Origin of the sequence: Arthrobacter sp. ISL-5 (genome assembly GCF_018613835.1) — a bacterium.
GTDB lineage: Bacteria > Actinomycetota > Actinomycetes > Actinomycetales > Micrococcaceae > Arthrobacter.
Window position 1 is genome coordinate 1 of the sequence record NZ_JAGGPM010000010.1, and the last position, 50,183, is coordinate 50,183.

47 protein-coding genes, 2 tRNA genes and 1 pseudogene are annotated in these 50,183 nt (G+C 67.5%); 17 read left to right on the forward strand and 33 right to left on the reverse strand.

Annotated features, from left to right (window positions below; all coding sequences use genetic code 11):
- Window positions 1-329: 329 nt before the first annotated feature.
- From J7I89_RS05330 to J7I89_RS05370, 9 genes and pseudogenes are all read right to left on the reverse strand, one after another.
- Window positions 330-1,028, reverse strand: coding sequence for a type IV toxin-antitoxin system AbiEi family antitoxin domain-containing protein (locus J7I89_RS05330; RefSeq protein ID WP_214968026.1), 699 nt, complete (start codon window positions 1,026-1,028; stop codon window positions 330-332).
- Between the two features lie 221 nt (window positions 1,029-1,249).
- Window positions 1,250-2,356, reverse strand: coding sequence for a winged helix DNA-binding domain-containing protein (locus tag J7I89_RS05335; protein ID WP_214968028.1), 1,107 nt, complete (start codon window positions 2,354-2,356; stop codon window positions 1,250-1,252).
- 55 nt (window positions 2,357-2,411) lie between these two features.
- Window positions 2,412-3,479: a UDP-N-acetylmuramate dehydrogenase gene (locus J7I89_RS05340; protein ID WP_214968030.1), complete on the reverse strand. Its 1,068-nt coding sequence runs from the start codon at window positions 3,477-3,479 to the stop codon at window positions 2,412-2,414.
- 110 nt (window positions 3,480-3,589) lie between these two features.
- Window positions 3,590-4,858 (reverse strand): sugar MFS transporter, encoded by a 1,269-nt coding sequence (locus J7I89_RS05345; protein WP_214968032.1) that lies wholly within the window; start codon window positions 4,856-4,858, stop codon window positions 3,590-3,592.
- 14 nt (window positions 4,859-4,872) lie between these two features.
- Window positions 4,873-5,310, reverse strand: a complete 438-nt coding sequence (locus J7I89_RS05350) for a MaoC family dehydratase (protein WP_214968034.1) — start codon at window positions 5,308-5,310, stop codon at window positions 4,873-4,875.
- A gap of 2 nt (window positions 5,311-5,312) precedes the next feature.
- Window positions 5,313-5,774 (reverse strand): MaoC family dehydratase N-terminal domain-containing protein, encoded by a 462-nt coding sequence (locus tag J7I89_RS05355; RefSeq protein WP_214968035.1) that lies wholly within the window; start codon window positions 5,772-5,774, stop codon window positions 5,313-5,315.
- A gap of 45 nt (window positions 5,775-5,819) precedes the next feature.
- Window positions 5,820-6,044: a DUF3188 domain-containing protein gene (locus J7I89_RS05360; protein ID WP_214968037.1), complete on the reverse strand. Its 225-nt coding sequence runs from the start codon at window positions 6,042-6,044 to the stop codon at window positions 5,820-5,822.
- 58 nt (window positions 6,045-6,102) lie between these two features.
- Window positions 6,103-7,066 (reverse strand): annotated as a pseudogene (locus J7I89_RS05365) (DUF2797 domain-containing protein).
- A 24-nt stretch (window positions 7,067-7,090) separates the two neighbouring features.
- Window positions 7,091-7,954, reverse strand: a complete 864-nt coding sequence (locus J7I89_RS05370) for a CoA ester lyase (RefSeq protein ID WP_214968039.1) — start codon at window positions 7,952-7,954, stop codon at window positions 7,091-7,093.
- A gap of 338 nt (window positions 7,955-8,292) precedes the next feature.
- Here J7I89_RS05370 and J7I89_RS05375 point away from each other — a divergent pair, with 338 nt between their 5' ends.
- Both J7I89_RS05375 and J7I89_RS05380 read left to right on the forward strand, forming a co-directional pair.
- Window positions 8,293-9,312 carry an ABC transporter substrate-binding protein gene (locus J7I89_RS05375; RefSeq protein ID WP_214968041.1) on the forward strand — a complete coding sequence of 340 codons (1,020 nt, stop codon included), beginning with the start codon at window positions 8,293-8,295 and terminating at the stop codon, window positions 9,310-9,312.
- 34 nt (window positions 9,313-9,346) lie between these two features.
- Window positions 9,347-10,270: a TauD/TfdA family dioxygenase gene (locus tag J7I89_RS05380; protein WP_214968043.1), complete on the forward strand. Its 924-nt coding sequence runs from the start codon at window positions 9,347-9,349 to the stop codon at window positions 10,268-10,270.
- 125 nt (window positions 10,271-10,395) lie between these two features.
- Here the strand turns inward: J7I89_RS05380 and J7I89_RS05385 are convergent, their stop codons facing one another.
- From J7I89_RS05385 to J7I89_RS05405, 5 genes are all read right to left on the reverse strand, one after another.
- Entirely contained in the window at window positions 10,396-11,364 is a 969-nt protein-coding gene (locus J7I89_RS05385; RefSeq protein WP_214968045.1) for an aldo/keto reductase family oxidoreductase, read from the reverse strand.
- An 87-nt stretch (window positions 11,365-11,451) separates the two neighbouring features.
- Complete coding sequence (locus J7I89_RS05390) at window positions 11,452-13,164, reverse strand: glycoside hydrolase family 13 protein (RefSeq protein WP_214968047.1); 1,713 nt, start codon at window positions 13,162-13,164, stop codon at window positions 11,452-11,454.
- 52 nt (window positions 13,165-13,216) lie between these two features.
- Window positions 13,217-14,131 carry a carbohydrate ABC transporter permease gene (locus J7I89_RS05395; protein ID WP_214968048.1) on the reverse strand — a complete coding sequence of 305 codons (915 nt, stop codon included), beginning with the start codon at window positions 14,129-14,131 and terminating at the stop codon, window positions 13,217-13,219.
- The gene (locus tag J7I89_RS05400) at window positions 14,131-15,084 is read right to left on the reverse strand and encodes a carbohydrate ABC transporter permease (protein WP_214968050.1); all 954 of its coding nucleotides are present in this window, start codon (window positions 15,082-15,084) and stop codon (window positions 14,131-14,133) included. The genes J7I89_RS05395 and J7I89_RS05400 overlap by 1 nt, the downstream gene beginning before the upstream one ends.
- Before the next feature lie 25 nt (window positions 15,085-15,109).
- Window positions 15,110-16,414 carry an extracellular solute-binding protein gene (locus J7I89_RS05405; RefSeq protein WP_308159810.1) on the reverse strand — a complete coding sequence of 435 codons (1,305 nt, stop codon included), beginning with the start codon at window positions 16,412-16,414 and terminating at the stop codon, window positions 15,110-15,112.
- Window positions 16,415-16,638: 224 nt separating this feature from the next.
- Here J7I89_RS05405 and J7I89_RS05410 point away from each other — a divergent pair, with 224 nt between their 5' ends.
- Window positions 16,639-17,841, forward strand: coding sequence for an ROK family transcriptional regulator (locus tag J7I89_RS05410; RefSeq protein WP_214968052.1), 1,203 nt, complete (start codon window positions 16,639-16,641; stop codon window positions 17,839-17,841).
- Between the two features lie 31 nt (window positions 17,842-17,872).
- Here J7I89_RS05410 and J7I89_RS05415 read toward each other — a convergent pair whose 3' ends face one another.
- The 4 genes from J7I89_RS05415 to J7I89_RS05430 form a co-directional block, all read right to left on the reverse strand.
- Window positions 17,873-18,610, reverse strand: a complete 738-nt coding sequence (locus J7I89_RS05415; RefSeq protein WP_214968054.1) for a VOC family protein — start codon at window positions 18,608-18,610, stop codon at window positions 17,873-17,875.
- A gap of 50 nt (window positions 18,611-18,660) precedes the next feature.
- A complete protein-coding gene (locus tag J7I89_RS05420; RefSeq protein ID WP_214968056.1) occupies window positions 18,661-20,232 on the reverse strand; it encodes a Na+/H+ antiporter in 1,572 nt (523 codons plus the stop codon).
- Between the two features lie 28 nt (window positions 20,233-20,260).
- Entirely contained in the window at window positions 20,261-20,920 is a 660-nt protein-coding gene (locus tag J7I89_RS05425; RefSeq protein WP_214968058.1) for an NAD(P)H-binding protein, read from the reverse strand.
- A gap of 69 nt (window positions 20,921-20,989) precedes the next feature.
- Window positions 20,990-21,550 (reverse strand): dihydrofolate reductase family protein, encoded by a 561-nt coding sequence (locus tag J7I89_RS05430; RefSeq protein ID WP_214968060.1) that lies wholly within the window; start codon window positions 21,548-21,550, stop codon window positions 20,990-20,992.
- Between the two features lie 248 nt (window positions 21,551-21,798).
- On the opposite strand from J7I89_RS05430, the gene J7I89_RS05435 reads away from it, so the two are divergent.
- Complete coding sequence (locus J7I89_RS05435; RefSeq protein ID WP_251044967.1) at window positions 21,799-22,536, forward strand: HNH endonuclease family protein; 738 nt, start codon at window positions 21,799-21,801, stop codon at window positions 22,534-22,536.
- A 97-nt stretch (window positions 22,537-22,633) separates the two neighbouring features.
- Here the strand turns inward: J7I89_RS05435 and yidC are convergent, their stop codons facing one another.
- From yidC to J7I89_RS05460, 5 genes are all read right to left on the reverse strand, one after another.
- The gene (gene yidC / locus J7I89_RS05440) at window positions 22,634-23,458 is read right to left on the reverse strand and encodes a membrane protein insertase YidC (protein WP_214968108.1); all 825 of its coding nucleotides are present in this window, start codon (window positions 23,456-23,458) and stop codon (window positions 22,634-22,636) included.
- Between the two features lie 114 nt (window positions 23,459-23,572).
- Window positions 23,573-23,646: transfer RNA gene (locus J7I89_RS05445), tRNA-Met, on the reverse strand.
- A gap of 61 nt (window positions 23,647-23,707) precedes the next feature.
- A tRNA-Thr gene (locus J7I89_RS05450) sits at window positions 23,708-23,779 on the reverse strand.
- A gap of 224 nt (window positions 23,780-24,003) precedes the next feature.
- Window positions 24,004-26,148 carry a DEAD/DEAH box helicase gene (locus tag J7I89_RS05455; RefSeq protein WP_214968062.1) on the reverse strand — a complete coding sequence of 715 codons (2,145 nt, stop codon included), beginning with the start codon at window positions 26,146-26,148 and terminating at the stop codon, window positions 24,004-24,006.
- A 532-nt stretch (window positions 26,149-26,680) separates the two neighbouring features.
- Entirely contained in the window at window positions 26,681-27,334 is a 654-nt protein-coding gene (locus J7I89_RS05460) for an MOSC domain-containing protein (RefSeq protein ID WP_214968064.1), read from the reverse strand.
- A 162-nt stretch (window positions 27,335-27,496) separates the two neighbouring features.
- Between J7I89_RS05460 and J7I89_RS05465 the strand changes: the two genes are divergently transcribed.
- From J7I89_RS05465 to J7I89_RS05485, 5 genes are all read left to right on the forward strand, one after another.
- A complete protein-coding gene (locus J7I89_RS05465) occupies window positions 27,497-28,129 on the forward strand; it encodes a Tat pathway signal protein (RefSeq protein ID WP_214968066.1) in 633 nt (210 codons plus the stop codon).
- Window positions 28,130-29,341 (forward strand): glutathionylspermidine synthase family protein, encoded by a 1,212-nt coding sequence (locus tag J7I89_RS05470; protein ID WP_214968067.1) that lies wholly within the window; start codon window positions 28,130-28,132, stop codon window positions 29,339-29,341.
- Window positions 29,338-30,867: an APC family permease gene (locus J7I89_RS05475; RefSeq protein ID WP_214968069.1), complete on the forward strand. Its 1,530-nt coding sequence runs from the start codon at window positions 29,338-29,340 to the stop codon at window positions 30,865-30,867. The genes J7I89_RS05470 and J7I89_RS05475 overlap by 4 nt, the downstream gene beginning before the upstream one ends.
- A 9-nt stretch (window positions 30,868-30,876) precedes the next feature.
- Entirely contained in the window at window positions 30,877-32,097 is a 1,221-nt protein-coding gene (locus tag J7I89_RS05480; RefSeq protein WP_214968071.1) for an acyl-CoA dehydrogenase family protein, read from the forward strand.
- 98 nt (window positions 32,098-32,195) lie between these two features.
- Entirely contained in the window at window positions 32,196-32,765 is a 570-nt protein-coding gene (locus tag J7I89_RS05485) for an isoprenylcysteine carboxylmethyltransferase family protein (protein ID WP_214968073.1), read from the forward strand.
- 30 nt (window positions 32,766-32,795) lie between these two features.
- Here J7I89_RS05485 and J7I89_RS05490 read toward each other — a convergent pair whose 3' ends face one another.
- From J7I89_RS05490 to J7I89_RS05515, 6 genes are all read right to left on the reverse strand, one after another.
- Window positions 32,796-33,608, reverse strand: a complete 813-nt coding sequence (locus tag J7I89_RS05490; protein ID WP_214968074.1) for an SDR family oxidoreductase — start codon at window positions 33,606-33,608, stop codon at window positions 32,796-32,798.
- On the reverse strand, window positions 33,605-35,008 hold the full coding sequence (locus J7I89_RS05495) for a glycosyltransferase 87 family protein (protein WP_214968076.1): 1,404 nt from the start codon (window positions 35,006-35,008) through the stop codon (window positions 33,605-33,607). The genes J7I89_RS05490 and J7I89_RS05495 overlap by 4 nt, the downstream gene beginning before the upstream one ends.
- Before the next feature lie 161 nt (window positions 35,009-35,169).
- The gene (locus J7I89_RS05500) at window positions 35,170-36,558 is read right to left on the reverse strand and encodes an MFS transporter (protein ID WP_214968078.1); all 1,389 of its coding nucleotides are present in this window, start codon (window positions 36,556-36,558) and stop codon (window positions 35,170-35,172) included.
- The gene (locus tag J7I89_RS05505) at window positions 36,555-37,112 is read right to left on the reverse strand and encodes a helix-turn-helix domain-containing protein (RefSeq protein WP_251044969.1); all 558 of its coding nucleotides are present in this window, start codon (window positions 37,110-37,112) and stop codon (window positions 36,555-36,557) included. The genes J7I89_RS05500 and J7I89_RS05505 overlap by 4 nt, the downstream gene beginning before the upstream one ends.
- Before the next feature lie 76 nt (window positions 37,113-37,188).
- Entirely contained in the window at window positions 37,189-38,352 is a 1,164-nt protein-coding gene (locus tag J7I89_RS05510) for a cystathionine gamma-synthase (protein WP_214968080.1), read from the reverse strand.
- A gap of 13 nt (window positions 38,353-38,365) precedes the next feature.
- Window positions 38,366-39,751: a cystathionine beta-synthase gene (locus J7I89_RS05515; protein ID WP_214968082.1), complete on the reverse strand. Its 1,386-nt coding sequence runs from the start codon at window positions 39,749-39,751 to the stop codon at window positions 38,366-38,368.
- A gap of 147 nt (window positions 39,752-39,898) precedes the next feature.
- Between J7I89_RS05515 and J7I89_RS05520 the strand changes: the two genes are divergently transcribed.
- Window positions 39,899-40,330, forward strand: coding sequence for a VOC family protein (locus J7I89_RS05520; protein WP_214968084.1), 432 nt, complete (start codon window positions 39,899-39,901; stop codon window positions 40,328-40,330).
- A gap of 31 nt (window positions 40,331-40,361) precedes the next feature.
- Here J7I89_RS05520 and J7I89_RS05525 read toward each other — a convergent pair whose 3' ends face one another.
- A complete protein-coding gene (locus J7I89_RS05525) occupies window positions 40,362-40,778 on the reverse strand; it encodes a VOC family protein (protein WP_214968086.1) in 417 nt (138 codons plus the stop codon).
- A gap of 149 nt (window positions 40,779-40,927) precedes the next feature.
- Between J7I89_RS05525 and J7I89_RS05530 the strand changes: the two genes are divergently transcribed.
- The 4 genes from J7I89_RS05530 to J7I89_RS05545 all read left to right on the forward strand — a co-directional run bounded on the left by J7I89_RS05530 (window position 40,928) and on the right by J7I89_RS05545 (window position 44,687).
- Window positions 40,928-41,908 (forward strand): DNA-3-methyladenine glycosylase, encoded by a 981-nt coding sequence (locus J7I89_RS05530; protein WP_214968088.1) that lies wholly within the window; start codon window positions 40,928-40,930, stop codon window positions 41,906-41,908.
- Window positions 41,909-42,071: 163 nt separating this feature from the next.
- Window positions 42,072-42,803: a DUF4386 domain-containing protein gene (locus J7I89_RS05535; protein WP_214968090.1), complete on the forward strand. Its 732-nt coding sequence runs from the start codon at window positions 42,072-42,074 to the stop codon at window positions 42,801-42,803.
- A gap of 88 nt (window positions 42,804-42,891) precedes the next feature.
- Window positions 42,892-43,860, forward strand: a complete 969-nt coding sequence (locus J7I89_RS05540) for an ATP-binding cassette domain-containing protein (protein ID WP_214968092.1) — start codon at window positions 42,892-42,894, stop codon at window positions 43,858-43,860.
- On the forward strand, window positions 43,860-44,687 hold the full coding sequence (locus tag J7I89_RS05545; protein WP_251044970.1) for an ABC transporter permease: 828 nt from the start codon (window positions 43,860-43,862) through the stop codon (window positions 44,685-44,687). Before J7I89_RS05540 ends, J7I89_RS05545 begins: the two co-directional genes overlap by 1 nt.
- A gap of 112 nt (window positions 44,688-44,799) precedes the next feature.
- On the opposite strand, the gene J7I89_RS05550 is transcribed toward J7I89_RS05545, so the two are convergent.
- The gene (locus J7I89_RS05550) at window positions 44,800-46,476 is read right to left on the reverse strand and encodes an AMP-binding protein (protein WP_214968094.1); all 1,677 of its coding nucleotides are present in this window, start codon (window positions 46,474-46,476) and stop codon (window positions 44,800-44,802) included.
- A gap of 103 nt (window positions 46,477-46,579) precedes the next feature.
- Here J7I89_RS05550 and J7I89_RS05555 point away from each other — a divergent pair, with 103 nt between their 5' ends.
- Entirely contained in the window at window positions 46,580-46,858 is a 279-nt protein-coding gene (locus J7I89_RS05555; RefSeq protein WP_214968095.1) for a putative quinol monooxygenase, read from the forward strand.
- A 118-nt stretch (window positions 46,859-46,976) separates the two neighbouring features.
- On the opposite strand, the gene J7I89_RS05560 is transcribed toward J7I89_RS05555, so the two are convergent.
- Window positions 46,977-47,417, reverse strand: a complete 441-nt coding sequence (locus tag J7I89_RS05560) for a co-chaperone YbbN (protein WP_214968097.1) — start codon at window positions 47,415-47,417, stop codon at window positions 46,977-46,979.
- A 96-nt stretch (window positions 47,418-47,513) separates the two neighbouring features.
- The gene (locus J7I89_RS05565) at window positions 47,514-48,071 is read right to left on the reverse strand and encodes a thioesterase family protein (RefSeq protein ID WP_214968098.1); all 558 of its coding nucleotides are present in this window, start codon (window positions 48,069-48,071) and stop codon (window positions 47,514-47,516) included.
- A gap of 331 nt (window positions 48,072-48,402) precedes the next feature.
- Here J7I89_RS05565 and J7I89_RS05570 point away from each other — a divergent pair, with 331 nt between their 5' ends.
- Together J7I89_RS05570 and J7I89_RS05575 are read left to right on the forward strand one after the other, a co-directional pair.
- On the forward strand, window positions 48,403-49,359 hold the full coding sequence (locus tag J7I89_RS05570; protein ID WP_214968100.1) for a LysM domain-containing protein: 957 nt from the start codon (window positions 48,403-48,405) through the stop codon (window positions 49,357-49,359).
- A gap of 72 nt (window positions 49,360-49,431) precedes the next feature.
- A partial coding sequence (locus J7I89_RS05575; RefSeq protein WP_214968102.1) for a potassium channel family protein occupies window positions 49,432-50,183 on the forward strand: 752 nt, incomplete at its 3' end.

The window sequence follows — 50,183 nt, forward strand, 5'->3', positions numbered from 1 at the left end:
ACCCACCAGTGGAACACCCAACGGCAGCGAGGCCCGGCGCTCCGGCACGCCCTCAGCCCGAAAAACCGCCGAAACCGGAATCAGATCATCCAACCAGGCAGATCGGTGGATCAAGGCTAAGCTCCGCTGGAGCATCCAGGTGCTGCCACTCAAGGCGCAGAAAGGTCCATCCCTCCTCGGCCAGAGAGTTCTCGCGGGAGCGCTCCGCCAGCAGTGCCTGGTCTGTTGGCCCGTAGTCGCTGTACTTGGACCTGCCGTCAAACTCGATGATCACGCGACGGGCGGGGTCGGCAAAGTCCGCCCTGAACAGCCCCGACCTCGTTGACAGCTCATACTGGCTCGAAGCCGTCCACCCCGAACGTGTGCAGGAGCAGCCGAGTCCGGGATTCTTCGGCTGATTCCGAGCGACCATCCAACACGTCCAGCACCCCCGCGGCCCGCCGGCTCCCCCGTTTGACCGGGCTGTCCTCAAGCATCCGCCGCATCTTTGCGAGGTCCGCGCCTTTCCGCAGCGCGTCGTCCCCGATCACGGCGGCCGCGTCCGGCCGGAGGATCCTAACGCAGTCCAGCACAGTGCGTTCCAGACTGGTCACCTGCATGTCCCGGCCGTCTGCAGTCCGCAGCATGATTGGATCCGACGGGTCCAGCGGAAGGCGGGGAGTCCGGACGTCCGTCCCGGTGCTGGTGGCGGAGTTCGAGTAGCTCGTGGTGACGTGCACCAGCGGCCCGCATTTCCAGACCTGGCATAAGTGCAGCCGCGCCGCGCTGGTGTGGCTGTAGCAGGCCGTCCCTCCCGTGGATTCGTAGTGCGCCTGGATCCGGAGGCTGTCCCGTTCCCAGGGCTTGATCTGGTTCCAGTGCGAACCTTTGACGTATGCCCCGCGCCGGACCCGGATCAGAGCCCCGGCCCGCACCGCTGCCGTCAGGGTCCGGTCATCCACACCCGCTGCCGCCAACTGCTTCGTCGAGGCGACAGGTGCCCCCGGCCACAGTGACTCGATCGCCCGGCCTAATTCCCCACTTTTCATACTCCAAGGGTGCCTACGTTCGCACCCTGCCAAAAAAGGACGGCGTCCCGTATGTGGAAAAGGGTTGGCCCTCCGGCCGGACCGGCCCTGGCCCGCACCACCGTCGCTGCCCCGGGCCGGTTGTGCGGGGCTCGGCGGGGTCCGGGCCGCGTGTGCGGGGCCCGGCCGGTCGTGCGGGGCCCGCGGGGCCGGGCGGGGCGCGGCGGGGCCGGGGGATGCCGTCAGGCCGCGAGGAACCTCTCGTACCGTTCGGCGGCCCTTTTGAAGGAAGCCAGGGTGGCCGGGCCCAGCGGCTTGGCATCGTCGAAGGGAACAGGCACGACGGCGGCGGCCCGCCCGCTCCCCTGCCTCCCCCACGTCCCAATCACCTCGCCCCCGGCCACGATGGCCTTCTTGAACACTCCGTTGCCGCCCGGAACGATCTTCTGCGCGTGCTCCGGCGGCAGCACGAGGCTCCGGTCCGTGTAGCCGAGGACGAATTCATCGAACCCCGGCAGGGCAAGGACTGTTCGCTGCCCCGGAACGCCGTCGTCGAGCAGCGCCGCAGTCTCCGGCGAGAGCCAGTAGCCCGTTCCGCCAAATTCCAGTTCCACGAGCTCTCCGCTGACCGAGGCCAAAGCGGCACGGGCTTCCGTGAGCGTGGTGTTGGACCACCATGCGAAGTCCCGCACCGTCGCCGGCCCGTGGCTGCGCAGATACCGGAGCAGCAGCTCCGCGATGCCTTCCTCACGGCCGAGGTCCCGGGACGTGGTGATCCACTCGTCGAACGCCACGAACTTCTGCTGGTTCCCGTCCAGCGGCCCGGGCACCAGCGACGCACTCTGGCACAGCAGCCCCAGCAAGTGGATGCCGCGCTGCCCTGTGGGAGGCTGGCCGGCAGCGTCGAAGGCCGCAAACAGCTCGCCCCGCGTGGCGCCGTGCCCTCCGGAAACCAGGTCCAGCGCGACCTTCCGGCAGGCTTCAACGTCGCTGCCGGTTATCTCCAGCTGGCGGTGACGGCTGGACATGCCCTGGACGAGCCGTGCGGTGGTGATGTTCAGGATCCAGCGAAGATCCTCCGGCGCCAGCAGGTGGAGGGTGCCGCGCATTGGCCACGATCGCGCCACGGTCCCCGAGTCCAGGGCTGCCCGTACTTCGCTCAGCCCGGCGTCCGGAACGCGCAGGCCAACCGCCCACAGCGCCGACTGCAGGTCCTGCGCCTGCATGGCCGTCATCGAGCGGACCGCCTCCGGCACGCTGGAAAACCCGTCCCCCAGCAGTCCCTGCGACGCCATCCTCAAGCGGCCCATGACTTTCGACGTGATGCGGGTCTTCGTTGCTGCTCCCATGGCCCCATCCTAGGACCGACTGCCTGTCTGCGGACCGGTTTGGGGGGCTGCCCTTCTAGAGCTCGACGCCAATCAGCAGCGGCTCCGGGTGGAGTTCAATGCCAAAACGCCCGACGACGCCGGCGCGCACCTCGCGCGCGATCGCCACCATGTCCGCAGCACTGGCCGAGCCCCGGTTGGTGATGGCCAGGGTGTGCTTGGTGGACAGCGAGGCCCTGCCGCCGGAAACGCTGCCCTCTTCCAGGCCGAAGCCCTTGCCGAACCCGGCCTGGTCGATCAGCCACGCCGCGGAGAGCTTCACCAAGCCGTCCGAACCGGCGGGATACCGTGGCGCGTTCTCCGGCAGGCCGGCTGCCACGTCGGCGGGGACGATCGGGTTGGTGAAGAAAGAGCCGGTGGAGTACGTGTCGCGGTCGGCGGGGTCCAGCACCATGCCCTTGGACGCGCGCAGCCGGAGCACCTCGCGGCGGACGTCGTTGGAGTAGGCCCGCTGGCCCTGTTCGACACCGAGGACCCTGGCCAGCTCGGCGTAGCGGACAGGGGCGCTCATGCGGCCAAGCGGCAGCTGGAACTCGACCGTGAGCACCACGTAGCGCGGCGACCCGTGGACAGTGGTCTGCTTGAGGATGGAGTCCCTGTAGCCGAACTTGAGCTCGGAGTTGGTGAAGGTCTTCACGGCGTTGCGTTCCCGGTCCCAGGTGCGGACCGCTGCGATGGTATGCGACACGTCCGAACCGTATGCGCCTACATTCTGCACCGGGGTCGCACCGGTGGCCCCGGGAATGCCGGACAGCGCTTCGATCCCGGACCACGCGTGCAGCACCGCGTGCTGCACCAGGGCGTCCCAGCTGTGGCCTGCCTGGACCACCACGGCAACACCGGCGCAGGAGTCCTCGGCGGTAACCGTGAACCCTTTGGAGGCGATCCTGACCACCGTCCCGGGGAACCCGTCGTCGGAAATCAGCAGGTTGGAGCCGCCGCCGATAATCAGCAGCGGTTCCCCGGCCGCGTCCGCCGTCCGCACGGCTTCGATGATCTCCGTTTCCGTGCGTGCCTCGATGTAGTTGCCGGCGGGGCCGCCGACGGCAGCCGTGGTCAGATCGGAAAGCATTGTGGGAGTCACCCGTCCAGCTTAACCGGGATTGCCTCCGTGCCCGTTAACGGGCCTTCTGGCCAGCCCGGACACCCTGCCCGGACATCCGACCCGCCCGCCCGCAGCCCGTGCACCGAAGCCTAAGGAAGCTTGCGGGCCACCGGGGACAGCAGGAAGCTCACCACGAGCACGGCCATGACGGCCAGCAGGGAGTGCAGGATCCCCACGTGCTCGGCCAGCAGCCCCAGCAGCGGCGGACCGCAGAGGAACGCGCCGTAGCCGATGGTTGACACGACGGATACGCGGGCCGCCGCCTTGGCGGGGTCATCGGCCGCGGCGGACATGCCAACCGGGAATCCCAGCGACGCCCCGAGCCCCCAGACGGCCAGCGCGGCATAGGCCAGCCAGGGAACCGGCGCGAAGACGAACAGCGCCAGCCCTGCCACGGCCAGAGCGGAGCACCAGCGCATCACGGGAACCCGGCCGAACCGGTCCAGCACCACGGTGCCAGCAAACCGGCCGATGGTCATGAAGGTGACGAAGATCCCGTAGCCGGCGGCACCGGCGGCGTCGGACTGGTGGTGGCCGTCGGCGAGCGCCAGCGCCACCCAGTCCCCCGCCGCGCCCTCGGCCAGGGCAAGTCCCAGCACCATGACCCCCAGCAGCAGCGTCCGCTTGTCCCGCCAGGCCTGGGCGATCTTGCGCTTGTTGTCCAGCGGGGGCCCGCCGGTCTCTGCCCCGGCCCGGATGATGGGCAGCGGGCCGGTGGAGGGGTCCTCGAAGTTGTCGGGCCGGTACGTGGCGCGGGAGACGACGGGCGTGACGTCGGCGCGGAACCAGCCGGCCGCCGTCGTCACCGAAACTGCCACCACCACGCCGGCGGCAGCGAGATGCCAGAACACGGGCACGCCCGCACCTGCGGCCCAGGCCCCCAGCCCGGCGCCGGCCACGGTGCCCAGGCTGAACGAGCCGTGGAGGCGCGGCATGATGTGCCGGCCCACGGCCCGCTCCACGGCGGCGCCCTCCACATTGGAAGCGGTGTTCCAGCTCGCGGTCCCGAGGCCGATCACGGCCAGCCCGGCGGCAACCGCCAGCGGGCTGACCAGCACGGACGTGCCAAATCCCGCCAGGACCAGTCCAATGCCCACCATGACGCTGCCGGTGCGGATGGTCCGCTTGGAACCGAGCCGCAGCACAATCAGCCCCGAGGCGGAGACCGAGAGAAACGAGCCGGCGGTCATGCACAGCAGCAGCAGCCCGATGGTCCCCGGCGTGAGGTTGAGTCCGTCGCGGATCGCGGGCAGGCGGGAAACCCAGGAGGCGAAGGCGATGCCGCTGGCGCCGTAGGCCACCACCACCGCGTTGCGCCAGAGGGTGACCTCCCGCGCCTGAACGGCGGTGGAGCTCAAGGGCGGATCACGTTTCAGGCCACCTTGACGAGCGCCTGGGCCTTCATGAGGACTTTCTGCCCGTCAAAGACCACGGCGAGGTCCACGCGCGCGGTGCGCGCCTCGGCGTCGAGCGCCCCGATGGCGCCGCTGACCTCGATGACGGCGCCGGCAGCGCCGGTTCCGGTGGTGTCGGTCACCAGGACCGGTTTGGTGAAGCGGGTCTGGTAATCGACGACGGCGGCGGGGTCGCCTGCCCAGTCGGAGACGAGCTGCACGGCGGCGCCCATAGTGAACATGCCGTGCGCGATGACGCCCGGGAGCTCCACGCCGGTGGCGAAGGCTTCGTTCCAGTGGATGGGGTTGAAGTCACCGGACGCGCCGGCGTATTTGACGAGGTCCTGCCGGGTGACGTCGATGCTGCGGCTGCCGATGTCCTGGCCGACGCTCAGTTCTTCGAAAGTGGGGCTCATGGCTACTGTCCCTCTCCGCGGACCAGGATGGATGACTTGGTGGTGGACACGGGCTCGCGCCCGTCCGCGTCCGTAAGCGCGAAAATCTCGGCGCGGGTGGTGATCATGGCGCCGCCGCCCATGGCCCGGACGCCGTCGACGTGCAGCTCGGCCACCAGGCGGTCGCCGGCAAAGATGGGGCGGTGGTGGGTGAAGCGCTGGTCTGCATGGACGACGCGGGAGAAATCGATGCCCGCCTCCGGGTCCTCGATGAGCTGCGCGTCGGCACGCTGGGCAATGATGATCGCGAACGTGGGCGGTGCAACGAGGTCGCGGTGGCCCAGGCCCTGCGCGGCGTCGACGTCAAAATGGGCGGGGTGGGTGGCCTTGACCGCACGGGCAAACTCGCGGATTTTCTCGCGGCCGACGTCGTACACCTCTGCGGCAGGGTAGCTTCGGCCCTGCAGGTCCGGATTGATAGTCATGGCCTCAAGCCTACTGGGGGTCGCCGCGGACCACCCAGTTCGCGGCTACTTCCGGAGGTTCTTGCGGACCTGCTGGCCACGGACCACCAGCGCCACCACGTGCAGCACCAGACCGAGGCCGATCACGGGCAGCGACGCCACCATGAGCCCCTGGTTGTGCGCTGCATTCCCCGCGAGGTTAAGGATGATGCCTGCGGCGATCAGGCCCATCGCGCTGAAGACCAGGACTTTGTATGAGGCGGGCGCCGAGGCCCAGAATTCGTTCAGCACCGTGCCAGTTTACCGAGTTCCGGAGGCCGACCCGGCAGCGGCGGATGTGAGCACGGCGTCAGAACAGGGCTTCCTGCACCGCGGGGACCTCAGAGCTGAACTCCCCCGGCTCGATCAGCCGCGCCTTAAGCAGCCCCAGGTTCACCACGAAATCCAGCTCCGAGCCCTCGATGCCCGCCAGGCCGTGGCTGCCGCACAGCGCCCCGAGGGTGAAGCCGTGGCTGCCGCCGTCCATGCTGTGCGGATAGGCGTGCCGGGCCGCAGCCGCGACCAGCCCGGCGGCCTGCGCCGGCCGGACCCACTGCTCGTCCACGATGTCAAAGCCCCCGACGTCGAAGCCCCTGACGGCGGTACCCGCCAGCAGCGTCCTGACTTCTTCCGCCAGGCGGCGGTTCAGCTCGTCGAGCCGGCTGCCGGGCAGCGGGTCCGTCAGGGCGGCCGCCTTGGCGGCGGACCGGACCTGCTGGGCGAGTCCGGCTTCGCGGGTGACCATGTCCTCCAGGAGGCGCACCACGCGGCCGTCCTCGGCGAGCGCAACATACCGGGCAACCACGGCACCCTGCTCGGCCAGCCGGTTCCATTTCCGGGGCTGCGATGCGGTCCCGATTTTGCTGGCGCCGTGGGCGAATGTGGCCACGTAGAGCCAGTGCGGCTGCATGAGGTAGCTCCGCAGCCCTGGCGGCACGCGGCCGCCGCGGTGGAAATCGTGGATCAGCCGGGAGTCGTCCACCACGAAGCAGCGCTCGCACTGGCTGCCCCGCACCGCCGGGAACCGGTCCGGGCACGGCACATGCTCCCGCTCCGCCTCGGAGAAGACCTTGGTGTGCCCGAGGCAGTGCTTCCGGCTGTCCGCGACCCGGGAAGCCGAGCCGTGCACCGGCGTCGAGCCTGACCTCGCTGAACCCGTGGCCCGGCGAAAGCTGCTGGAGGCGCAAAACCGGGCTGCCGCCGTCGGACGTCCCGGAAGCGGCCGGCGGCCCATCCCAAAAGACCCCGTGCACCAGATAACGGGTATCGGTCACGGGGCCTCCTGAAGGTGGTGCCGGCTAGAGCGCCGGCTGCACGCCAAAGGCTACCGCGAGCTTCATGATCTTCTCGGCGCGGCCCAGGCGGGGCAGGTCGGAGCCGTCGCGGATGACACGGCCGTTGGCCTCGAAGTCGGCCATGAAGTCCGTGGCCCAGGCGACGTCCGACGGCGTGGGGCTGATGACCTCGTTGATGACGCTGGTCTGGTCGATGGCCAGGCAGAGCTTTCCGGTCATGCCCATCATCACCGTGATGCCCGTCTGCTCGCGCAGGATGGGGTGGTTGGTGCCGACGGTGGGGCCGTCGATGGGGCCCGGCAGGTTGCCGACGCGGCTGGCCACCACGAGCTTGGCGCGCGGGTAGGCCATCGCCTCGGGGGTGGCTGCCATGCCCGTGTCGCGGCGGAAGTCGCCGGAACCGAAGGCGAGCCGGAACGCGCCCTGCGCCTTGGCAATGTTGTTGGCTTCCTCGATGCCGACCGCGCTCTCGACGAGCGGGATGACGGGCGTCTTGCCGTCCATGCGGTGGAAGCTTTCGGTGACCTGGTCTGCGGATTCGGTCTTGGCCAGCATGATGCCGAGCAGTCCGGGCGTTCCGCGGAGGCCGGCGAGGTCATCGGCCCAGAACGGGCTGATGGCGTCGTTGATCCGGACCCAGGCCTGGCCGCCGGCGGTCAGCCAGTTCACCACGTTCTCGCGGGCTGTGTCCTTCTGTGAAGGGTCCACCGCGTCCTCGATGTCCAGAATGATGGAATCCGCGCGGGACACCGCCGACTGGTCGAAGAGCTCGGTTTTCATTGCGTTGACCAGCAGCCACGAACGGGCGATTTCGGCGGGGATGTTGCGTTCGTGTCGGGTGATCTCGGCGGTGGAGGAAGACGTCATATACCTACCGTATCGGGCCTGCACCTGCTAAGGCGAAGATGACCGGTCCCCGGCGGAGACCAATATGACCATATGCGGAATTCTACGGTGCGCGGGGCCGTTCCGGGTGCCGTCCGTCACGGGGATTCATCGGCCGAAACAGGGGGCCTCATGACCCTGCGTTGCGCGGTATTTCAGCGGATTTCCAAGGGTTTCATGCCGTGACCGGGCCGCTTTCCTGAGTCCGCCAAGTGCGCTTACATCGATCCATCGGCCGCTGCGGCGGCCGGCAGTGACCCTGGCAACAAGGCAGTAACCCTGGCAACAGAGCCAGCCAAGCAACCATCGAAGGAACCCCCATGAAACGACACCTGACCATCCTGAGTGCTGCGGCCGCCGTCGTCATCGCCCTGACGGTGTCCGGCTGCGGCGGCCCCTCGGTGGCCGGCACCGGCGCCCCGGGCGCCAACGAGGTCAAGGAACTCCGGTACCAGGGCTGGGCCAATACCGTGACCCTCCCCGAACTCGCCGAGGACCTCGGCTACCTGGGCGACGTGAAGCTGAACTGGGTGGGCAACACCATCAGCGGCCCGCAGGACATCCAGTCCGCGGCCACCGGCCAGACGGACTTCGGCGGCGCCTTCGCCGGTGCCGTGGTGAAGCTCATCGAAGCCGGGGCCCCGGTCAAGGCCGTCATCAACTACTACGGCGAGGACAGCAAGACCTTCAACGGCTACTACGTGAAGGAGGACAGCCCGATCCGGACGGCCCGGGACTTCATCGGCAAGAAGATCGCGGTCAACACGCTGGGAGCGCACTCCGAGGCCGTGATCAACACCTACCTCCGGAAGAACGGGCTCAGCGCGGACGAGATCAAGCAGGTCCAACTCGTGGTGGTTCCGCCCAACGACACCGAGGAAGCCATCCGCCGCGGCCAGGTGGATGCGGGCTCGCTGGGCAGCATCCTCCAGGACAAGGCTATCGCCAACGGAGGGCTGAGATCCGTCTTCAGCGACTTCGACCTGTTCGGCAGCTTTGCCGGCGGCCCTTACGTGCTCCGGGAAGATTTCATCGCCAAGAACCCCAACACCACCCGCACGTTCACCACGGCCGTGGCGAAGGCAATCGAGTGGGAACGCACCACGCCGCGCAAGGAAGTGATTGCCCGCTTCACCAAGATCCTGAAGGAGCGCGGCCGGAATGAGAACCCCGCCGCCCTGCAGTACTGGAAGAGCGTGGGCGTCCCCAGCAAGGGCGAAATCAAAGACGAGGACTTCACCCGCTGGAACGAATACCTGAAGTCCGTGGGCATCATCAAGTCCGATCTGGACCCCAAGAAGCTCTACACCAACGAATTCAACGGCCTCATTTCCAAGTAACCCGCCGCAAGCGACACCACAGTAAGGAAGAACAATGACCGCCATTACCGAAACCAGGCTCGAATTCGCCAAGCTGGGCTCCCGCATCGGGGCCGAAATCCGCGGACTGGACCTCAGCGGGGACCTGCCCGCGAGAACCGTCGCCCGGATCCGCGCGGCGCTCAACGAGCACAAGGCCCTCGTGTTCCGGGAGGCCAACATCCTCACCGACGAGGCGCAGGTGAAGTTCGCCAGGCACTTCGGACCGCTCACGAAGGCCCACCCCACGGTCGCCTCGGTGGAGGGCGAGGAAAACGTCCTGCCGGTGGACAGCGAGAACGGCTCCGCCAACAACTGGCACACCGACGTCACGTTCGTGGTCAACCCGCCGCAGGCCTCAACCCTGCGCAGCATCGACCTGCCGGCGTACGGCGGCGAAACGCTGATCGCGTCATCCGCTGCCGCGTACCGCGACCTGCCGGATGAACTGCGCAACTTCGCGGACACGCTCTGGGCGATCCACACCAACGACTACGACTACTCGGTGCCCAAGAACCTGGAACACCAGAATGCGGAGGAGCGGCGCAAGGAGTTCACGCGGCTCAAGTTCGAGACCGCCCACCCCGTGGTGCGCGTCCACCCGCTGACCGGCGAGCGCGGACTGTTCATTGGGGGCTTCGCGCAGCGCCTGCGGATCGTGGGCCTCTCCAACACCGAGTCCAGGGACATCATCCGGCTGCTGCAGGCCTACGTCACCCGGCCCGAGAACGTGGTGCGGGTCAACTGGGAGCCGAACCAGCTGGTGCTGTTCGACAACCGGATCACCCAGCACTACGCACCGGACAACTACGACGGCCAGCCGCGAAAGCTCAACCGAGTCACCATCGCCGGCGACATCCCCGTGAGCGTGGACGGCACGCCGAGCCAGGCGCTGAAGGGCGACTCGTCCACGTATTCGGAGGTCGCCCCGCTGAACTAGCCGGCCCCGCCCAGCCGGCCGCCCGCCGTCGGGCCTTGCCCCCGCCACGCTGGCGCCGCCCAACTAGCTCGCATTAGTTGTCGTTCTGAGCGCTCAAAACGACAACAACTGCGAGCTAGTTGGGTTTAAGGGATGTTGCTCCCCCGGGCCGTGACCCACAACCGGTACCACTCGGCCCGGGTCATGGTTTCGGCCACGCGGGCGGCTCCGGCGCAGGCCCGGATCCGGTCCGGGTTGGCCGTACCGATGACGGGCGCGATCCCCGCCGGATGCCGCATGAGCCATCCCAGCAGCACGGCTTCGGATGTGGTTCCCTTGTCCCGCGCCAGGTCCGACAGCAGTGCGGCGGTGGCGGCCTCGGCTGGCGTGGGCCGCTCGGGCGGATTCCCGGTGTAGTGCCCGCGTGCCAGTGCGCCGTAGGCCTGCAGGGTGATCCCCTGCCGGGCGCAGTATTCGATCGTGCCGTGCGGGAAGCCGTAATCCGCCGATTCCGGGTGGTTGACGAGCACCGAGCTCTCGAGCCAGGCCCGCTTCAGCAGGCTCATCTCCAGCTGGTTGGCCACCACCGGCGTTTCCAGGCTGTCCTGGAGGAACGCAATCTGCTCGCCTGACATGTTGGAGACGCCCAGTGCCCGCACCTTGCCTTCCGCCATGAGCTTCCCGACGGCGGCCGCCACCTCCGCCGGGTCCATCAGGGGATCCGGCCGGTGCAGCAGGAGGACGTCCACGTAGTCCGTGCGCAGGCGCTCGAGACTGCCGTTCACGCGCTCAATTATGGCGTCGCCGCTCAGATCGTAATGGGTCTCCAGCCCGCGCTCGTTGAGGCGGATGCCGCACTTGGTCTGGAGCCGGATGCGCTCGCGCAGTCCCGGCGTCGCCGCCAGCACCTCACCGAAGACGGCCTCGGACTTGCCCCTGCGGTAGATATCCGCGTGGTCGAACAGCGTGATGCCGGCGTCCAGCGCCGCGTCGACGGCGGCAGCGGCCTCCTCCACATGGTGGACGTCATGCGGTTCGTCGGACCATCCGCCGCCAAGACCCATGCAGCCGTAAATGAGCTCCTGCCCGGACGAGGGAACGCTGTGATCAATCATTGCTTCACTCTTTCACGAGTCGCGGCTGACGCACAGGTGGCGGCACCCCGGCCGGGCACCGCCACCTGTACTTGTTATTGGGTTATGTCAGCGCAGCCAGGCGGTGGTGTTGGCCGGCAGCTTGCCGTCTTCCAGCGGGGCGCTGCTGACCAGCACGGTCCCGGCGGGAAGCTCGACGGCGGTGTCGCCGAAGTTGGTCACCGACTGCCAGCCGCCGGGGCGGCTGAAGTGCAGGACCTCCGGGTTGCCGGTTTCGATCCATTCCAGCTCTTCCTCGGCCTGGAGTTCGCGGCGCAGCTTCAGGGCCGTGCGGTAGAGCTCGAGCGCGGAGCCCTCGGTGCCGTCCTGGGCCTCGACGGCGTACTTGCTGAACCAGTCCGGCTGCGGCAGGTGGGCCCCGCCGTCGCCGAAACCGAAGGAGGTCCCCTCAACCGACCAGGGCAGCGGCACGCGGCAGCCGTCACGGCCGACTTCCACGCCCTTGTTGCGGAAGAAGGACGGGTCCTGGCGCTCGGCGTCCGGGATGTCCGCGACTTCCTGGAGGCCCAGTTCCTCTCCCTGGTACAGGTAGGCGGAGCCGGGCACCGCGAGCATCAGCAGGGTGGCGGCGCGGGCGCGGCGCTCGCCGAGTGCCGCGTCCAGTTCCTCCTCGGGTCCGCCGGCCAGCAGCCAGTCCTTGCCGTCCTGGCCCTTGGCGTGCTTCTTGCCCTTGGCGGTCTTGGGCAGGCCGTAGCGCGTGGCGTGACGGACGACGTCGTGGTTGGAGAAGACCCACGTGGAGGATGCTCCGGTGGCGGCCGCCTCGGCGAGGTTGCGGGTGATGATCTCCCGGAACTCCTCGGCGTCGAAATCGGCCTGCAGAAGGTCGAAGTTGAACGCCTGGCCCAGGCCCTCCGGGCTCGCGTAGCGCGGTCGGCGGGTGGCGTGCACCCAGGCTTCGGCCACCGCGGTGCGCGGCGGGTTGTACTCGTTGAAGACCTCGCGCCATTCGGTGTAGACCTCGTGGACTTCGTCGCGGTCCCAGAACGGGTGCGTGCCGTCGTCGAAACCGTCGGTCCCGGTGTTGGCCGCGCTCAGTTCGAGCTTGGACAGCAGCGGCTCGGTGAGGTCCTTGGTCAGGGCGTGCGCCACGTCCACGCGGAAGCCGTCCACGCCGCGGTCGGACCAGAAGCGCAGGGTCTTGAGGAAGTCGTCGCGGATTTCCCGGTTGGCCCAGTTCAGGTCCGGCTGCTCCTTGGCGAAGATGTGCATGTACCACTGGCCGGGGGTGCCGTCCGGTTCGGTGATGCGCTCCCAGGCGGGTCCGCCGAAGACGGAGTCCCAGTCCGACGGCGGGAACTCGCCGTTGGGGCCCTTGCCGTCACGGAAGATGTAGCGGTCGCGCGCCGCGGAGCCCTTCGGGGACGCGAGGGCTTCCCTGAACCATTCGTGCCGGTCCGAGGAGTGGTTGGGGACGATGTCCGCGATCAGCTTGATGCCGGCGGCGTGCAGGGCCGCAGCCATCTCGTCGAAGTCATCCAGCGTGCCCAGCTTGGGGTCAACGTCGCGGTAGTCGTCCACGTCGTAGCCGCCGTCGGCGAGCGCCGACGGGTAGAACGGGCTGAGCCAGACGGCGTCGATCCCCAGCGATTTCAGGTACGGGACCTTGGCCGTGATGCCCTTGATGTCGCCCAGCCCGTCGCCGTTGGAGTCGGAGAAGCTGCGGGGGTAGATCTGGTAGACGGACGCCTGGCGCCACCAGTTCGGATCGGCCAGGCGGTCGGAATCGGACAGGGTTGCCAGCGTGGCAGTGGTGGACAAGGGATGATCCTTTTCTTGTGGTTGGGGTTGTTGCTGGACTGGAATGATGGGTCTACTTAACGGCCCCGCGCATGACTCCGGAGAGTACCCAACGCTGGGCCAGGATGTAAACCACCAAGGTGGGTGCCATGGCCATCAGGTAGGACGCGAACGCGAGGCTGTAGTTGGTGTTGAACTCGCCCTGGAAGAGCATCTGCACCACGGGGAGGGTCTGGAGGCTGGGGTCCGCGATCATCATCTGGGGCAGCAGGAAATCGTTCCAGGAGCCGAGGAAGGCGAAGATGCCCACGGTCGCGTTCATGGGGGCCAGCAGCGGGAAGATGATCTTGCGGAACACCTGCCACGTGGTGGCGCCGTCCATGCGGGCCGATTCCTCCAGCTCCACCGGGATGGAGCGGACGAAGGCGATGTAGAGCAGGGTGTTGAACGAAATGCCGCCGAGCACGTGCAGGAAGACGACGCCGGCCGGGTTGTCCAGGCCAAGGAGTGCCGTCTGCTTGATCAGCGGCAGGATGATCACCGGGAACGGGATGAACATGGCCGAGAGCAGGTACACGAAGGAGCCGCGGAAGAACTTCCGGTTCCAGTTCCGGGCGATGGCGTAGGCCACGAGCGAGCTGCTGGCCAGCGAGCCGAGGACGCTCAGCACGGTGACGAAGGCAGTGGACATGAAGGCCCGCGGGAAGTTCGTGGCCACGTAGGCTGCCGCGAAGTTTTCCCAGTTCATCGGGTTGGGCCATGCCAGGCCCGTTCCGGTGCCGATCTGGTCCGGTGATTTCAGGGCCATGGCCACGGTGAAGTACAGCGGCAGCAGGACCGTCAGCGAGGCCACGATCATCAGCGCGGTGAGCCACCAGTTGACCTTGTAGCCTTCGCGGCCGGAGCGGCGGGAGCGGCGGGAGCGGCGGGCCTTGCGTGCCGGAGCCGCGGCTCCGGTCAGGGTGTCGGTAAGTGTGGATGCGGTCATTAGAGTGAAACCCCCCGGCGCTGGATGAGGCGCAGCTGGATGACGGAGATCAGCAAGGTGATCAGGAAGTAGATGACGGCGTTCGCCATCTGGTACGAGTAGTCCCCGCCGGTGAAGCCCGAGAAGATGCGCATCGCCACCGACTGGGTCGCCATGCCCGGCCCGCCTCCCGTGAGGCCCACGATGATCTCGTAGGTGCCCAGGAAGCCCTTGAACCCGAGGATCACGTTGATGACGAGGTAGCCGAGGATCAGCGGCAGCGTCAGGCTCAGGAACTGCCGGAAACTGCCCGCGCCGTCGAGGTCCGCCGCTTCATAGACCTCGGAGGGCACGCTCTGCAGCCCCGCGAGGTAGATGATGGTGGCGCCGGGCGCGGCCTGCCACACCGTGACCAGCACGATGGCGAGCCAGGCGAGGTTCTCGTTTGCGAGGATGCTCGTGGCGAGCGGTGTGACGCCGAACCGCTCCGCCAGCACCGGGAGGGTGTTGGAGAACAGGTAGTTGAACACGAAGGACACGATCAGGGCTGACAGCACCATGGGGATGAAGAAGACGGTGCGGATGCCCGTGCGCCACGTGATCTTGGCGTTCAGGCCAAGGGCGATCGCGAGGGCCACGATGTTGACCACCACGGTGGTGGTCAGGGCGAAGACTAACGTGAAGATGTAGGACTGGAGGACGGCCGGGTCCTTGAAGATGTTGACGTAGTTGGACAGGCCGATGAACTTCCAGTCGCCGTAGCCGGCGTAGTTGGTGAGGCTGAAGAAGACGCCCACGAGTGCCGGAAGGGTGATGAAGAAGGCGAAGAGTGCCAGTACGGGCACGATCATCCAGTAATACGTGGGATCGATCCTGTTCCTGGACCGGAAGGTTTGGGCTTTGGCCGAGGCGGAGGTCGGCGTGTTGCGTCCTGCGGGAGGGGCTGTCTGGGCCACCCGGGATGTTGTGGTCATTGGGGCTCCTGGAATCGGGTGGGGGTCAGACGGCGGTGCGCTCGGCAACGCGGCGCCATTCGTCGTCGAGGGCTGCGAGGAACTGCTCGCCGTTCTTGCTGTACACAAACGACTGGACGTAGTTGTTCAGCGGCACGGACGGCGGGAAATACGTGCCGGCACCCTGGTAGTAGCGTGCCTCCTTGACCGAGGCACCCAGCCCGCTGATCTGCGGATTTTCGACGGCGGGCGCGTCCTTGAGCGGGGAGAACGCCGCATTCTTTTCGTTGTAGGTGTTCACCACCGACGGTTCCAGGAGGTAGTTGACGAACCGCTGCGCGGCAGCCATGTTGGGCGTGTTGCGGGTGATGGAAAGAGCCATGTCCACGTTCACGCGGGCTTTGGTGTCCTCCGGGTTGTTCGTCACCGGCAGGGGGAAGCTGCCGAGCCTGATGCCCTTGTTCGCTGCGACAAGCTGGGAAAGCGCCCACGGGCCCTGCAGGTACATCGCCGCCTGCCCCTTGGCAAAGGCAGCGTTGCCGTCTGCATAGTTCTTGCTGGCTGCCCCGTTCTGGGCGAAGGACGCCAGCTGCAGCATCTTGGGCAGGGCCGGGCCGAAGTTGTTGGCGAAGGACTCGGGGGCATCAGCGGTGATGGCGGCGCCCCTGCCATTGAGCTTCGAGAAGAACTCCGCAACGTCCAGCGAGCCGCCGGCGACGTAGTCGAACATGCCCTGTGCGAGGGTCCACGGGTCCTTGTAGGTGCCGTAGATGGGCGCGATGCCGGCAGCCTTGAACGTTTCGCAGGCCGCAACAAACTCGTCCCAGGTGGTGGGGACCGCCACGCCCCTGGCCTCGAAGATGTCCCTGTTGTAGATCACCCCGGCGGCTGCCAGGGAGAAGGGCAGGGCGCTGACCTCGTTCCCGTTGTACTGGCCCCAGGAGCTGATGAGCTCCTGGATCTCGGGGTCGATGGTGGCGGCCACCGGCATGTCTGACAGGTCGGCGAAGATGCCCTTCTTGACGAAGTCGGCGGTGGCCTGCGCGAATCCGCGGGTCACGACGTCCGGCGGATCGTTGCGGACCAGCCCGGGAACAAAGTTGCCTTCGTTGAAGTCCTGGATGACGCGGATGTCCGGGTTCAGTGCCTCGAAATCCTTGATGACCTGGTTGAAGTAGGCCACGACCTCGGGCTTGTTCTGCATGAACCGCAGCGTGGTGACGCCGTTTTGCGTGCTGGGCGCGGCTCCGCAGCCGGAGAGCGGGAGTATGGCGGCGGCCCCGGCGAGGCCTGCGAACTTCAGCAGCGCGCGCCGGCCAATCGGAGCGTTGCCGCTAAGCGCGGCGTTCACAGGGCCGGGGCTGACGTGCGGGGGTGGCGGGGCAGGTGCCGGTGGTCGGGCGGGCAGTGCTTCAGGATGCGGTTCACAGTTGCTCCTTTGCAAAAGGCTGAGTGAAGGGCGGAAAGTAAAGCCAGTGGTCGGCGGCCGTCCGGTCCACATTGGCTAAGTTTATATGGAATCTAAATTTAGTTCCTCAAGTATTATGTGGTGCAAAGCACAGAGAGGTCAACACCATGTCTGAAATGACTGCGGCAACGCCCCAGCTGCTGCGGCGCGTAAGTGCCGGCGCAGTGCTGGAATTCATGCGCGCCTCGCAGGCGGTGACGGTCACGGAAGTCATGGAAGCCACCGGACTCACCCGGGCCACTGCAATTTCCGTGTGCGAGGACCTCATGCAGCGCGGCTGGATCAGGGAACTGGAGAACCAGCGGGCATTTGGCGGCTACCAGAAAGGCCGGCCTGCGCGCCGGTTCGAGCTCGACGAACGCGCAGGCTACGTCCTGGGCATGGACGTGGGCATCTCCAAGGCCACGGTGGTGGTGTCCGATCTCCGCGGCAAGGCCCTGGGCCGGTCCAGCCAGCGGTTCGCAGGTGCGGAAATTTCCGCAAAGGAACGAATCGCCGTCATTGACCGGACCGCCATGATGGCCCTGGATAGCGTGGGGGCGTCCCCTGACTCTGTGCTCGCCGTCTGCGCCGGAATCGCGGCCCCGGTGGACCGCAACGGCGACGTGCTGGTGACCCAGCACTTCTGGGGACTGTTCGACGTCGGCCTGAAGGCGGCGCTGCGGGACCTGCGCGGATGGACTGTGCTGCTGGAAAACGACGCCAACCTCGCCGCACTGGGCGACCGCTGGCGCGGCGCGGCCGCCGGCGTCGACGACGTCGTGGTCATCCTCGCCAGCGAACGCCTGGGTTCGGGAGTGATCGATGGCGGCAGGCTGCTGCACGGCCGCGGCGGCGGTGCGGGAGAGCTTGCGTTCCTTGACATGCTTGAAGGGGTCGGCGACACCTTCGGCATCGCGTCCCTGGCGAGGGGGTGGGCCGCCGACGCGCTTGCCGGCAAGGCCAAAACCTCACTCCGCGAGCACACCGGCGACGGCGTCGAGGCGGAGCATGTTTTTGCCGCTGCCGCCGCCGGCGACGCCGTTGCCCTGAAGATTCTCGACCGGCTGGCTGACAGGATGGCCAGGGTCATCGGGGCCGTGGCCACCATGATCAACCCCGAGCTGGTGGTGATTGGCGGAGCCGTGGCGAACTCGGCAGGCGTGCTGCTTGGGCCGATCGCCGAACGGCTGCCCGAGTTCACCGCCACTCCCCCGGCTGTGGCGGTTTCCCCGCTGGGCGACTCGATCGTGACGGTGGGTGCCGTCAGGTGCGCGCTGGATTACGTGGAGAAGAACACCCTGGACCTGGAGCTGTCCGTGCCGGCCTAACCCGCCTCGCCCCAGCAGCCGAGGCTCCGCGTCAGCCCGGGGTGAGGACGCAGAACTCGTTGCCCTCCGGGTCGGCGAGGCACACCCATGGCACATCGCCCTGGCCGACGTCGGCGTCAGTGGCGCCCAGAGCCCGCAGCCGGGCCACCTCTGCCGCTTGATCGTCACCGGGATACGGCATCAGGTCGAGATGGACACGGTTCCACACGGTCTCCACGCCGGACGTGCGAAGTAATTCCAGATACGGCCCGACACCCTTGGCCGAACGCAGCCTCGCATGATCATCGGTCACCTCGTGCAGGGTCCAGTCCGTAGCCTCGCCCCAGAACCGGGCCATGGCCCGCGGATCCGCGCAGTTGACCACCACCGTGGCGATCGGACCGGTGTCCCGGTAGATCGGTCGCGGCTCCAGCACACAGAACACATTGCCCTCCGGGTCGGCCAGGACCGTCCACGGCACATCACCCTGGCCCACATCTGCTGGCGTCGCACCGAGCTCCAACAGGCGCGCGACCAGCTCCGCTTGATGGGCCGCAGAGGTGGTGGCTAGATCGAGGTGTGCGCGGTATTTCACAGTCTCGGGGTCCGGGACCGTGACGACATCGACGCACACGGCGGTGGGGTCCGGCCAGACGAAGCCCACGGGTTCAACATTGGTCACACCGGGTCCCTCGCTGGACACACCCCAGCCGAGCGCCTCCGCCCAAAACCGGCCGAGCGCCGAGTCATCCCGAGCCTTGAAATTCACCTGAACAAGTCGCAGCGCCATACCGCCCGACCCTATACCAGGTAATACCCGATATGGGAGGCACGCCCTGGCTATTCCGGCATGATCATGGTCCGCAGGTCCAGCTGGCGCAGCACCCGGTCCGCCACCTCCGGATCCATGTCCGACTCGTTGCGGGCCGCCACGACCTCCTGGCGCGCGGCGTCCAGGGCGATGGTCTGGACCGTGATGGCCAGTTCGCGGCCGCGCTCGCGCTTCTCTGCCAGGCTTTCGTTCCGCAGGCTGCCGTCCAAAAGCTCGGCGTGCAGCCGGTTCATCTTCTCCTTCACCAGCGCCACCTTCTCCGGCGGCAGCTCCTTGACCAGCTCGTGGTCCTTGAGCGCGGCCACGGCCGCCGCCTGGGCGCGCCTGGCCAGGAGCCGGGCCGCGTCCCGCTCCTCCGTGCCGTCCTGGGAGGCCTTCAGGACCCGCATCAGCCAGGGCAGGGTGAGCCCGGGCAGCACCAGCGTGGCGAGCAGCACGGCGCAGGCTATGACCAGCAGCTGGTCCCGCGCCGGGAACGGCGTGCCGTCGGCGAGGGTGAGCGGGAGTGCCAGCGCGAGCGCCAGTGTGGCCAGGCCGCGCATACCGCACCACGTCAGGATGAGGACCTCCTTGGCGGACGTGGGCTGCAGCAGGTTCTTGCGCTTGCGGCCGGACAGGGCCAGCAGGCCCAGCCAGCCGAAGCGCACCGCGAACACCAGGACGCAGACCACCACGGCGGTGCCCACCATGCCGAAGATCCCGGAGCCTTCCTCGCGGACGACGTCTTGGATTTCCAGCCCCACGAGGCCGAAGGCCAGCCCGGTGACGAGGAGTTCCACCACGTCCCAGAAGGCCGTCCGGGTAACCCGTTCGGCGGCATCCTGCGGGCGGGCGTGGCGCTGCATCTCCAGCGCCGTGACCACGACGGCGATCACGCCGGATGCGTGGAACTCTTCAGCCAGGATGTAGGCGGCGAACGGCACCACGAGGGTGACGGCGCTGCGCGCCACCATGGACTGCACCAGCCGGGTGATCAGCGCGGTCAGCCAGCCCATGGCGATGCCGGCCACGACGGCGAGGGCGGCTCCCACGATGAAATTGAGGACGACGTCGGGCCCCATCTTGGTGCCGGAGACCGCTGCGGCCACGGCCGCCTGGAAGATCACGATGGCGGCGGCGTCGTTGAAGAGGCCCTCACTCTGGAGGACGGTGATGAGGCGCCGCGGCATGTGGACGCGGCCGGCAACCGATTCGACGGCCACGGGGTCTGGCGGGGCCACCATGGCGCCCAGGGCGATGGCGGCGGGGATGCCGATGCCCGGAATCATGAGCCATGCCGCGCCGGCGACCACCGCCGTGGAGATCACCACGAGGGCCACCGCGAGCATGATGAGCGTCCGCCACCGCACCCGGAACACCGCCCAGGAACTGCGCTGGGCCGTGGCGAACAGCAGCGGGGGCAGGAAGATCGGCAGAATGAGCTCCGGCGGGATCTCAAGGTCCGGGAAACCCGGAATGAACGTCAGCGCAACGGCGAGGATGAGCATCAGGACCGGGTAGGGCAGGCGGAGCCGGTCTCCCAGGCCCACCGCCACCACAGTGGCGAGCAGGAGTCCGATGATGAGTGCCAGCTGGTCCATGTGCTCACTTTCCCCGGAGTGTTGGCTGCTAGTTCACCTGTTCCAGTGCGGCCGCGACAGGGAGGGTGCCGTCCCGGAATTCGATGGTCTTGCCGGCGCTGCCCGGCAGTTCGAGCACGGCTGCAGCGACGATGGCCACATTGGCGCGGGAGGTGGCCGCGCCCTGCCATGTGCCGTCGGGGTTGACGTCGATCAGGCCGGTGCCGGGCCCGGTTGTGAGCTGGCCGGGGCAGAGGATGGTCCAGTCCAGACCCGTGCCGCGCAGGTATTCATCGGCCGCGGCTTTGGCCTCGGCATAGGCGAAGAAGCCGTTGTCCTCGGGGACGCCGTGGTCCGGCCTGGAGCCGTAGTACGACACCATGACGTAGCGGCCCACACCGGCCTCCGCCGCCGCATCCATCGAGCGGATCGCGGCATCGCGGTCCACCGCGTAGGTGCGCTGCGGGTTCCCTCCGCCGGCACCGGCTGACCAGACCACGGCGTCGTGGTTCCGGAGCGCGGCGGCCAATTCCGCCGTCGTCGAGCTTTCAACGTCCAGGACCGACGGCGAGGCGCCGGTGGCCGCGACGTCGGCGGCCTGGTCCGGGTTGCGGATGAAGGACGTGACGCTGTGCCCCTCTTCCGTGAGGATGGCGGACAGATGGAGGGCCACTTTGCCGTGGCCGCCGATGATAGCGATTCGGGTCATGCTCCCCATTGTGTCGCAGGGCGCGACGGAGTCCCAGCGCAGCAGCCGTCACTGAGCCGGGGAGTAACATCAGGGCCGGTTCCGGTAGCGGAGGTAGACCACGCCGTTCCCGAACCGCCGTTCTTCGAGCAGCTCGAGCCGGAGCCGGACGTCCTCCGGGAAGTACTTCTTGCCGCCGCCAACCGCCACGGGCGAGACGAACATCTGGAATTCGTCCACCAGGCCCGCCCGGATGGCCGAGGACGCGAGGTCCGGGCCGCCGATGACCAGGTCCTGTGTGGCTTGTGCTTTCAGCTGCCGGACGGCGTCCGCATTGAACTCCCGCTCAATCCTGGTGCGCTTGGTGGACGGCGTGGCCAGCGTCCGGGAGAAGACCACTTTGTCAGCATCCGTCCAAATCCGCGCGAACTCCTGGATATAGTCCGGCTCCGCGGCGAAGGCGTCCTGGTCCTCCCACGCGGCCATCACCTCGTACAGCCGGCGGCCATAGAGGTGCGTCCCCACCGGGCGCTCAAGCTCGTTGACGAACGTGTGCACCTCGGCGTCGGGCTCGCTCCAGTCGAAGTTCCCTTCCCGGTCCGCCACGTAGCCGTCGAGCGACATGATTCCCGAGTAGATCAGTTTGGCCATGGAGACCCTCCCGTGTTCGGCGGTGGACTTCCGCGGGCCGGTCCTCCCGGCAGACCGCCGCAATCCGACCCTAGGTTCGGCGTGCCCGGATGGCAACAGCCTCTGGCGCTGGCGGCGCCCTTGAACGGCCCGCCGCAGCATTGGCACAGCATTGGATCAAGACCTGATCAAGGACCCGGATCCGGGGCTTTTCCGCTGCCATGCTGGTCTTCGCATCAATCAGTGTGCATCAAATTCTCGTTACCTATATGGGGGAAAACATGCCGGCAGGCCGGTTCAAACACGTCCGGATTCGGGCGACATCTCTAGTCTCACTCATCAGCCCCGCTGTCCTGGGCAGGTCCTTCGCCGCCTCGGCTCTGGCCGCCGGACTTCTGCTCGCCGGGCTGGCGGTGCCGGCGGAAGCCGCCACCTACTACTCCGCGACGCTCCGCACCGCAGCGCGGTCGCTTCCGGTCGCTGCCGAGAACAACGCAGGATACGACCGGACGCAGTACTTCGGCTCCTGGCTCGACACCAACCGCGACTGCCAGAACACCCGCGCCGAGGTGCTGCTCCAGGAGGCGCGGGCCACCGCGACATACACCACCGCCCGGAGGTGCACGGTCCGCACGGCCCGCTGGCTGACCAGCTGGGACAACCGGACGCACTACTCCGCCTCGGCGGTGGAAATCGACCACACCGTCCCGGTCCACGAGGCGTGGGGTTCCGGGGCGCGCTCCTGGTCGCAGGCGCGGCGGGTGGCGTTCTACAACGACCTGGGCGACACACGGTCCCTGAACGCCCAGACGGCGGCCCTGAACTCCGCGAAGCAGGCGAGGGGCCCGGAAGCGTGGATGCCTCCCGCGAACAGATGCGCCTACATCGGCCAGTGGATCGCCGTGAAGATCCGGTGGGGCCTGCGGGTGGACAGCGCTGAGAAGGCCGCGCTGATCCGCTACGCGGATTGGTGCCCCAACGTGACGGTGGGCGTCACCAAAGTCTGAGGCCGGCCACCCTGCGGAAGCCCCGCACCGTCCGACGGCGGTGCGGGGCTTTTTCTTGCCCGTTTAGGGGCGCTGGGGGTTTCTAGCGTCGCTGGCATCACTCCGGCCGCGGCAACCCACCGTGATCAGGTGTCTGCGGGCCTGCGACAAGGCGATGCTGCACCATGGTCCAAAGGTTGGAGACGGTCCAGTAGATCAGGACGCCGATGGGGAAGATGATGCCGCCCGCGCCGAACACGACGGGCAGGATGTAAAGCAGCATTTTCTGCTGGCGCATGAGGGGGCTGGCCGTGGCCTCGTCGGGCATGCTCGTGGCCATGATGTGCTTCTGCGTGATGAACTGCGCGGCCGTCATGGTCAGGATCATCACGATAGCCAGGATGGTGACCGCCACGGGGTTGCCGCCGGCGTTGTGCAGCAGCGTGGCCGACAGCGGGGCCCCGAAGATGCCCGCTTCGTCGAACTGCGCCACCTGGTCGCGGCTCAGGGCCCCGATTCCCGTGCCCTGGTTGCGTGCCGTGCTGACGCCGGAGAGCACCTGGAAGAGGGCGAAGAAGAACGGCGTCTGGATCAGCAGGGGCAGGCAGGCGGAGAAGGGGTTGGTGCCGTGCTCTTTATAGATGGCCATCTGTTCCTGGGCCATGGCCTGCCGGGACAGCGGATCGCTCTTGCCCTTGTACTTGTCCTGCAGCTTCTGCAGGTCAGGCTGCAGCAGCCGCATGCGGCGCTGGGCGTTGACCTGCTTCAGGAACACCGGAATCAGGGCGGCACGGATCACCAGCACGAGCCCGATGATGGACAGCGTCCAGGTCCAGCCGCTCGCCGCCGGCATGCCGATGGCACTTAGGCCCTCATGGAAGCCCACCATGATGACGGACACAAGCCACTTGAACGGAAACATAATCGTTTCGAAGAGGTCCACTGATATCCCCATTCGTCAGTGCTGCCAAGCTACGGGGAAACGTGGTTCTTGTCACGAAGTCAACTGAAGACAGAAAAGCCCCCGGAACCTCGCGGCTTCCGGGGGCTTGATCTGTAGCGGTGGGGAGGCTCGATCTCCCGACCTCACGATTATGAGTCGTGCGCTCTAACCAACTGAGCTACACCGCCACGAATGAGAAAAACCTGTGTCAAGCCGGTCAAGACCGCCTTGACACAGGCCCTCATTCAGAGCCCCCCACCGGAATCGATCCGGTGACCTCGTTCTTACCAAGAACGCGCTCTACCACTGAGCTAGGGGGGCAACGAGTAAATACTCTACCGGAAGAGTTCCCACTCAACAAATCGGCGGGAGGGCCCCTGCGGAGCCGTCGAAACAGTTGCGCCGGAACGATTTTTATGGCCTCGGAAATGCCCTTTTCGGCGGTCCGGGAGGCCGGATTAAACGGGTATGGACCGGCTCGAAAGCCGGTCCATACCCGTCATTTCAAAACTACCGCCAGGGAGCTACTCCCCCGGGGCCGGTGGTTACCACTTGCCCTTGCGGTTGAAGTCGCGCTGTCCGCCTTCGTTGCCGTGGCGGGGCTTGCGTGAGCCGTCACCGTGACCGCCGAAGCGGGAGTCACTGGCCTGGCCGCGGCTGGCGCCGCTGTCTGCACCAACGCTGCGCTCCGAACGGTCGCTGTACGAACGGCCGCCGCGGTCAGCGGAGGAACGCTCGCCGTCGCTCTTGCGGAATTCCTTCTTGAACCCGCCGTTGCCCTTGAAGTTGCCGCCACGGTCTCCGCCGCCGGAGTACCCGCCGCGGTCGCCGCCACGGTTGCCCTGGTAGCTGCCGCGTTCGCCGCCGCCACCGGACGGCTTGCGGCCGTTGTCCAGCTCGAGGTGGATCAGCTCGCCGCCGATCCGGGTGCGGGACAGGGCGCGCAGCTGCTCGGGGCTCAGGTCCGCCGGAAGCTCCACGAGGGAGTGGTCCGAGCGGATGTCGATGCCGCCGATCTGGGCCGAGGAAATGCCGCCCTCGTTGGCAATGGCGCCAACGATGGAACCCGGCATGACGCGCTGGCGGCGTCCGACGGCGATCCGGTAGGTGGCGTTGCCCTCGGTGAGCGTGCGGGTCGGGCCGCGTGATCCGAAGCCGTCCTTGGCGCGTTCGCGCTTCTGGAACTCGGGGGCAGCAGGCAGTTCCTTGACCAGCAGCGGCTGTCCGCCCTGCGCCATGACGGCCAGCGCGGCAGCGATCTCTGCAGCCGGAACGTTGTGCTCTTCCTCGTAGGAAGCGATCAGGTCGCGGAACGCTGCTACGTCTTCGGACTCGAGGGTCTCCGTGATGCGCTCGGCGAACTTGCCCAGGCGCAGCGTGTTGACGGTCTCGGCGGTGGGCAGGTGCATCTGCTCCACCGGCTGGCGGGTTGCCTTTTCGATGGAACGGAGCAGGTACTTTTCCCGCGGGGTCATGAACAGCACGGCGTCGCCGCTGCGGCCTGCACGGCCGGTGCGGCCGATGCGGTGGACGTAGGACTCGGTGTCGTGCGGGATGTCGTAGTTGATCACGTGGCTGATGCGCTCAACGTCAAGGCCGCGGGCCGCGACGTCGGTGGCCACCAGGATGTCGATGCGGCCTTCCTTCAGTGCGTCGACAGTCCGCTCGCGCTGCTGCTGCGGGATGTCGCCGTTGATGGCGGCAGCCTGGAAACCGCGGGACCTCAGCTTGTCAGCCAGGTCCTCGGTGGCCATCTTGGTGCGCACGAAGGCGATGACGCCGTCGAACTCTTCAACCTCGAGGATGCGGGTCAGGGCGTCGAGCTTGTGCGGGCCCATGACCTGAAGGTACCGCTGGCGGGTGTTCGCGCCGGTGGTGGTCTTGGACTTCACCGAGATCTCGGCCGGGTTGTTCAGGTACTGCTTGGACATGCGGCGGATCTGGCTCGGCATGGTGGCCGAGAACAGTGCCACCTGGCGGTCCGACGGGGTCTGCTGGAAGATCTGCTCCACGTCCTCGGCGAAGCCCATGCGGAGCATTTCGTCGGCCTCGTCCAGCACCAGGTACTGGAGTTCGGAGAGGTCCAGGGAACCCTTGGAGATGTGGTCGATCACACGGCCGGGAGTACCGACAACAACCTGGGCACCGCGGCGCAGGCCGGCGAGCTGGGGGCCATAGGCGGAGCCGCCGTAAACGGGGAGGACCGTGAAGTCATCGATGTGCTTGGCGTACGAGGTGAAAGCCTCGGCAACCTGGAGCGCAAGCTCGCGGGTCGGGGCGAGAACCAGGGCCTGGGTCTTGCGGGACGGGCCGTTGAGGTCGTGGAGCTCGGCCAGGCGGGACAGTGCCGGTACTGCGAATGCTGCAGTCTTACCGGTGCCGGTCTGGGCGAGGCCCACGACGTCGCGGCCTTCAAGCAGCAGCGGGATGGTCGCTGCCTGGATGGGGGAAGGCTTTTCGTAGCCGACGTCCTGCAGGGCGGCGAGGACGCGGCCGTCGATGCCGAGATCGGCGAACTTCACGCCTTCTTCTTCGGCTTCCTCAGCCTTGGCGGGAGCGTCGGCAGGGGCGGACTCCGCTGCGGGGGCGGCGGCGGGCTCAGCTGCGGGGACAGCGGCCTCAGTGAATTCGACGGTCGCGGTTTCGGCAGTTGCCGTTTCGGTGATGGCGTCGTTGTGATTTTCGGGCATAGGGAAGTTTCCTCATCCATAGGGGGCCAGGCGGCACAACCCGAGGTGAGCGGAGCCGCAGTACATGTGCCGTGGTTGCCGGGCAAACATTGACCGGCCGGTCACGTAGAAGTCCGGCGCTTTCGCAATCCCGTGGCAGGACTTCCCGCTGCATCTCTTGGCTGCTATCCCAGCAGTCTGTACAGCGTTTTCTTTAGCCGGCTCTCCCTATGAAAATGCCCGCATCGCTTGTGCGGACTCCAACACTTGCCAGTCCTGCCTCAAAAATTGGGCAGGAATAAGGGATTTCCGGAGTGGGGGATATTTCAAGTGTAAGGCATGGTTCCGCGCCTGGGTAATCGAGAGGCCCCACGCGGCGGTGAGCTTGCCCACACACGCGGCGGCCAGCCAGGATTTTCCGGTCTTCCTTTCGCGGAATCGCCGCAGATTTGCACCGCTTTCCGGCGCCGTCGGATCCGGCTCCCGCGCCAATTCTGGGGCCGGCTGCCCGCAGGCTGCCGAAAGCGGTGCAGAAATGCCGACGGCGGAGCTGCTAGCTGCCCACGCGGCGGAGCATCTTCTCGAATTCGTCGTGGTACTCGGGCTGGAGGCGGATCTCGCCGTCCGCGTCGGCGTCACGGAGGGCCTCCATGGCTTCGACGTCGGGCTGGCTGAACCACCGGCCGATGGTCACCCCGTGGCTGGGGACATAAAGCCGGTGGATGTGGTCGCCGGCCTGGATGGAGCCGGTCCGGATCACCCGGAGGTAGGTGCCCACGCGGCCCGCCTCGGTGAAGCGCTTGACCCACTGGGCCTCGCCCATGCGTCGCTGGAAAGCCGCGCATGGCACACGGGGTGAGGTGACCTCGACTTCGACATCCAGGCCGATCTTCCAGCGCTCGCCGATCACCGCACCGGTGGTCTCGATTCCGGATACCCGCAGGTTTTCGCCGAAGATTCCGGGCGGCAGTTCGCGCTGCAGCTCTCCGATCCAGTAATCGGCGTCGGCCTGGGAATAGGCGTACAGCGCCTGGTCCTCGCCGCCGTGGTGGATGCGGCTGGCCTGGACGTCGCCGTGCAGGCCAAGCTTGTGCACCCTCACCGGCCCGTCCACAGGGCGCTTGTCAATGGCGGTGACGCCCACGCCCCCCTCATCGGGAAGGAGCTGGTGTACCCGGCAGACGGCGAGCAGAGTGGCGGTGTCCATGGCAACAGTCTAGGTTCTCGGCGGTCGCGGTGCGCCTGCTGAGTAAATAGGGAGTCCTGTCCGCTTTTTTGTTCGCCGCGGGAGCATGCAGCTACTAGGCTTGCTGCAGGATTTCACTGGCCTGCGAGCGCAGGCTCAAGGGCATGGAACAGCAGGGGGAACATGGACCCGGACAAGGACCCGCAGAAGGACCCTGGCGGTACGGGCGAGAACGCGCCCGGCGCCGGGCCCGCCAAGCCGCCGCCCTGGCAGGTGCCCAAGCCGGAGCTCCATCCTGAGCTGCTGAACCCCGTCGAGCAGGACAAGCGCCCACAGGACAAAGGCCAGCCCCAGGACTTCCCTCAGCCGAGCCCCATCATCGACCCCTTCGCCCGGGAGCGCGAGCGCGAACTGGCCTCCGCGGCGGCGAGGAAGAAGCGGTCGCAGCGCCGCACTGTCGTCGTCGGCCTCGGTGTGACGGCGCTGCTGGCCGGCACCATCACCGCGATCGTGGCGAGCAACGAGCAGGAAGCCGACTACGCGCAGGTCTGCTTCAACGACGAAACCGGCGAGCGGGTGGAGGACACCCAGTGCAACAGCACCGCCGGCCGCGGCGGCGGACTCTATGCGTGGTACTTCTATGCCCGCGGCGCCAGCGTTCCGGCCGTGGGGCAGAACCGCTCGGCCTATCCAAGCTTCACCAAAACGGTGCCGCAGGGCGCCAAGACGTCCACCGGCTACAGCACCAAGGGCGGCACGGTCAGCAGGGGCGGCTTCGGCAGCAGCTCCAAGGGCGGCGGAAGCACTGGAGGCTAGGTGAAGCGCTTACTGTCGGAGCCCCGGCCGGACTGGAAACAGAAAATCGAGGAGCAGGGCCTGGTCTTCTCCACCACCACCCTGCCCGGCGGCCGGAAGATCGAGTACTGGAACGAATCCGCCTACTACGAGTTCACCATGGACGAAGTGGAGGCCCTCGAACAGACCGCAGAGGAAATGCACGCCATGTGCCTCGAGGCCGCGAAGTTCCTGGCGACCGGCGCCATGGGGCCCATCGGCATCGGACCGCAGGCCCTGGAACTGGCGGCCGAATCGCTGCAGGCCGGCGACATGGACATCTACGGCCGCTTCGATTTCGTCTATGACGGCCAGGGCGGCGCCGCCAAGATGCTCGAATACAACGCGGACACTCCCACCGGGCTGATCGAGGCCGCCGTGGCCCAGTGGTTCTGGCTGCAGGACGTCTTCCCGGAGAAGGACCAGTGGAACGGCATCCACGAGGCGCTGATCCGCCAGTGGAAGAAGCTGCAGTACCGCACCGGCATGAGCACGCTGCACATCGCACACTCGGAAGCCGAGGAATCCGGCGAAGACTGGATGACGGCGGCCTACATGCGGGACGTGGCCAGCCAGGCCGGCTGGACCACCATCGGCATCAACATGTCCGACATCGGCTGGGACCCCAACCTGAACCGCTTCGTGGACCTGGACAATTTCATGATCAGCACCATCTTCAAGCTGTACCCCTGGGAGCTGATGATGAAGGAGCCGTTCGGCCACCGGCTCCTCCAGCGCGCCCACAATCCGCGCTGGGTGGAGCCGGCCTGGAAGATGCTCCTCTCCAACAAGGCGCTGCTGGCCGCCCTTTGGCACCTGTACCCGGGCCATCCGAACCTGCTGCCGGCCTACCTCAACGAGCCCGGCCCGCTGAAGGAATGGGTGGCCAAGCCGCTGCATGGCCGCGAAGGGGACAACATCAGGATCCAGGCGGAGGGCATCAGCATGGAACAGCCCGGCGGGTACGGCCGCGAGGGCTGGTGCTACCAGCAGTTCCACTCCCTCCCCGACTTCGACGGCAACCATCCGGTCCTGGGCCTGTGGGTGGTGGACGGCGAGTCGGTGGGCTGCGGGATCCGCGAATCCGACGGCCCCATCACCGATTACTTCTGCCGATTCGTGCCGAACACCATTGACGCGCCGGCGCCCCTCAGCGTCCAGGCCCACTCCAGCAAGGCAGGTATTGCACTATGAGCACCGGAACCACGAAGGCGGGAGGCGGCGCCGGGGGCCGTTCCCGCGGCGCCGTCCCCTCCAAGGGATTGCACGCCGGGATCCTCGACCTGGGTGACTCCGTCATGCTGGGCCTGGCCTCGACCGCTCCCGTCTATTCCCTTGCCGCGACACTGGGCCTGATCGTGGCCGTGAACGGGAACTACACACCCCTGATCCTGCTCCTGGGCTTCATTCCGGTGCTGTTCATCGCGTATGCCTTCCGCGAGCTCAACAGCGCCATGCCGGACTGCGGCACCACCTTCATCTGGGCCCGGCGCGCCTTCGGCCCCTGGGCCGGCTGGCTGGGCGGCTGGGGCGTGGCGCTGGCCGGCATCGTGGTCCTGGCGAACCTCGCGCAGGTGGCCGGGCAATACCTGTGGCTGCTCATCGGAGACGGCTCAATCGCGGAGAACAAGCTCGTGGTCACCGCCACGGGCGTGGTGTTCATCCTCTTCATGACCCTGGTCAACTACCGCGGGATCCGGCTGGGCGAACATGTCCAGCGCGCCCTGACCTATGTCCAGTACATCTCGCTAGGCGTTTTCGCCGTCGCCATCATTTTCAGGATCGCGGGCGGGATTCCGGAGGGCCAGGCCTTCGACTTCGAGTGGTTCAACCCTGCTGGCGCCTTTGCCGATCCCGGCGCGGTGGTGCACGGCGTCCTCCTGGCGCTGTTCATCTACTGGGGATGGGACACCTGCCTGGCGGTGAACGAGGAAACCGAAAACCCGTCCACCACCCCGGGCCGCGGCGCCGTGATCTCGGCCTTCGTCCTGGTGGCCATCTACGTTTCCGTGGCCCTCCTGGTGATGATGTACGCCACGGTGGGCACGGAGGGAATCGGGCTGGGCAACAGCGAGAACCAGGCCGACGTGTTCCTGGCCATGAAGGACGTGGTCCTGGGACCGTGGGGCTGGCTGATCGTCGTCGCGGTCCTGGCCTCCGTCCTCTCCTCCACCCAGACCACCATCCTACCCACGGCACGCGGCACGCTGTCCATGGGCGTCCACGGCGCCCTGCCGCCGAAGTTCGGTGAAGTCCACGAGCGCAACCAGACGCCCGGTTTTTCCACGCAGGTGATGGGCGGCGCGGCGGTCGCCTACTACGTGGCCATGAGCTTCCTGAGCGAGAACCTCCTGTCCGATTCGATCAGCTCCATCAGTCTCTTCATCGCGTTCTACTACGCCTTCACCGGCTTCGCCTGCGTCTGGTACTTCCGCGGCACCCTCCGCGAGTCCGCCCGCAACCTGTGGTTCCGCGGAATCCTGCCGCTGCTCGGGGCCCTGATCCTCACCGCGGCGTTCTTTGTCTCCGCCGCACAGATGTGGGATCCGGCCTACGGGGACACGCAGATCTTCGGCGTCGGCGGGGCCTTTGTCAGCGGCGTGGTGCTGCTGGCGCTGGGCGTGGTGCTGGCAGTGGCATGCCGCTTCCTGCCGTCCACGCGGGACTACTTCCTGGGCAGGCAGCAGATCTCCCCCAGTCACGCGGATGCTGCCCCGTAGGATGCTGCCATGAGCAACGACGACATTGACCCAGCGGCAGCCACGGCGGAGTTCGGACTCCCCGACCCGTCCGATGTCCTGGCCCTCGATTCACTGCTGACTCCTGATGAGCTGATCCTCCGGCAGCGGATCCGCGACTTCACGGACCAGCAGATCCGCCCGGAGATCGCAGAGTGGTACGACCAAGGCGTCTTCCCGCTGCACCTCCCCGCGCAGCTCGGCGAGCTCGGCGTGCTCGGCATGCATCTGGAGGGCTACGGCTGTCCTGGCCGATCCGCCGTCGAATACGGCCTGGCAGCCATGGAGCTCGAGGCCGGCGACTCCGGCATCCGCACGTTCGTCTCCGTCCAGGGATCGCTGGCCATGACCGCGATCCACAGATGGGGGTCGGAGGACCAGAAGCAGGAGTGGCTCCCCCGCATGGCGGCCGGCGAGGTGATCGGCTGCTTCGCGCTGACCGAGCCGACGGCCGGGTCGGACCCTTCGTCGATGGCCAGCTTCGCCAGGCAGGACGGCACGGGTGAGGACGCCGGCTGGATCCTGGACGGCGCCAAGCGCTGGATCGGGCTCGCCTCCATTGCCGACGTCATGGTGGTCTGGGCCAGGACCGACGACGGCATCCGCGGCTTCCTCGTGCCCGCCGGCACCGCCGGCGTCAGCGCCGCGCCCATCGGGCAGAAACTGTCGATGCGCGCCTCCGTCCAGTGCGACGTGACGTTCGACGGCGTCCGGCTGGGACCGGAGGCGCTGCTGCCCGGCGCGCGCGGACTGAGCGGACCGTTCTCCTGCCTCAATGAGGCCCGGTACGGCATCGCGTGGGGAGCCATGGGCGCGGCCCGCGACTCCTACGAGGCTGCCCTGAACTATGCGGCGGAACGGCAGCAGTTCGGCCGGTCGCTCGCCGGCTACCAGCTCACCCAGGAGAAACTGGTGAATATGCTGCTGGAGATCCAGAAGGGCACCATGCTGGCGCTGCACCTGGGCCGGCTCAAGGATGCGGGCAGGCTGCGGCCGGAACAGATTTCGTTGGCCAAGCTGAACAACGTCCGCGAAGCCATCAAAGTGGCCCGCGAAGCCCGGACCATCCTGGGCGGAAACGGCATCACCCTGGACTTTTCGCCGCTGCGGCACGCCGCGAACCTGGAATCGGTGCGCACTTACGAGGGAACGGACGAGGTCCATACGCTGATCCTTGGCCAGCACATCACGGGGCTGCCCGCGTTCCGGTGACACGGCCGGGCCGGGTGCCAATGAAGCGGCCCGAGACCAGCGCCTGACGGAAGGTCCGCCTCTTGTCCCTGCCGCGGCCGCGGTCCAGAATGGCCGGCATGGCAGTTTCCGGGGATACGAAAAGTGAGAGGCGACGGGCGGCCGTTGGCACGGCGGTGTTCGCCCTCGCGCCGGCGACCGCCGCGGGCCTGGTTCCGTGGCTGCTGACGCGCTGGCAAGTCCGGCGCCCGGTGCCTGGCAAAGCGCCCGCCCAGCTCGCCGGGGCCTTGCTGCTGGGCGCCGGCGCGTCCGTGATCGCCAATTCCTTCGTCCATTTCGCCGTGGAGGGCGTCGGCACCCCGGCGCCGTTTGCGCCGCCAAAGCATCTGGTGGTGGGAGGCCTGTACCGCTACGTGCGGAACCCGATGTATGTGGCCATTGCCGCCGCCGTCACCGGGCAGGGGCTGCTGCTCGGTCAGCCAAAGCTGTTCGCCGCCGCCGCGTTGGGTGCTGTCCCTGTGACGGCCTTCGTGAAGTTCTATGAGGAGCCCACGCTCGCCCGGAAGTTCGGTGCGGAGTACCAGGTGTACCGGGACAATGTCCCCCGCTGGCTGCCGCGGCTCACGCCCTGGCGGCCCGGTGCGGCACCGGAGCAGGGCGTCGCACCGGCGCATCAGCCGGCGCAGTAACGGGGCGCAGCAGGACTCGCATCAAGGCGCTCAGGCCGAGAAGCCGCCGTCGGCCTTGATCAGCTGGCCCGAGACCCAGCGGCCCGCCGGGGAAAGCAGGAAGGCCGCAGTGCCCGCCACGTCCGCCGGGGTTCCCATCCGGCCTCCGGGCTGGCGCCGGGTCAGCTCTTCGCGGACCTCCCGGGTCATCCAGCCGGTGTCCACCGGGCCGGGGTTCAGCACGTTGGCGGAGATCCCCAGCGGGCCGAGCTCCCTGGCGGCGGCAATCACTATCCGGTCGAGCGCCCCCTTGGAGGCGCCGTACGGGAGGTTGAACGCTGTGTGGTCGCTGGTCAGCGCTACGATCGCGCCGCCGTCGTCCGCTGCCTGCCGCGCGAAGGCGCCGATCAGCTGCCAGTTCGCGCGGGTGTTGACGGCGAAGTGGCGCTCAAAGCTTTCCAGCGTGGTGTCCAGAATTCCGGAGTCGACGGACTCCGCATGGCTGAGCACCATGCCGTGGAGGGTGCCTGCCTGTTCGGCCACGCTCGCCATCAGCCGGTCCACGGCTTCCGGATCCTGGAAATCCTCAGGCAGGGAGATCACCTTGGCGCCGATGGCCTCCAGCTCCGCGGTGAGCCGTTCGACGTCGTCCGGCTGGATTCCCCACAGCATCCGCGAGTCGTAGTCCTGCCAGTACGCCAGGACCAGGTCCCAGCCGTCGGCCGCAAGCTGACGGGCGATTCCGGCGCCGATACCGGCCAGGCGGCCGACGCCGGTCACCAGGGCGGTCTTGCGCTGCGGCTCAACCGGCTGGGGCTCCGCGAGGTTGGATTCAACCTGCAGGGGCTCGGGTTGCAGGCTCATGACGGCAGCCCCGTCAGCGAGCCGCGCCGCAGCACCACGAGCCAGCAGGCCAGGATCGCCAGCGCGCAGAACACACCGGCGCTGGAGGCCATGATCCACAGCCCAGGCGTCTGGACGTTGAGGTTTTCGGCCCCGAACAGAGTGCCGATGGACTTGGGAGAGAAGAGGAACACGATGACGGATGCGCCGAGGATCCCGCCCATGAGCCAGCGCGTCAGGCGGTGGCGCTCCGGCGTCTCGCGCAGGGTCCATGCAAAGGCCGGCAGCACTGCGGCCATCCAGACCCAGTGGTGGGACCAGGAGACAGGGCTAATCAGGAGCATCGTGAGTGCGGTGGCGCAAATGGCCACCACCTTGGCTCCCTGGTCGCTGGCGGCCTTGATGACGGCCGCCCCCAGGACCACAACCAGCAGGCTCAGGGCCAGCCAGGGGACGGTGACCCCGGCCGCGGGAACGCCGAAGTGGAGCAGCGCGCCCTTGATGGACAGGTTGTCCACGTAGCCGGCGCCGCCGAGCCGGGAGGTGTCCGGCAGCATCTGGAGCCAGAACTGCAGGGACTCGGCAGGGCGCATGAGCCAACCCAGCAGCACCGTAAACGCGAAGCCTGCGGCCATGTTCAGCAGTCCGCGCCAGTCCTTGCGCATCAGGAAGTACAGGCCAAAGGCCAGGGGCGTCAGCTTGATCCCGGCCGCGACGCCCACCAGAAATCCGCTGCCCGGAAGTCCCCGGCGCCACCTCGGGTTGCCCGCCAGCAGGTCGGCCGCCATCAGTCCCAGGAGCAGGATGTTGATCTGGCCGAACACCAGCGTCTCCCGCCAGGGGCCGAGATTCATGATGGCAAGAAGCAGGACCACGGCGCCCATCCGGTTCCGCAGGGAGCCCCCGGCAGGCGGACCAAACGTCCCGCGCCAGCCGGAATTGCCGTTCCAGTACCGGACTCCCAAAGCGGCGACCCAGGCCGAAACGGCCACTCCCGCGAAGTTGAAGAGCAGCAGGGCCGTTGCCTGGGGCAGCCAGGCGAGGAGGCTGAAGACGAGGGCGGCGAACGGCGGGTACGTGAAGGCAAGCTCCGGGCCACCGGCCCATTGCAGGGTCTGCCGGTACAGCCCCGACGGCGCCATGCCGGCGTCGTTCAGGATCTTGCCGGCGTGCCAGTAGACACTGAAGTCCAGGCCTTCCCTGCCCCACGCGTCAAGCCGCGAGGAGATGAAAACGGCAGCGGCGGCGACAACCAGCAGAGTGACCAGTTCGCCGGAGACTGCCGTTGCCCAGGGCCTTCGCAGTAACCCCGAGGAGCCTGCCCGGGACCGTTCATGCGGGCCGGCGGCTGTGGAGTCATGCGCTAGGGCCGTATCTTCTGTTTGGGCCTTGTCTTTTGTTCGGGCGTCAAGCAGAGCCATTCGCTGTCCCCCAGATGCGTGAACCTGTGTGGTTTAGCCTCCGGGACGCACGTCGCGTCATGCCGCAGGACCAGCGCCCGCGCGGGGCACTCCGGCCAGTCTACCGAGGCACCCTGCGCCTTCCGCTCAGCGACGCACCGCTATGCGGACGCGGCCGCAGGTCACGCCGCGCCCGCTGCCACCGGGGTGGGCTGCCGTTTCCCGGCGTCCTTGCGGATGGTGGCACTGATGATCGCCGCGATGGTGCACATCGCGGCGGCGCCGAACCACGCGTAGGTGTACTGGCCGGTGGCGTCGCGGATGGCTCCGGCCGCAAGCGCGGCCGCGGCGGCGCCGAGCTGATGCGCGGCGAACACCCAGCCGAACACCACGCTGCCGTCGGCACCGAACACCTGGCGGCAGATGGCGGCCGTGGGCGGCACGGTGGCCACCCAGTCCAGGCCGTAAATCACGACGAACACGATCATGCTGGGCTGGACCGTGGCGCTCAGCAGCAGCGGCAGCACCAGCAGCCCGATCCCGCGGAACTGGTAGTACACGGCCAGCAGGATCCTGGGGTTGTAGCGGTCCGTCAGCCAGCCGGAGGCGATGGTGCCCAGGATGTCGAAGATCCCGACGACCGCCAGCAGGCCCGCCGCGGTGGTTTCCGGCATGCCGTGGTCGTGCGCGGAGGGGATGAAATGGGTGCCGATCAGTCCGTTGGTGGTGGCCCCGCAGATCGCGAATCCGGCCGCGAGCGCCCAGAACGTGCGCACCCTGCTCGCCCGCCTGAGGACCTGCAGCGCACGGACGGCGGCGTTCCGGCTCGGCTCGGCCGCCGTCCCGGTGGCCATGGCAGCGGCGGCGGACTTCGGCTCCTCGCCGCCAACCGGCGCCTCAGCGCCGTAAGGCAACACCCCGACGTCGGCCGGCGAGTTCTTCAGGAACTTCAGCACCAGCGGAACCACGGCGAGGGCGCCGGCGGCGATCAGCAGGGAGGCCTGCCGCCAGCCCGGATCCTGCGCCAGGAGGGCGATGAACGGCAGGAAGACCAGCTGGCCGGCGGCGCTGCCGGCCGTCAGGATGCCGATCACCAGCCCGCGGCTCTTGGAAAACCAGGTGTTCGCGATGGTCGCCGCAAAGACCAGGGCCATGGAACCGGTTCCCAGCCCGATCAGCAGGCCCCAGGTGAGGAGGATCTGCCAGGACTCATTGACCAGCACGGTCAGTGCGCTGCCGGCACCGATCAGCACGAGCGCGACGGCGGTGACGGCGCGGATGCCGAACCGTTCCATGAGGGCCGCGGCGAAGGGTGCCGTCAGGCCGAACAGCACCAGGTTGATGCTGACGGCGGCAGACAGCACGGTGGTGGACCAGCCGAACTCCTGCTGGAGCGGCACCATCAGCACGCCCGGCGCGGCACGGAAGCCGGCTGCGCCCACGAGCGCCAGGAACGCCACCGCGGCCACCACCCACGCGGGATGCAGCCGGCGCTTCCGGGGCGGCCCCGGCGGGGTCGCTGCCTGTGCGTCTTCTTCGTTGCGGGCGGCGGTCGCCTCGGGGCTGCTCATGCGGCTGTTCCTTTGTGTCCGGTTGTATCCGTAGGGTCCGTCTCTGCCTGCCCGCGCTCTTGGCGTTCGCGGGCGGTTGCCAGCGGCACCGGCTGCTCGGTGCGGGTCAGGCTGTGCCAGCTGGTGTTCTCCGCCGTGAGCCGCTCGCCGCACTCCGTGCACGTGTCCGCGGAACCGGTCCGCTGCCCGCAGGACGAATGGATGACGTACATGTGGGCCTGGCCGGACGGCGCAGGAACGTGCTTTTCGGACCAGATCACGACGGCGTTGAGCACCGGCAGGGCGTCCTCGCCCTTGGCGGTGAGCACGTACTCCTGGCGGGTGCGGCCGCCGTCGTCATACGGTTGCTTGGCCAGCAGTCCGGACTCCACGAGCGCGGCGAGCCGCCGGGTGAGGACCGAGTCCGCCACCTGGAGGCGCGTCTTCATGGCGTCGAAGCGGCCGTTGCCGAAGAACACCTCCCGGAGCACAAGCATGCCCCAGGGGTCGCCGAAGATATCCAGGCCGCGGGCCATGCTGCAGTTGCGTTGGGACCAGTCAGAGCGGAGTGGCATACGGCGAGGCTACCTGACTCTCTTGAAGAAAGCCAGACCTCTGCGCCGGGATCCGGCGTCGCCTGGGGCTCGGCCTTTACTGGATGAACGTGAAGGCGTGCTCAAGGTCTGCGATGAGGTCCTCGACGTCCTCGATGCCGCAGGACAGCCGGATGAGGTTGACGGGAACCGCCAGCTCGGTGCCCTTCACGGACGCGTGGGTCATCTCCGACGGGTAGTTCATGAGGGACTCGATGCCGCCCAGCGACTCGGCGAGGGTGAAAACGGAGGTGGATTCGGCCACCTTCCGTGCCGCCGCCTCGCCGCCCTTGAACTGCACCGAAATCATGCCGCCGAACTTCTTCATCTGCTTCTTGGCAAGGTCGTGGCCGGGGTGCGAGGGAAGTCCGGGGTACAGCACGGCCTCCACCTCGGGGCGTTCCAGCAGCCATTCCGCCACGGCCTGGGCGTTGTCGCTGTGGCGGTCCATGCGCACGCCCAGCGTCTTGAGGCCGCGGGTGGTGAGGAAGGCGTCCATCGGCCCGGACACGGCGCCCACGGCGAACTGCACGAAGCCGATCTTTTCCGCGAGCTCGGCGTCCTGGACCACGATCGCGCCGCCCACCACGTCGGAGTGGCCGCCGATGTACTTGGTGGTGGAGTGGACCACGACGTCGGCACCCAGGGCGAGCGGGGTCTGCAGGTAGGGCGACGCGAAGGTGTTGTCCACGATCAGGAGGGCTCCGGCGTCGTGCGCCACCTTGGCGAGGGCCTCGATGTCGGTGATCTTCATCATCGGGTTGGACGGGGTCTCCACCCAGACGAAACGGGTTTTGTTCGCGGCCACCGCAGCGGCGACAGACTCGAGATCGGACATGTCCACGGGGGTGTTGCCGATGCCCCAGTCCCCGAGCACGCGGCTGATCAGGCGGTAGGTGCCGCCGTAGGCGTCGTTGCCGAGGACGATGTGGTCGCCCGGCCGGGTGAGGGCCCGGATCAGCGAGTCCTCGGCCGCCAGGCCTGAGCTGAAGGAATAGGCGTGCGTGCCGCCCTCCAGTGCCGCGAGCTGTTCCTGCAGGGCATCGCGGGTGGGGTTGCCGCCGCGGCCGTACTCGTAGCCGTCGCGCAGTCCGCCGATGCCGTCCTGGGCGTAGGTGGAGCTGAAGTGCAGCGGCGGCACCACGGCGCCGGTGCGGGGCTCGAAGGCTTGGCCGGCGTGGACGGCGCGGGTGTTGAATCCTTGGTTTTCAGAGACAGACATGGGGCTCCTTGGACTAGTTGCTGAGGTACGCGAGGAGGTCGTGGCGGGTCAGGATGCCGATGGGGGCGCCAACAAATGTCACCATCACGGTGTCGACGTCGGACAGCAGCTCACGGGCCGCCGAGATGGTTTCCAGCGAGCCGATCACCGGGAGCCGGTCCCCCATGTGCTCGGAGATCTTGTCCGTCAGCTTCGCCTCGCCGCGGAACAGCTTGGCCGTCAGGGTCCGCTCATCGACGGCACCCATGACCTCGCCCATCACCACCGGCGGCTCCTGCGAGAGCACCGGGATGTGGCTGACGCCGAACTCGTTCATGATGTTGATGACGTCGCGGACGGTCTCGTTGGGGTGGATGTGGACCAGGTCCGGCAGCTCGCCGGTCTTGGACTTGATCACCTCGCCCACGGACGTTTCCTCGCCGCCGGCGAGGAAGCCGTACGAGCGCATCCACTGGTCGTTGAAGATCTTGGCGAGGTAGCCGCGGCCCGAGTCCGGCAGGATGACCACGACGACGGCGTCCTCGGGCAGATCCCGGGCCGTCTGGAGCGCGGCAACGACCGCCATGCCCGAGGATCCGCCCACCAGCAGGCCCTCCTCGCGGGCCAGCCGCCGGGTCATGGCGAAGGAATCGGCGTCAGTGACGGCGATGACCTGGTCCGGAACGGATTTGTCGTAGTTGGCGGGCCACATGTCCTCGCCCACGCCTTCGACAAAGTACGGGCGCCCGGTGCCGCCCGAGTAGACAGAGCCTTCGGGGTCCGCCCCGATGATCCTGACCCGGCCGCCGTCGGACTCCGGACGGTTCGCGGAGACTTCCTTGAGGTAGCGTCCGGTGCCGGTGATGGTGCCGCCGGTGCCGGCGCCGATGACGCAGTGCGTGACCTTGCCGTCGGTGTCCCGCCAGATCTCGGGTCCGGTGGTTTCGTAGTGGCTGAGCGGCGCGGCGGGGTTGGAGAACTGGTCCGGCTTGTAGGCACCAGGAATCTCGGTGACCAGCCGGTCCGAGACGCCGTAGTAGCTCTGCGGGCTGTCAGGGGCGACGGCGGTGGGGGTCACCACCACTTCGGCGCCGTAGGCCTGGAGCACGGCGCGCTTGTCCTCGCCCACCTTGTCCGGCACGACGAAGATGCATTTGTAGCCCTTTTGCTGGGCCACGAGGGCCAGGCCGACGCCGGTGTTCCCGGAGGTGGGCTCGATGATGGTCCCGCCGGGCTTGAGCTTGCCGTCGCGCTCGGCTTCCTCGACCATCTTGGCCGCGATGCGATCCTTGATGGAACCGCCGGGGTTCACGTATTCCAGCTTCACGAGGACGGTGGCTTTGATGCCGTCGGTGACGTGGTTGAGCTTGATCAGCGGGGTGTTGCCGATAAGGTCCAGGACGGACTGGGCGTACTTCATGGGTACAAACTTACCGTCTTGGCCGGCCTTGGCGTTTCAGGCGGCGCGCGGCACCACTGAAGGCTTCGCGGGCCCTAGCCAAGGCGCCTTCGGCACGGCAAGCTGGCTACGCACGCTCCATCCGATTCGCCGAAAGGAACCCCTGCCATGGACTGGACCCTCGAAGTGGTGGTGCTCCCGGTGAGCGACATCGACCGCGCCGTGGAGTTCTACCGCGACAAGGTGGGCTTCAACCTTGACCACGACACCAGGAATGAGCAGATGCACTTGGCCCAGCTGACGCCGCCGGGCTCAGGCTGTTCGATCGTCATCGGCGACCTCCCCTCGCAGAAGGAGATGGCGCCGGGGTCCATGCGCGGACTGCAGCTGGTGGTGTCGGACGCCCGGGCGGCGCGCGACGAACTGCTCAGCCGCGGCGTGGAGGCCAGCGAAATAACCGTCTTTGACGAGCGCGACGGCGGCACGTTCTTCGGGTTCAGCGATCCCGACGGCAACACCTGGGCCGTGCAGGAACTGAAGGTCCGTGCCCAGAAGCCGCTGATCCCGGTGGAGGCCCGCGCCCGCTTCGGCGAGGAGTAATTCGGGCAAGGAGTAGCGGAAGGCAGTCCCGCTAGCCCGCAGTTCCTCCTGCCTCTCCGGCTTCTCCTGCCGGCAGGTTCTCCCAGAGCCCCATGATGTTGCCTTCGGTGTCCTTGAAGTAGGCGTAGAAGCCCATGCCCGGGACGGTGTCCTTCGGCCTGACCGTGGAGCCGCCGAGCTGCTCGACGGTCCGCAGGGTGGCATCGATGTCGTCGACGTCCACCGTGATGACAGGCGTGGTCAGCTCGCCTTCCCGAGGCATCATGCCGCCGTTGATGGCGCCGGGCTCGGTGGGCCGGCCGGTCTGTTCATCCATCGGGGTGGTGATGACCACGTTGTAGTTCATCTCCGGCATGGGATCGATCCGCCAGCCGAGGGCCTGACTGTAGAAGTTTCTCGCCCGGTCCTGATCGTCCGCGGGGATTTCGAAATGCACTACTCCACCCATTGCACTCACCTGACAGTTCGAAGGGACGACGCGGCGGCACCGCGCCACACCTGGGATTGTAGTCCTCCGCACCGCGCGGGTTAAGGGGCTGATTCGAAGGCCGGCAGGCGGCGGCCCCCGGTGTCAGCGGTCCGTGGGACGATGATTCCATGACCATCACGGACGTCCCCGCCAGCGTTGCCGCTGCCGCCGACGCCTCCCTGCGGTGGCATCCCGGAGGCCCCTACAGCCTGCTCCAGACCCTGGGCACGCTCATGCGCGGCAACGGAGATCCCTCGTTTTCTTCCCGGCCGGACGGACTGTGGATGGCGTTCACGACGGCGGACGGTCCGGTCTCGCTGCGCCTCACCAGCGCCGAATTGGGACCGGAACCCCATGTCGATGCGCAGGCGTGGGGCCCCGGCTCCGCCGCCGCCCTCGCCGCCGTTCCCCGCCTTCTGGGCGCCGAGGACGACTGGTCGGCGTTTGACGAGCCGGGCTTCTCGGCGACGCTTCCCCGCATGGTCCGGGAGGCCCGACGCCGGAACCCCGCCATCCGTCTGCCGTCCACCGGGCAGGTGGTTGATTGCCTCGTGCCCACCATCCTGGAGCAGAAGGTCACTGTGATCGAGGCCCGGCGGGGTTTCCGCTATCTCATGTACCGCCATGGCACGCCCGCGCCGGGCGCCGGCACCGTAGCACCGGCAGGCCTCCTGGTCCGGCCAACGCCTGAGCAGTGGCTCCGCATTCCGTCGTGGGAGTGGCACCAGGCCGGAGTGGGCCCCCAGCGGTCGGCGACCGTCATGCGGGCGCTGCGTTCCGCCGTCGCGCTTGAACGGCTGGCCCTGCTGCCGGCGGCGGAGGCTGCCAGGAAGATGCAGACCATTCCGGGAATCGGCGAGTGGACGGCCGCTGAGGTGGTGCAGCGGACGCACGGCTGCCCGGACTCGATCGCCGTGGGCGATTACCACCTGGCGGCCGACGTCGGCGCCGCGCTGACCGGCCGGCGGACGGACGACGCCGGCATGCTGGCGCTTCTGGAACCGTGGAAAGGGCACCGGCAGCGCGTGGTCCGGATGATCGGGCTCAGCGGATTCCGGAAACCCACCTTCGGGCCGCGGATGACCATCCAGGACCACCGCCGGCACTGACTCCCTTCCGGAGCACCTCCGGGTTAGCCATCGTGGTGGTCCCAGCCTATCGTTTTTTCGTACTTAGTACGGTACGGTTCGTACTTAGTACGACACGTCGCTTCGACCGCATCTCCCCCCATCGTCATTTCCCTCGTCATCACCCCAGCGAAAGCAGAACCCCATGTCCACAACAGCACCCGCCCCACGGCAGGCAGAAGCTGGCCAGGCCACCCCAGCGGACCCTGAGTACGGGACCACCCGCACCCTGCGCGCACCCAGCCTGATCGCCGGAGTCGGGCTCCTCGTCATGGCAGCCCTGTCCGCGTTCGGAATTTTCGGCCCCCTGGACAGCCTCGTGACGCCGGGGGATGCGCCGGGCACTGCAGCGGCCGTGTCCGGCTCCGAAATGCTGTTCCGGCTGGGATCCGCCAGCCTGATCGCCGTGGCCGTGCTCGACATCATCGTGGCCGGCGCGCTGTTCGAAGTTTTCGCGTCCGTGAACCGCAGCGTCTCGGCGATGGCCGCAGTGTTCAGGGTCGCGTATGCAGGGGTCTTTCTCGTGGCGATCACCCACCTGTTGGAAGTGCCGGGGCACCTGGGCGACGGCGAGCAGATACTCCGTGCAGTGGATGCGTTCGACGCCCTCTGGAAAGCGGGACTCATCCTCTTCGCTGTCCACCTGCTGCTCATCGGCTACCTGGCCGTCAGGTCCGGATTCATGGCGACGATCTTTGGCGTCCTGCTCGTGGCTGCCGGGGGCGGGTACCTCATTGACGGGATGGGCGCCGTGCTGGTCCCGGCGTACTCCGTCAATATCGCGCAGTATGCCTTCGTGGGTGAAGTGGTCCTCATTTTCTGGCTGCTCATCAAGGGCCGCCGGACCATCCCGGCCGGCCGCCGGAGGATTCAGTAACCGTGGACGCCCCCGCCGGCCGGGTATAGCGTTTCGCCATAGAGCGCGAAAACCGGATCCCAGAGTCTCGCAACCTCGGGAGTACGCATTGATCCACACGAGCAAGCTGACTAAGACCTTCGTCGTCAAGAAGGAAACGGTGGAGGCGGTCAAGGCCGTCGACATCGACGTCGCCCCCGGCGAACTGGTGGCGTTCCTCGGCCCGAACGGAGCGGGAAAATCCACCACGCTCCGCATGCTGACCACCCTCCTGAAGCCCACCTCCGGCTCGGCCACGGTGGCGGGCCTGGACGTTGTGGCGGACCCGGCCGGGGTGCGGGCGCGGATCGGCTACATCGGCCAGGGCAACGGCGGCGGCCACAGCTACCGCGTGATCGACGAAATGGTCATGCAGGGCCGTTTCTACGGAATGAACTCCACAGACGCCAAGGCCCGGGCCGAGGAACTGCTGAAATCCCTGGACCTCGCCGACCTCGCCAAACGCACGGTCATCAAGCTCTCCGGCGGCCAGCGGCGGCGGATGGATGTGGCGCTGGGGCTGATGCATTCGCCCCGACTGCTGTTCCTGGACGAACCGTCCACCGGCATGGATCCCCAGAACCGCGCCAACCTCTGGGAGCACATCATGCGCATGCGGGCTGAGCACGGAACAACCATTGTGCTCACAACGCACTACATGGATGAGGCGGATTCCATGTCCGAGCGCGTCATCGTCATTGACCACGGAACCATCATTGCGGACAACACCGCCGCCCGGCTCAAGGCCGACCTCGCCGGGGACCTGCTGGCCGTCGAGGTCGCGGCAGCCTCCGCAGCCGAGGTGCGCGGGCTGCTGGGGCGCGCCGCCGCCGAAGGCGAGGTGGAGGAGCACGCGCACGACGGCGTCGTCCGTTTCCGGCTGCGGCTCAGCAACGGCTCCCGGCTGGCGCCCGAGCTGCTGAGGAGGATGCACGACGCCGGTGCTCCCGCCCAGTCCCTTGAACTGAAACCGCCGACGCTCGATGACGTCTTTCTTGAACTGACCGGGCGCAGCCTGCGGGAAGGGGCTGACGTGTGATGCCCGGACAACCCGCGCGGACTGAGCCCGCCGAACAGAAGCCCGCCGAACAGAAGCCCGGGCCGGACCGGATCCTGCGGGACACCTGGTATGTCTTCTGGCGGGAGATGCTGCTTCCCCTGAGGGACCCGTTCTCGCTCGTCTTCTCCCTCCTTCAGCCGCTGGTGTTCCTCGGCCTGTTCGGCCCCCTGCTCGGATCGGCTGTCGGAGCCCCGGCCTTCGGCGGGCAGTCCACGCTGCAGTGGTTCCTGCCCGGCGTCGTCGTCATGATCGCGCTGTTCGGCACGTCAATGACCGGCTCGAACCTGCAGTACGAACTGATGACCGGCTCCTACGAGCGGATCCTCGCCACTCCGCTGTCCCGCTCGTCACTGATGATCGGGCGGGCACTGAAGGAGTGGGCGCCGCTGGTGGTGCAGGGCCTCCTGATCTCCGTGGTGTGCATTCCCTTCGGCTTCGTCTTCCATCCGCTGCACGTGCTCGGCGGGCTCATCATCCTGGGCATCTTCGGCATCGGGCTCGGAGCGCTGTCCTATGCGCTGGCCCTGGTCTCGCAGAACAAGGAATGGATTTTCTGGGGCGTGCAGCAGACCCTGCTCTTCCCGCTGATGATCCTGTCCGGCATCATGCTGCCCATCGAGGCGGGACCGGAGTGGATGCGGGTGGCCAGCCTCTTCAATCCGCTGACCTACCTCGTCAACGCCGAACGCGAACTGTTCGCGGGCGGCGTCGGGGCTGACACGCTCTACGGACTGCTGGCCGCCGTGGTGACCGCCGCCGTCGGGCTGGTGGTCGGCATCCGGACAATCAGCCGGAACACCAACTAGGGCCAGGGCAAGGGCCGCAACTGTCCGTTCGGGCTGCTCCCCAGGCAGGCTGAGCGCGAACGGACACTTGAGGCCCCTCACATAGCGCGAAGGAACACTTGAGGCCCTGATCTCAGAGGCCCAGCCGGGCCACGGCTTCCTCGCGCATCTCCACCTTGCGGATCTTCCCGGAGACGGTCATGGGGAAGCTCTCGCGAACGTCCACATAGCGCGGGATCTTGTAGTGCGCCAGCTTCCCGCGGCAGAACTCCCCCAGGGCGGCGGCGTCCAGCGGCGCAGCGCCGGGATTGAGGATGATGCAGGCCATCAGCTCCTCGCCGTACTTCGGATCCGGGACGCCGATCACCTGCACGTCCTGGATCGAGGGGTGCGTATACAGGAACTCCTCGATCTCGCGCGGATAGATGTTCTCGCCGCCGCGGATCACCATGTCCTTCATGCGTCCCTCGATCACCACATAGCCGTCGTCATCCATGACCGCCAGGTCCCCGGTGTGCATCCAGCCGTCGGCGTCAATTGCCTCGGCGGTCTTGTCCGGCTGGTTCCAGTACCCCTGCATGACGGCGTACCCCCGGGTGCACAGTTCGCCGATCTCGCCGCGCTCCACCACGTCGCCCGTGATCGGGTCCACGACCTTGCTCTCGAGCTGCGGCATGGTCCGGCCCACGGTTTCGGTGCGATGCTGCATCGTGTCCCCATCCCGGGTCATGGTGGACACGGGTGAGGTCTCGGTCATGCCGTAGCAGATGGCCACGTCCCTCATGTTCATCTCCGAGATCACCCGGTTCATGACCTCGATGGGGCACAGCGAACCGGCCATCACCCCGGTGCGGAGCGTGGAGAGGTCGTAGGACGCGAAATCGGGCAGCGCCAGTTCGGCGATGAACATGGTGGGCACGCCGTACAGCGACGTGCCGCCGAAGTCCTGCACCGCTTCCAGCGCCGCGGCCGGCGTGAAACCGCGCCCCGGGATGATGGTCGCCGCGCCGTGGCTGAGCGCGTTCAGGTTCCCGATCACCATGCCGAAGCAGTGGTAGAACGGCACGGGAATCACCACGCGGTCGTGCCCGGTGTACCGGAGCAGTTCGCCGATTGAGTACCCGTTGTTGAGGATGTTGTGGTGCGTGAGGGTGGCACCCTTGGGGAATCCCGTGGTGCCCGAGGTGTACTGCAGGTTGATGGGGTCGTGCGGGTCAAGTTCCGCCATGCGTGCCTTCAGCCCGGAATGCGCGACGGCGTCCGCCCGCTTGAGCAGCTCGGCGTACGTCAGTTCCCGGTCACTTTGGGGATCGCCTGCGTCGAGCCCGGCGGAGCCGGCATCCGGCAGGAACACGAGTTCGCGCAGGTCCGGGCACTCGGCGAGCGCCTGACGCGCCATCCCCACGTAGTCGCTGTTCCGGTCCGACGGCGCCGTGACCAGCATCCGCATGCCGTTCTGCCTGACCACGAACTCCAGCTCGTGGCTGCGGTACGCCGGATTCACGTTGACAAGGATCGCCCCGATCTTGGCCGTGGCGTACTGCAGGATGGTCCATTCGGCGCAGTTGGGGCTCCAGATGCCGATCCGCTCCCCCTTCGCGACACCCAGGGCTAGGAGCGCGCGGCCGACGCGGTCGACGTCGTCGTTCAGCTTGGTGTAGCTCCACCGGCGGGCGTCCGCGCCGGGCACCGCCGCCGCCTCGATCAGCGCATCGTGATAGGGGAACTCTGCCACCACCCGCTCAAAGTTGTGGCCGATTGTCTCCTCGAGCAGCGGGACGTCAGTGTCCCCGGCTGTGTAAGCGCGCATGATGGCACGCTATCAAGAGGCCCCGGGCAAGAGAAGCGCAACAGTCGGGTGTCCGGCGTAAAGAGGGCGGGGCCGGTGGGCGGGGGCCGGTATTGTGAAAACCATGAGTGCACCCATCGACCTGCAGGCAACGTTCATCCCCAACGACGGCGAATTCTTCCGCGTGAAGCTCGCCCTGGAAATCGCCATTGACGAGGTAGTCAACGAGCCCGGCTGCATCCAGTACGAGCTCACCGAAGCCACCGAGGAGAAGCTGGTCCTGACCGAGAAGTGGGCCTCGGAGGAAGACCTGGACAAGCACTCCAAGGGCACGGCCGTCCAGGACCTCAACGAGTCACTCAGCGCGCTGCTGGCCGAGCCGGTCCGCTTGGAACGCCTCTAGTCCTACAAAGGCGAGTCCGCCGAACTAGACAACGCGGGGTCACTCCGCCCAGGAACTCGGTTCTTGGGCGCGGAGTGACCCCGCGTTGCTTTGTTGCGCTTGGTTGCTGCTGGTGCGCTTAGAAATCCGGGATCTGCGTGCCGTCCTGCGTTCCGGAGCCCTTGGCTGTGCTGCTACTGCCGGCGGCTGCCGCAGCTTCGGCCTGCGAGCGCGCCACGTGGGCGTGGACTTCCTCCATGTCGAGCGCCTTGACGGCGTCGATCACCTGCTCCAGCTGCGGGGCGTTGAGCGCGCCCGGCTGGGAGAAGACGAGGACCTTCTCGCGGAACGCCATGAGCGTGGGGATGGACGTGATGCCGGCCTCTGCGGCCAGCTGCTGCTCGGCTTCGGTGTCCACCTTGGCGAAGACGACGTCGCCGTGCTTTTCCGAAACGGCGGAGTATGTGGGCCCAAACTGCTTGCAGGGACCACACCATTCGGCCCAGAAGTCAACGAGGACAATGTCGTTGCCCTCGATGGTCGATGCGAACTGTTCACCTGTGATGTCAACGGTAGCCATGGTTCAACGGTACGCGAGGGGCGTCAGTAAGTCCCCCCGGATGCAGGTTTGTTCGCTCCCCGCGTCACCGGGAATATTGCCGGCGACGGCGCTTTGTCACGCTTCGTGTCCGGCCCAGACATGCGGGGCCGGCCGCCGTGCGCCCGGCAATGCGGTGTTCTGCCGCCATTCGTGAATCCACTCGGGGAGTTCCAGTCCGGCCGGCGGCTGGCCGAACTCCGCGAGGATTTCCTCCTGCGTCACGGGCCTGCCCCTGCTCACGAGGCGCGTGGCGATATAGGCACGGGCGTAGATTTCGCCCTCCGCCACCATGCGCTGCTCGAAATAGATGGCCTTGGCGTCCAGCCCGATGATCCTGGTCTCGATGGTGTATTGCTGCCAGAGCTGCAGGGACCGGCGGAACGCTATGGTCTCCCCGGCCGCCACCGGGCTCCAGCCCCGCCGGCGCATTTTCTGCCAAGTCCCGCTTCTCACCATCAGGTCAAAACGGCCCAGGTCCATGAGCGAGAAGTACATGCCGTTGTTGACATGCATCGCGATGTCTATGTCCGTCGGCAGCACACGGAGCGTCAGGGATGCGGAATCCCAGACGCTGAGCGGCGGACGTTTGGCTGACCTGAACAGCATCAGGAGTGTTCGCAGAAGCAAGTGCATGAGCACCATGTTACCCGCGAGTAACAAGCAGCGGAAGACCAAGTGTCGGCACGATCCGCCCAGGGGGGCGCACCTGCGGACTATTGCCGAATCCAAGTGTTCCTGACCGGAAAAACAGGTAACGGCTACTCGTGCGGCACCCTGCCGGCGTTTCCTAGACTCGAGTCAGGCTGGGGCCGGCACGTTAGCGAGCGTGCCTCATTCATGAATAACGGTCATGCGCCCCATACGCCGTGCTCCCTCCTTCCTGGTCAGAGCGCCTCCTTTGTTCTGCGCGTAACCGTCCGGCGAGCGCCCGGTCACCCGGCAGCGCGCGAATCAAGGGCACGCTATGAACCCTCAGGAAAGCCCAGGACTCCAGGAAGAGCCCGGCCCCCAGGAAAACCCGGCAATCCCGGTGGGCCCTGCCAGCCGGTCCCGCCTGGCCCCCGGACGGCGCCGAGCCCGGCTGATCATCGCGGCTGCCGCCATCGCCGGAGGCCTGCTCGCGACGTCTGCAGTGGTCAACGCAGTGGTGGCCCCTGGCAGCGGGAGTGCTTCTGCCGGCCAACAGGCTTCAGCGGCGGAGGCAACACCGGAGCCTGCTCTCACCGCAAATCCGACGCCATCCGCCACGCAGGCCGCCAAGGCGGCGCCCGTCAAGGCTGCCGCGGCTAAGGCCCCGGCCAAAGCGACGGCGGTCAAGGCTCCGGCCGTTGTCAGGAAGGCTGCGCCAGCCCCGGCCAAGGCGCCTGCCGCCAATACGTACACGGTGGTGGCCGGCGACACGGTGGGCTCCATCGCAGCGCGGTTCGGCGTCGATGTGAACAGCATGCTGGCCGCCAACGGCCTGGGCCCGTACTCCGTCATTGTTCCCGGGCAGACCCTGAAGCTCTCGGGGCCCGCGGTGGCCGTGCCCAAGGCCGCGGCTGCGCCCGCCCCGGCAACAGTACAAGCACCGGCACCGGCACCGGCACCGGCGGTACGGACCATCTACGTGGCCGGAGCGGGCGGGCAGGCACTCGTGGACAGCTGCATCGGCCCCATCCACTTCACGCCCACCGACGGCTATTCGCTGTTCATCACCGAGCACGACTTCTGCGGAGGCTGGGCGCGCTTCTCCGGGATCGGCGTCGGCGAGAGAGTCGACATCCCCGGGTACGGATCGTACACAGTGGCGGCCCGCAGCCAGGTGCCCAACCCAGGCACGACGAACGACGTCGCAGCGGTCTTCGGCGGGTTCCCGCGGGCGGTCCTGCAGACCTGCATTCCGGGGACCAGCCAGATGCTTGTCATAGCACTCAACTAGCGGCCCTCAACTAGCGGCAGGGCACAGCGGGTGGCTGCCGCAGCCGCGGCAGCCACCCGTAATATCGTCCCTATGACGCAGCAACGCTACCGGGATCTAGCCGAGTGGCCGCTGATGGGGACAGCCATAGTCTTCCTCGCGGCCTATGCCTGGCAGGTGGTCGGCCGAATGGAGGGCCGGGGCGCCGAGTGGCTCGAGGCCACCATGTGGGTCACCTGGGGCGTCTTCGCACTGGACTACGGCGCGAATCTGTGGCTGGCGGAAGACCGCCGCCGCTGGTTCGTCCGGAACCTCCACGAACTGCTGATCGTGGCGCTCCCCTTCTTCCGCCCGCTCCGGCTCCTGCGGCTGGTGACGCTGCTGTCGGTGCTCCACCGGACCGTCGGTGAAACGCGCAGGGGCAGGGTGGTCACCTATGTGGCCGCTTCCGCGGCCCTGCTGGTGTTCGTGGGGGCACTGGCCGTGCTCGACGTCGAGCAGTCGGCCCCCGATGCCAAGATCCTCACGTTCGGCGACGCCGTGTGGTGGGCGGTCGCCACCATCACCACGGTGGGCTACGGCGACATGTACCCCGTCACCGCGCTCGGCCGAGTTGTTGCGGCAGCCCTGATGATGAGCGGGATCGCCGTCCTGGGCGTGGTGACGGCGTCCATCGCCTCCTGGCTGGTCCAGCGCGTCGAAGAGAGCACCGGGGCCGCGGCGGAATCAGCGGAACGGCCCGTCATTGCGGAGGTGGGTGAGCTCGCGGCGGAAGTGGCCGCCCTCCGGCGCGAAATTGCCGAGCTCCGGCGGGACCCCACTCCTAGTAGTACTTGGTTATGTTG

Coding starts and splice junctions, on each gene's coding strand:
- J7I89_RS05330 (WP_214968026.1), bottom strand. CDS start 1,028: ATGAAAAGTGGGGAATTAGGCCGGGCGATCGAGTCACTGTGGCCGGGG.
- J7I89_RS05335 (WP_214968028.1), bottom strand. CDS start 2,356: ATGGGAGCAGCAACGAAGACCCGCATCACGTCGAAAGTCATGGGCCGC.
- J7I89_RS05350 (WP_214968034.1), bottom strand. CDS start 5,310: ATGAGCCCCACTTTCGAAGAACTGAGCGTCGGCCAGGACATCGGCAGC.
- J7I89_RS05355 (WP_214968035.1), bottom strand. CDS start 5,774: ATGACTATCAATCCGGACCTGCAGGGCCGAAGCTACCCTGCCGCAGAG.
- J7I89_RS05370 (WP_214968039.1), bottom strand. CDS start 7,954: ATGACGTCTTCCTCCACCGCCGAGATCACCCGACACGAACGCAACATC.
- J7I89_RS05375 (WP_214968041.1), top strand. CDS start 8,293: ATGAAACGACACCTGACCATCCTGAGTGCTGCGGCCGCCGTCGTCATC.
- J7I89_RS05380 (WP_214968043.1), top strand. CDS start 9,347: ATGACCGCCATTACCGAAACCAGGCTCGAATTCGCCAAGCTGGGCTCC.
- J7I89_RS05385 (WP_214968045.1), bottom strand. CDS start 11,364: ATGATTGATCACAGCGTTCCCTCGTCCGGGCAGGAGCTCATTTACGGC.
- J7I89_RS05395 (WP_214968048.1), bottom strand. CDS start 14,131: ATGACCGCATCCACACTTACCGACACCCTGACCGGAGCCGCGGCTCCG.
- J7I89_RS05400 (WP_214968050.1), bottom strand. CDS start 15,084: ATGACCACAACATCCCGGGTGGCCCAGACAGCCCCTCCCGCAGGACGC.
- J7I89_RS05410 (WP_214968052.1), top strand. CDS start 16,639: ATGTCTGAAATGACTGCGGCAACGCCCCAGCTGCTGCGGCGCGTAAGT.
- J7I89_RS05415 (WP_214968054.1), bottom strand. CDS start 18,610: ATGGCGCTGCGACTTGTTCAGGTGAATTTCAAGGCTCGGGATGACTCG.
- J7I89_RS05420 (WP_214968056.1), bottom strand. CDS start 20,232: ATGGACCAGCTGGCACTCATCATCGGACTCCTGCTCGCCACTGTGGTG.
- J7I89_RS05425 (WP_214968058.1), bottom strand. CDS start 20,920: ATGACCCGAATCGCTATCATCGGCGGCCACGGCAAAGTGGCCCTCCAT.
- J7I89_RS05430 (WP_214968060.1), bottom strand. CDS start 21,550: ATGGCCAAACTGATCTACTCGGGAATCATGTCGCTCGACGGCTACGTG.
- J7I89_RS05435 (WP_251044967.1), top strand. CDS start 21,799: ATGGGGGAAAACATGCCGGCAGGCCGGTTCAAACACGTCCGGATTCGG.
- J7I89_RS05455 (WP_214968062.1), bottom strand. CDS start 26,148: ATGCCCGAAAATCACAACGACGCCATCACCGAAACGGCAACTGCCGAA.
- J7I89_RS05460 (WP_214968064.1), bottom strand. CDS start 27,334: ATGGACACCGCCACTCTGCTCGCCGTCTGCCGGGTACACCAGCTCCTT.
- J7I89_RS05465 (WP_214968066.1), top strand. CDS start 27,497: ATGGACCCGGACAAGGACCCGCAGAAGGACCCTGGCGGTACGGGCGAG.
- J7I89_RS05475 (WP_214968069.1), top strand. CDS start 29,338: ATGAGCACCGGAACCACGAAGGCGGGAGGCGGCGCCGGGGGCCGTTCC.
- J7I89_RS05480 (WP_214968071.1), top strand. CDS start 30,877: ATGAGCAACGACGACATTGACCCAGCGGCAGCCACGGCGGAGTTCGGA.
- J7I89_RS05485 (WP_214968073.1), top strand. CDS start 32,196: ATGGCAGTTTCCGGGGATACGAAAAGTGAGAGGCGACGGGCGGCCGTT.
- J7I89_RS05490 (WP_214968074.1), bottom strand. CDS start 33,608: ATGAGCCTGCAACCCGAGCCCCTGCAGGTTGAATCCAACCTCGCGGAG.
- J7I89_RS05495 (WP_214968076.1), bottom strand. CDS start 35,008: ATGGCTCTGCTTGACGCCCGAACAAAAGACAAGGCCCAAACAGAAGAT.
- J7I89_RS05500 (WP_214968078.1), bottom strand. CDS start 36,558: ATGAGCAGCCCCGAGGCGACCGCCGCCCGCAACGAAGAAGACGCACAG.
- J7I89_RS05505 (WP_251044969.1), bottom strand. CDS start 37,112: ATGCCACTCCGCTCTGACTGGTCCCAACGCAACTGCAGCATGGCCCGC.
- J7I89_RS05510 (WP_214968080.1), bottom strand. CDS start 38,352: ATGTCTGTCTCTGAAAACCAAGGATTCAACACCCGCGCCGTCCACGCC.
- J7I89_RS05515 (WP_214968082.1), bottom strand. CDS start 39,751: ATGAAGTACGCCCAGTCCGTCCTGGACCTTATCGGCAACACCCCGCTG.
- J7I89_RS05520 (WP_214968084.1), top strand. CDS start 39,899: ATGGACTGGACCCTCGAAGTGGTGGTGCTCCCGGTGAGCGACATCGAC.
- J7I89_RS05525 (WP_214968086.1), bottom strand. CDS start 40,778: ATGGGTGGAGTAGTGCATTTCGAAATCCCCGCGGACGATCAGGACCGG.
- J7I89_RS05530 (WP_214968088.1), top strand. CDS start 40,928: ATGACCATCACGGACGTCCCCGCCAGCGTTGCCGCTGCCGCCGACGCC.
- J7I89_RS05535 (WP_214968090.1), top strand. CDS start 42,072: ATGTCCACAACAGCACCCGCCCCACGGCAGGCAGAAGCTGGCCAGGCC.
- J7I89_RS05545 (WP_251044970.1), top strand. CDS start 43,860: ATGCCCGGACAACCCGCGCGGACTGAGCCCGCCGAACAGAAGCCCGCC.
- J7I89_RS05550 (WP_214968094.1), bottom strand. CDS start 46,476: ATGCGCGCTTACACAGCCGGGGACACTGACGTCCCGCTGCTCGAGGAG.
- J7I89_RS05555 (WP_214968095.1), top strand. CDS start 46,580: ATGAGTGCACCCATCGACCTGCAGGCAACGTTCATCCCCAACGACGGC.
- J7I89_RS05560 (WP_214968097.1), bottom strand. CDS start 47,417: ATGGCTACCGTTGACATCACAGGTGAACAGTTCGCATCGACCATCGAG.
- J7I89_RS05565 (WP_214968098.1), bottom strand. CDS start 48,071: ATGCACTTGCTTCTGCGAACACTCCTGATGCTGTTCAGGTCAGCCAAA.
- J7I89_RS05570 (WP_214968100.1), top strand. CDS start 48,403: ATGAACCCTCAGGAAAGCCCAGGACTCCAGGAAGAGCCCGGCCCCCAG.